We start from the raw sequence: 57,671 nt of genomic DNA, 5'->3' as shown, positions 1-57,671 counted from the left end.
CCATAGTCAGGGAACTGTTCAAATAGGCTGCATGAACCCCTGCCTGGTTGAGGGATGCCACCTGATCCTTCATAAGAGAAATAAGGGGAGATATCACAAGTGTAATACCTCCCATCATCAGAGCCGGAATCTGAAAACAGATGGACTTTCCGGCTCCCGTTGGCAGTATGCCGAGTACATCCCGCCCGGACAGGATCGCATCGATCAGCTTCTCCTGTCCCGGGCGGAACCCGTCATAGCCAAAAAATTGCTTTAATACTTGAAATTTATCCAAGATATACTACCTCTTCTTCCGGTTTCTCTGCGGATTCCATCTCCAGCATATAAAGAACCGGCTGCTTTGGAACCATCGGACGGTACGCTTCGTACTCGAACTTGACAGTTACTTTTTTCCAGCTTCTCTGTGTGATCTGCGCTGCCCTTCCAAGATTACACGGATATCCATAGAAACGGATATCATCTGCGCAGCAGGTCATGATCTGTCTTCCCGGAATCAGCATATTTGCCGGCATTCCCTTCGGACGGAAAAGCTGTGCAAGGAAGGTGATCTTCTTGTGCTCGTAGCGCTCCGGATGCTCATATGCATCCACATACCAGGTACCAAAGTCCACATCATCAATAAAGATATGGTCTGCTTTCAGATCATATGGCAGATCCTCTTCTGTCTGCGGGATGATATTGCCATCCACGCCTTCAAAGATCAGCTGTGCCTGTGGGTTCTGGATCTTAAGGGCACGTCTGAACGCACTTCGGTCTGTATTTTCCCCACAACGGTTGATGATGATCAGCTCAGATTCTGTAAGCTGGTTCATCAGCATATTCCGCATATTCTTCAGGTACATGTCCAGGGTCTCACCGCTAACCGTTGAGTACACACCCTGGATCTCCCAGTTGCGTGGAAAATCTTCATCCAGGATCTCCTGCAGATCCCAGGTTCCATTGTACTCAATGATCACCTGGACCGGATGATAGATCTTCTCACAGTTTTCAAAGAAAGTTTTATTTAACTTTTCTCTTTCTTCTATATTGAAGAGGAACATTCCGTTCTCATCCAGATATTTTTCCGAGTACTCTTCCTCTCCCTCTTCACACTGCAAAAGCAATGTCGGACCTTCTTCGATCCATTCCTGCTTCATCAGTGTGTCCTTGATAAATGTTGTTTTTCCACTGTCCAGAAATCCTGTACAGATATATACCGGTGTTGTCATCGCCGCTTGCTCCTCCTAGATATGGAATAACTTAACCAGGTCGTCTTCTTTGAGATCTGTTCCGATCACGCATACACGTCCTGTGTAATCAGCCTGTCCCTCACGGACTTCATATTCTTCCGGAACCATATCAAACTGCTTCCAGGAACCGTCTGCCATCTGGATAATTCCTTTGGAACGAAGTACTGTTCCGTAAGCATCTGTCTCAGATAATGCTTTCAACAGGTAATCCAGTTCTTCTTCTGTATACTTGTGGGCAGTCTCCTTGCCCCAGCTTGTAAATACTTCATCTGCATGATGATGTCCTTCGTGTCCGTGGTGATGGTCATGGCATCCGCAGGTGCAGTTCCCATCATGTTCATGATGATGCTCATGCTCTTCATGGTCGTGATCATGATGGTGTTCATGGTCATGATCGTGGCATCCGCAGGTGCAGTTCTCATCATATTCATGATGATGCTCATGTTCGTCATGCTCGTGGTCGTGATGATGTTCGTGGTCATGATCATGATCATGTCCGCAGCCACATTCGTCATCATGATGATGGTGATGTTCGTGGTCGTCATGCTCATGTGCATGTTCTTCCAGGATACCTTCGATCTCAGCGCCATGCTGCAGGGCATGCAAAACGGCATCTTTTCCAAGTTCTTCCCAAGGTGTGGAAATAATGGTCGCCTCTGCATTTTTCTCACGCAGCATATGCACGCACTCTTCTACCTTTTCATCTGTCATCATCTGGGTACGGCTGATAACGATCGTAGATGCATGCTCTACCTGGTTATTGAAGAATTCTCCGAAGTTCTTGAGATAGATCTTTGCTTTCTTACCGTCAACAACTGTGATTCTTCCGTCGATCTCAATATCTGCCTCGTCTTTGACACCTTCGATTGCTTTTACAACATCAGAAAGCTTTCCAACTCCTGAAGGTTCAATGATGACACGGTCCGGTGTATAATCTGCAAGTACTTTCTGAAGTGCTTTACTGAAATCCCCCACCAGTGTACAGCAGATACATCCTGAGTTCATCTCTGTGATCTCAACACCTGCATCTTTTAAGAATCCACCATCAATACCGATCTCCCCAAATTCGTTCTCGATCAGGACCAGTCTTTCTCCCGGAAATACATCCTCGATCAGTTTCTTGATGAATGTTGTCTTTCCTGCTCCCAGGAAACCAGAAATAATATCAACTTTCGTCATTTTTCGTTCCTCTTTTCTTATTATTATAATTTCATAAATTAGCCTTTTCTAACTGCAAATTGTTTCCGAGCTATATCGTATCACATTTCTTTAAAAGATGCAAATAAATAGCTTGTTAATGCATTGTGATTAGTGTATAATAGTTTTATAAAATCCCGTACTTTTTTAGTACAAATTCATAAACAAAGGAGACTTGATAATATGGTTAATTTATTGACAGGCCCAAAAGGAAGCGGAAAAACCCAGCAAATGATCGAACGTGCTAACGAAGCTGTAAAGACATGTGAAGGAAACGTATTCTTCATCAAGAAGAGCCACAGAGATACATACAGCTTATCTTTCAACATCAGAGCGATCTGCATGGATGACTATGATGTAATCACCAATACCGATGAATATCTTGGATTTATTTACGGTATGTTAAGCGCAGACCATGATATCAAAGCAATCTTTATCGACGGTATTTTAAAACACGCCGACATCACACTTGAGAACATTCCTTCTTTCATCGAAACACTGAAAAAGATCTCCAAAGAAAATGATGTAGATTTTTATGTCAGCATCAGTGCAACGAATGAACAGCTTGGTAATGTAAATTTTGAAGATTGTACACTCCTTAACTAAGATAGACATTATCCAAAAGGAGGGATGAAGATTTTCTGTAAATCTTCATCCCTCCTTTTATGGTTTTCCAAATGTGACTAAGCACATTCTATGCTATTTCAAAGACAAAACCGTATTTGCCTTATCCCCTTTTGCATACTCCAGTTTTACATCATCTCCCACATTGTACTTGATGATCTCAATAAAATCGACTACCGATACATCAAAAATCTCATCTGATCCTTCCAGCATAATGTAGTAATGAGAATCTCCATCTATAACGCCCTGGGCGATTTTCGTGATCTTTCCTTCGATCGTGCCGGTATCCATCTTCACTTCTTCTTTTTCCTTAATTCCATTGGTAAGAAGCAGATTATTGTAGGATTCTTCACATGCACTTACCGTATCCCCGATCGCAACAACCTGGTACTTCTGGACATTGACCATTGCATACTTTTTCACAAGTCCTGCATCATCCTTAAGTGCCATAAAGTAAGTCGGCTCCCCGGAAATGTTAAGCAGCAGCGGGAAAGTCGCCCGATACTTCAGGTTCTGTACCTGTCCTTCTGCCGATGCCATCGCAGAATCCTCAATCGCACCTGCCACCGGATAATACTTTGTCTCCATGGTTCTCTGGTTCATCAGAACAAATCCCACATTGGACTGGTCACTGTTTACAGAAGTTACTCCCGTGTACACCCATACATCATCATCAATTGCCAGATAATTGTATCCGTTTGTTGTCTTCAGACAATCTTTCTGGCTGAGTACACTGTTAAAATACCCATGCTTTAACGTGCCATAATAATCATAAAGCTGTACCAGAAGATCTGCCGAATAGGCTCGGTCGATCCATTCCGGGACTTCATCGATCCTGTAGTCCTGCATTTCTCCGGTGATCGCATTGCAGAGCACCACATGCCCTACCGTTTCTCCTCCGAAAAGACCGATATTATACTTTTTGACCGGTGCTACCCAGTATGGAACACCATTATCATCAATTTCAAAACTAAGGTCTCCGTAAATATATGTCGGATGCGCAAAACGAAGATGACGGTAAATATTTCTTCCAAAATGCTCGCTTGTCGAATACTTCATTCCCTGCTCCAGCTTTACCATCTCCGTTGTCTGACTTGCCATATCGATACGGATATATGCAGGAAGTCCATCTTTCCGATTGGTAAACCATTTGATCAGATTCGCATATTTCAAAGGTGACACACGGACCGGACGATCCTTGTAGTTGATCTGACTGTAGATATCGTCCACCTCAAACTGGGATACCATATCTGACATGCTTCCCATCTTCCGGTCTCCTAAAAGCTGCGCAGACTCCTTATCCAGAAGCGGAATCTGGTCAAAGGAAAGCTCCTCGATATCTTTTGTGAATTCGCCCTCTTCTACCTTCAGAAGCTGCTGATATTTCTTCGCATTTACAATCGGTGAAGAAAGAATGGTTCCGGCCAGATAAATCACTACTAAAAGGATAAAAAGACGGAAACACCATTTGAAACCTTTGGATTCTTTCATCTCCTTCAGATCAATCACTCCGTATCGCAAGCCTTTTTTTCCTGCAAACACAAGACCGACCGCAAGTACCAGAACCAGCACAAAATACCACACTCCGGAAGAATGGATATTAAAAGCCGGCAGTGATACATAATACCAGATTCCTGCTGCCACTAAAAGCAGCAGAAAACTGATCGCTATATTTTTCTTTTTCATAAATTCTCCTTTTCATCGTTTTGCCTATCCAAAGCTGTCTTAGAATTTTCTACTCCAAAGTGACGGTGAGAACAGCATCAGGAACGGGAAGATCTCCAGTCGTCCGATCAGCATATCCACACAGAACACGATCTTCGAGAAGTCTGAGAACTTCGCAAAATTTTCCACAGGTCCTACCAGATTCAGTCCCGGTCCTACATTATTAATTGTAGTAAGCACTCCGGTAAATGAAGTAGTAAAATCAAAGTTATTGATCGAGATCAGAAGCACGGATACGATCAGGATTAGTATATACGCAATAAAGTACACATATACCCCCCGCATCGTCTCTTCTTTCACTTTTTTCCCATTTACTTTTACGATATTGACTGCTTTCGGATGGATCATAGTTTTCAGCTCCCGCCGGATGCTTTTTGCCAGGATCAGAAGTCTTGATACTTTGATACCACCGCCTGTTGAACCGGCAGAAGCACCGATTACCATCACAAGAAGCAGAACACATTTGGAAAGTTCCGGCCACTTGTTGAAATCTGCCGTCACAAATCCAGTTGTCGTGATCACGGATGCCACCTGGAACACTGCATAGCGGAATGCCTTTAAAAGGGAATGATAACCTCCGGCGATATTGCAGGTGATCACAACGGTTGCTCCTGCAATGATTCCCAGGTAAGCCCGCAGCTCCTCATTCTTAAATACACTCTTAAAATCTTTCAGAAGCAGAAAGAAATACAGGTTAAAATTGATACCAAACAGGATCATAAATACGGTGATCACACCATCAATATAGGCACTGTTGAAGTGTGCCACACTTGCATTGTAGCTGGAAAATCCTCCGGTACCGGCAGTACTGAATGCATGTGTCACTGCATCAAACAGGTTCATCCCTCCTGCCAGAAGAAAAACTACCTCAATTGCAGTCAGTGCAAAATACATTCCATACAGGATCCTTGCGGTTCCTCTTGCCTTTGGAACCAGTTTATCCGCCTCTGGTCCCGGAACTTCCGCACGCATCAGATGCATGGAATTCTTCTCATCCAGAGAGGTAAGTACCATAACAAATACCAGCACTCCCATTCCACCAACCCAGTGTGTCAGGGAACGCCAGAAAAGAATTCCTTTCGGAAGTCCTTCAATCTCAGTCAGGATCGTAGAACCTGTCGTCGTAAATCCAGATACTGTTTCAAACAAAGCATCCACATAGCTTGGAATACTTTTACTGAGTACAAATGGAAGTGCACCTGCAAGTGACCAGAAAATCCAGGCCGTTGCAACAATGATCAGGCCATCTTTGGCATAAATCGTCATGTTCTCCGGGCATTTTCTGCCAAACAGCAGATAAATTGCCGTCAGGATTGCAGCTGTAATCAGAAAATAAACCGATGTATGCTCGCCATAAATAATGCCAACCATCATTGGAAGCAGCATCAGCAGTCCCTCTGCTCCCATCATCTTGCTGATGATATAGCGTATCATTTTCACATTCATTTCTTTTCACCCCTATTGCTCAGCCAGAATATCTGTGATATCCTGAACCTTCTTCTGGGTTGTAACGATTACAACACTGTCGCCCACCTGAATGGATTCATCCCCGTCCGGAATAATGATCTGCCGTTTTCTTCCGATACATGCGATCAGATTGTTCGGCTTCAGTTCCAGATCCTTAAACGGGATATCTGTATATTCTGTTTTTTCTTTGATAATAAATTCCAGTGCTTCTACTCTTCCGCCAACCAGCTGATACATAGATTCAACATTGACATTCTTGAGAGAATTCTGGCGAGCACGCACATAACTCATGATCGCATCTGCTGTTGCAGTCTTTGCCGATACGATCAGATCGATTCCAAGTTCCTCGACAAGCTGGGCACGTCCGTCTTCGTTGACCTTTGCCACGATTTTGTCCACACCTTTTGTCTTTGCAAAAAGTGCAAGGATAATATTCTCCTCATCCATACCGGTCAGGCTGACCAGGGCATCTGCCTGTTCAATTCCTTCTTCGATCAGAAGATCATGGTCTGCAGCATTCCCACAAATGATCGTCGCTTTCGGAAGCTGATCGCAGAGATCTTCGCATTTCTTCCAGTCCTGCTCAATGATCTTCACCTGCATACCAAGTCCTAAAAGCTGTTTTGCCAGATAATATCCGACTTTTCCACCACCACAGATCAGAATATTCTTCGGCTCTTTCCGCTTTCCGATCAGATGGAAAAATTCTTCAATATATTTGTGGGATGCAACGATATGAAGCCGGTCTCCATCATGGATGACAAAATCACCATTCGGGATGATCACTTCCGATCCACGTCTTACAGCACATACCAGAACTTTGATCTGGAACTTGCGGTAAAGCTCGGCAAGCGATACTCCGCCCAGATGGCTTCTTTCTTTGACAATGAATTCTACCATCTCGACTTTTCCCTTCATAAAAGTCTCTACCTTCGCAGTATCCGGAAGAAGGATCGATCTGGAAATCTCAAATGCTGCCGCAAGTTCAGGGTTGACAGCCATACTCAGTCTTAAATCCTCTTTCAAAAGATCGATCTGCTGATAATAGATCGGATTCCTTACACGGGCGATCGTGTGTTTTGCCCCAAGTCTCTTTGCGAGCAGGCAGCTCAGCATATTCAGTTCGTCTGTCGATGCACATGCCACAACAAGATCAGCGCCCGGCACTCCTGCTTCTTTCTGCACTTTCGCATCTGCGCCATCTCCGGTAATGCAGAGAATGTCAAGCTGATTCAGTGCTTCTTTTAATTTTCCCTCATTCTGGTCGATCAAAACCACATCGTAATTTTCTTCGGATAACTGTATGGTCAGTTTATGACCAACCTTCCCGTCCCCAATAATTACAATTTTCATTTTTCTTTTCCTCTACTTTTTCTCTTAATACTAAACTTTTAATACTAAAATTGTATAAAATACCAATGGGACAGCCGAAGCTGTCACCATCATAATATGTATACCACTTTTAGTACGAAAGTACAATAGAAAAAACCGGGATTTTCTCCCGGCTTTTCCTTATTCTTATTCTTCGGCTGCACGCTTTTCAATTTCTTTTTCCTGTACATCTGCCGGAGCCTGTTCATAACGGGCAAATTCATATGAATAACTTCCTCGTCCGCCTGTCATAGAACGAAGTGTTGTGCAATATCCAAACATGCCTGTCATCGGTACATCCGCTTCAATTACCTGATATCCGCTTGACTGTGGATTCATTCCAAGAACACGCCCACGTCTCTTGTTCAGATCTCCCATAACGTCTCCGGTATAATCATCCGGAACAGTTACTTTCACAGATGCGATCGGTTCAAGAAGAACCGGTCCTGCTTCCATAAATCCTTTCTTAAATGCCTGGATCGTCGCAGTCTTAAATGCCATTTCAGAAGAATCTACCGGATGGTAAGATCCATCATACAGGGTTGCTTTCACACCAACTACCGGATATCCGGCAAGAGGTCCTTTTAATACAGATTCCTGCAATCCTTTTTCAACCGCCGGGAAGTAGTTCTTCGGAACAGCACCTCCGACTACTTCTTCCTGGAATACATACGGTGTATCCAGATCTCCGGATGGTTCAAAACGCATCTTAACATGTCCATACTGTCCATGTCCTCCGGACTGTTTCTTATACTTGGTATCTACATCTGAGTTCTTGCGGATCGTCTCACGGAACGCAACTTTTGGTGTCTCCAGTCTGATTCCGACTTTGTAACGCTCTGCCAGCTTGCTTGCTGTCACTTCCAGATGCTGGTCGCCCATTCCATAAATCAGTGACTGGCGATTCTCACTGTCATTTACCACTTTCAGTGTCACATCCTCTGCCATCATCTTCGCAAGAGCCTGTGATACCTTGTCCTCATCACCTTTGTTATTCACTACATACTTCATATATGTATACGGTTTGGAGTATTCGGTCCTTCCATAAGATACCGGTGTATTTCTTGTTGAAAGGGTATCCCCTGTCTTTGTACTTGTCAGTTTTGCAATCGCTCCGATATCACCTGCAAACAGTTCCGGAACTTCTACCGGTTTGTTGCCGGATAAGGTGTATATCTTACCGATCTTTGCTTCTGCATCCGACTCCGGATTGTAAAGGACATCATCTCCCTTTAATACACCGGAGCATACTTTTACGAAGGAATATTTTCCGATAAACGGATCTACCATGGTCTTGAATACATATGCGGTCTTTGCGGCTGCAAAATCATGATGTGCTTCAAAGATCTCATTGGTCTTACGGTTGATACCTACGCATTCGCGATATTCCGGACTTGGGAAAAATCTTACGATATCAGACAGTAAGTTTGCAACACCCTGTGCCTGAACATTGGATCCCATTGCTACCGGAACGATATCTCCGTCCATAACTTCTGTTCTCATGGCAGAGCGGATCTCTTCAACCGAGAATTCATCTCCCTCAAAATAACGTTCCATAAATGCTTCACTGGTCTCTGCCACTGCTTCAAGAAGCTTCTCTCTGTAAATCTGCAGATTCGGCAGACAATAATCCGGAATCTCGCACTCTTCTCTCTGTCCAAGTCCGGTGTATCTTCTACCTGCATTCTTGATAACGTTGACATAACCTACTAATTTCTCGTTCTCACGGATCGGCTGGAAATGTGGTGCGATCACTTTACCGTATCTTGCGGTCAGATCTTCAACGACCTGACGGAAGCTGGCATCATCCACATCCATCTCAGTAACATAGATCATACGCGGAAGATTATACTTATCACAGAGCTCCCATGCTTTCTCGGTTCCTACCTGCACACCGGCTTTTCCGGAAACAACGATAACAGCTGCATCGGCTGCGCTGACTGCTTCTTCCACTTCTCCGACAAAATCAAAATATCCAGGTGTATCAAGGATATTGATCTTTGCTTTTTCCCATTCAATCGGAATCAGACTTGTGCTAAGTGAGAATTTACGTTTCTGTTCTTCTTTATCAAAATCACTGATCGTATTGCCGTTCTCAACAGATCCCATACGATTTGTTGCTCCAGATACATAAGCCATCGCTTCTGCCAGACTGGTCTTTCCGCTTCCCCCATGTCCTAAAAGGACCACGTTTCTAATTTCATCCGTTCTGTAAACCTTCATGCTTGCTGCCTCCTTGTTAAAGTTTCTCATGGGTATATTGTACTAAACTTTCTATAAAAACACAACTATTTTATAGAATTTCAACAAAAACTTTCACTTTTACACTTTAAAGTATTGCTTTATTGACAGATAGCCTGTTTTCCTATATTATGAAAGGTAGACTATCACGAAAGGACGAAAGATTATGAAACAGAAAAAAATCGGATTTATCGGACTCGGACTCATTGGGGGCTCTATTGCAAAGGCGATCCGGCGATATTATCCGGATTATGAGATTGTCGCTTTCGACAAGAATAGAGAAACTCTGGCACTTGCCACACAGGAATCCATCATCAATGTGGCCTGTACCTCGATCGATGATAATTTCCGCGGCTGCAACTACATCTTCTTATGTGCTCCGGTTGCTTTCAATACTGCATATTTAAAGCAGATGATGCCTTACCTGCATGATGATATGATCCTGACCGACGTTGGAAGTGTCAAGACTCCGATCCATGACGAAATCATCCGGCTGGGACTGGAGGATTACTTTATCGGAGGACACCCGATGGCCGGTTCCGAAAAGAGTGGTTTTGCCAATTCCAAACCAATCCTGATCGAGAACGCCTACTTTGTTCTCACCCCTTCCGCCAAAGTAGCGAAGAAAAAGGTTGATGCATACGCATCCTTCGTAGAATCCTTGCGTGCACTTCCGATCGTACTGGATTATCATGAACACGACATCGTCACCGGCACGATCAGCCACCTGCCACATATCATTGCCGCAAGTCTGGTCAACTTTGTCAGAGACACCGACACTAAGGATGAGCTGATGAAAACCCTCGCCGCCGGCGGATTCAAGGACATTACGCGAATCGCCTCTTCTTCACCGACCATGTGGGAACATATCTGTGCACAGAATCAGAGTAATATTTCCCAGATCCTTGGAGATTATATCGAAACATTAAATGAAGCGAAAAAGCTGGTTGATGCCGGCGACTCCCAGGGAATCTACGACATGTTCGACCATTCCCGGAACTACCGCAATTCCATGCCAAACGGTTCTGCCGGTCCGATCAAGCGTGCATTCGAAATCTACTGTGACATTCCGGATGAAGCCGGTGTGATCGCCACCATCGCGACCATCCTCGCTTCTAATGCACTCAGCATTAAGAACATCGGAATCGTCCACAACCGTGAATTTGAAGAAGGCGTACTCCGCATCGAATTCTACGACAGCATCTCCTGCGAGAAGGCAGTAGCCCTTTTGCAGAAGCATCGTTATATTGTTTATGAGCGTTAATAATTAAATGCAAGACAGTCAAAAAACTCTTTTCAGGACTTTGTGTAAATTGACCACAATGTCTGAAAATAGAATTTTTACGAATGAGAGGTTACTATATTATGCAAATCCAACCTGTTAAACAGCTTCGCGGGGAAGTATCTGTTCCCGGCGATAAATCCATCTCCCACCGTTCCATTATGTTCGGTGCACTGGCAAAAGGAACTACTGAGATCACACATTTTCTTCACGGTGCCGACTGCCTCTCTACCATTGGCTGTTTCCGTGCCATGGGAATCGATATCGAAGACACACCTGAGCGTATCCTGGTTCACGGCAAAGGTCTTCACGGACTTTCCGAACCTTCTTCTGTTTTAGATGTAGGGAACAGCGGAACCACCACAAGACTGATTTCCGGTATTCTTTCCGGTCAGCCATTTGCCACCACTCTTTCCGGCGATGCTTCCCTGAACTCCCGCCCGATGAAGCGGATCATGGAACCCCTTGGAATGATGGGTGCTGATATTTTAAGCCAGAATGGGAACGGGTGTGCACCACTTCTGATCAACAGCCATCTTCTTGCCGGTCAGAATCCATCCCTGCACGCAATCCACTATCACTCAAAAGTAGCTTCTGCCCAGGTTAAATCTTCCGTACTCCTGGCAGGACTTTATGCAGACGGATTAACCCAGGTTACAGAACCTGTTCTTTCCCGTAATCATACAGAACTGATGCTGAATGGGTTCGGTGCAAACGTGCAGACAGAGGTACATTCTGATGGCAGTGCAACTGCATCTATTCTCCCATGTGAGGAATTATACGGACAGAAGATCCAGGTTCCCGGAGATATTTCTTCTGCTGCTTACTTCATCGCTGCTGCCCTTCTGGTTCCGGATTCTGAACTTCTGATAAAGAATGTAGGTACTAACCCGACCCGTGCCGGAATCCTTGAAGTATGCAGGGCAATGGGGGCTGACATTACCTATTTAAATAAAAATTGTGACAGTGGTGAACCAACTGCCGATCTTCTTGTACGTACAAGCACTCTTCACGGAACCACCGTAGAAGGTGCAATCATCCCGACACTGATCGATGAAATTCCGATGATTGCAGTGATGGCTGCTTTCGCCGAAGGAACTACGATCATCAGGGATGCTGCCGAATTGAAGGTCAAAGAGACTGACCGTATCAAAACAACTACAGAAGGACTTCTTGCCATGGGCGTTGATGTAACACCAACCGACGACGGTATGATCATCCGTGGCGGTAATCCGGTTCATGGAGGACAGATCAACAGTTATCTGGATCACCGGATCGCAATGGCCTTTTCCATCGCAGCCCTTGCCGCCGAGGGAAATACAGAAATCCAGGATGGTCAGTGTGTAGATGTATCTTATCCTTCATTCTTTACGGAACTTCATTCCCTTTCCCTGTAATTTCAGGCAAAAACATAAGAACAAAAAAGAAAGCCGCACACTACATAGGTAGTGTACAGCTTTCTTTTTTATGCGCCCTGTCCCTGTTTCTCTAATCCGTGAATCCAGTCTGTCTTAAGAAACAGAATCAAAAATATCACCGAACTGATAAACCAGGTAAGTGGATATGCCCAGTAGATTACATTGATCACCGGAATAATCCTGATAACAATACTAATATAGGTTACCCGGACTCCGCACCATACAATCATCATAACAAACATCGGAACAATACTTCTTCCCGCCCCTCTCTGAATTGCTGCCATACAATGTGAGAACGCAAGCAGACAATAGAAAAGAGCGATCGTATGTGCCTCTGCAATCCCATATTCAATTGCTTTTTGATCTCCTCCAAACGCAGCGATCAGGTATGGTGAAAAGAAAAAAACTGCTATTCCGATCACCTCTGCTATCCCGATTCCACAAACGGTTCCAAACAATGCCCCTTTTTTTGCCCGGTCATACTCTTTTGCTCCCAGATTCTGTCCGATAAACGTCGTGAGTGCCTGTGAGAAGCAGGTAACCGGAATAAATCCAAATCCTTCAATTTTGGAATATGACCCACACCCGGCCATTGCCAGAGCCCCAAACTGATTAATATTCGACTGTACAAATACATTTGCAACCGCAATAATGGAATTCTGGATTCCTGCCGGTATTCCGTTTACCACAATCAACCGCAGCATATTCCCATCCATCCGCAGTTCACGAAAAGATAACCGGAACGCCTCTGGTTCCCTGCGCAGTTTTCTGATGCACAGAACCGCACTTAATATCTGTGAAACAATCGTTGCAAAAGCTGCTGCACCTACACCAAATCCTAAACCTCCGATCAGCACCAGATCCAGAATCACATTCAGACACGCTGAAATGATCAGATAGATAACCGGACTCTTACTGTCACCAAGCGACTGCAAAATCCCCATTCCAAAGTTATAAATTACAAATCCAAGTGAACCTGCAAAATACACCCTGAAATAAACCAGTGATTTCGGCAGTACCTCTTCCGGCGTACCTATCAGTTTTAAAATCTGCGGTGCAAGGATCAACGCAGCAACCGTAAGAAAGATTCCACATACGCCTCCAAATGCCAGTGCCGTATGGATTGCTTTTTTCAGCTTCCCATATTCTCTGGCTCCAAAATACCTCGCAATGACAACACCGGCTCCCACGCCAATTCCCCCAAAGAATCCTACCATCAGGAATATCAGATTTCCTGATGAACTGACAGCTGCAAGTGCATTATTCCCAAGAAAATTCCCCACGATCAGCGAATCCGCCACATTATACAACTGCTGGAATAAATTCCCCCATAGAAGCGGAATCGCAAACATAATAATCTTTTTGGGAATAGATCCCGTTGTCAGTAGATTTGCGTTTGATGTTTCCCCCATAATTACCCTTCTCCTTCTATAATATTTTAAGTCTATTATACTCCAGATACGGTTAATTCACCAGCAAATATATCGGAAGCAATAAATGCTCCTTTTTCGGTTAATAAAGTAGAATATGCATCCGAAATTCCTTCTATTGTCTTCAGCATATCAAAGAAATTTCCTGCCACTGTAATCTGGTTTACTCCACGGATTTCTTTTCCGTCTTCAAGCAGATATCCTTTTGAAATCAATGAAAAATCGCCACTTACTGTATTTGCACCAGCAAACATTCCATCACAGCTGACAATATAAAGACCATTTCCCATATTTTGCTTAAGATTTTTAAGTGACATTTCTTTTCCTGTCAGTTTCAAATTTGTCACGCCAATTGACGACGTTGTCCGGCAGTCAGACTTAAATCCATTACCAGTTGACTTACGCTGATCTTTCTGAGCCTCTGCACAATTATAGAGATATTCCTGCAGTACTCCCCTGTCAATCAGATTTTTTCTGGATGTCACCACACCTTCATCATCAAAACTCCGGTTATTCACACCACCGGAAAGCTGCGGGTCTTCCACAAGCATGATATGGTCTGCTGCAACCAAAGTTCCCCTTTTCCCTTCCATTTTACTAAGTCCCTGATGTACCTGCTCAGCACTAAACGAGCCAATATACATACTCAGCATTTCATTGATAACACCCGCACTTAAAATGACCGGATACTTTCCTGTTTCTACCGGTCCCGCCTCCAGCATCCGCACCGCATTTTCTGCTGCCTTCCCAACTGGTTTTTCCAGTTCATGCGGTTCTATATATTCTTTGCAGATTCCACTATATGCACTTTGTACTTTTCCGTCTTTTTTTGCCTGTGCCTGACATCCTGCCGACATATTGCGTACAGAGTCTTCCATCCGCACACCGGAATCATTCTGAATCACAATCTTTTTCAGTGTTTCACCAAAATAGATTGTATCTAGTTTTTCCAGTTCCGGAAATGCCTGTTTGATTTCTTTTTCTGCAACAGTCATCTGCTCTTCCATTTTTTGAATATCATACTCTTTTTCGTTTTTTGAGCATTCCAGTGTCTGCAGCTGAAGCGGAACGAATACTTTTTCTATTGCTTCCGCATTTTCACAGATAATTTTCATTTCTCTTTCAAACTGCTCTTCCGAAAAATCTTCTATATAAACAGATCCTTCTTTTCCCTGATAATCACCGCGCACATAGCATGCCTGTGTTTTACAAAGCTGCCTGTCCTGCACTTTTCCCTGATAAACTTCCAGGGATGATTTCTGCATTTCTTCTGTATAAAACTCCAGATTTTTAATTCCCTTTTCGTGGGCTGCTGCTGTAAATTCTCTGATAAAATTTTCTATCATCTACTCAATCCCTCCCACCGTCATATTACAGACACGAATCGTAGGCTGACCTGCTCCGATATAAAGAGCTCCGCTGGATGCATAGCAAAATCCCTGTCTCAGGTCAAAATCATCTGCTACCATATCTACTGCTTTCAAAATAGTTCCACCATTTCCGATTAAGGTTACACCCCTTACCGGTTCAGCCAGTCTGCCATTACGGATCATATAACATTCTGACGCATTAAAATTAAAATCTCCGGTTGCCGGATCCACTGACCCTCCGTTGATTGATTTTACATAGAGTCCTTTTTCTGTCGAAGTAATGATTTCTTCCGGTGTATTTTTTCCCGGTGCAATATATGTATTTGTCATTCGTGCTACCGGATAATGCCTGTAATCCTGACGTCTTGCAGAACCTGTCGGCTTTAATCCTGCGCGAAGACCATCCAGTTTATCTACCATATAACTTTTCAGAATTCCATTTTCAATCAGAACATTTTTCTGTGTCGGAGTCCCTTCATCATCTACATGAAGAGAACCCCATTCTCCTGCAATGGATCCATCATCGACCAGTGTCACTACATCTGATGCCACTTTTTTTCCGAGCATTCCACAGAATTCTGATGATCCTCTGGCAATTACCGTGGATTCCAGACTGTGACCACATGCCTCATGGAACAAAAGACCTCCAAATCCATTTGCCACAACGACTGGCATCTGACCACCCCGGCATGGTTTTGCATGTAAAATTACTTTTGCCGCCCGCGCCGCTTCTCTTGCCGCTGCTTCCACATCAATCTGATTATAATACTCATGTCCCCTCATTGCTCCAGGTCCATAATATCCACTCTGCACATCTGTTCCGTTCTGCGCATATGCAGAAATATACAGCCGCGTCTTTACACGGGTGTCCTGCACATACACACCTTCTGTATTCGCAATCTGAACCGTCTGTTCCATATCTGTCAGTTTTACCCTCATTCTGACAATTTCATCCTGTGCCATCCCCGCCGCAACCGCTTGGCGTGCCGGTGTAATTCTTTCTTTCAGTGGCACATCCGATACAACAACTGTCTCTGGTACCATTGTATAAATTTTTTTATCCTGCAGTTTCTGACGCGCCATGCAATCTCCTTTCATGGTCTTCGTTAAATCTGTGACCAGCTGGAAAACAGCTGCTTCTGAACGGTCATTCGTGTAGGCATAATATCTCGTCTTATCTTTAAAAAGACGGATTCCCACCCCGCATTCTCTCGCATTCTGACACTGTTCAATTTCATCCTGCGTAATCTGGGTTTCCTGCTGGATCCGTTCTTCTTCAAATACTTCCGCAAAGTCAGCGCCTTTTTCACTTGCCCGATCTAATACTTTTTCTATCATATCCTGTGAGAGCATTTTCATCCTCCTCTATTCTATTCCTCATTGCAATGATGACATGCCACAAAATGCCCTTCCTTAACTTCCCGCAGTTTTGGAATCTCCTGTGCACAAACTTCTGTTGCATATGGACATCTGGTTCTGAACTTGCATCCACTTGGTGCGTGAATCGGACTTGGTACTTCTCCCTTGATTTCAATCCGCTTCTTCTCACCATCTATCTCCGGATCTGCGACCGGAATTGCAGACATTAGTACCTTCGTATACGGGTGCCTCGGATTTTCAAATATCTCCTTGCTTTTCGTCAGTTCTACCAAACTACCAAGATACATGACCCCAACTCTATCCGAAATATGTCTTACCATCGATAAATCGTGGGAAATAAACAGATATGTCAATCCCCGTTCTCTTTGCAGTTTGATCAGTAGATTAACAACCTGTGCCTGAATAGATACATCCAATGCCGAAATCGGCTCATCACACACAATAAAATCCGGATTAACCGCTAACGCACGCGCTATTCCGATTCTCTGTCTTTGTCCTCCGGAAAGCTCATGGGCAAAGCGATTCGCAAAATCTTCTTTCATCCCGACACTATTCAGGAGTTCTGCAATCTTGGCGTCTTTCTCTTTTGCAGTATAATTTGTATGAACATCCATACCCTCTGCAATAATCTCGCCAATTGTCATTCTTGGATCCAATGAAGAATATGGATCCTGAAAAATAATCTGTGCGCGCTTTTTAAACTCCAGTAACTCTTTTCCTCTCATTTTACTGACATCTTTTCCATCAAAAAGAACCTGTCCGGAAGTAGCATCATAAAGCCTCAGTATTGTTCTGCCGCAAGTAGTTTTTCCACATCCCGATTCTCCTACCAGCCCCAGCGTTTCACCTTTATTTATATACAGATTTACATGGTCAACTGCTTTTAATGTATTCCCTTTTCCCACTTTAAAAAATTTACATAAATCTTTTACTTCAATTAATCTATCATTCATCAGCATTTCCGCCTTTTCTGTCATAATATGATGTTACTTTCGGTGCATTTGGATGCTGAAGCCAGCAGGACGCACTATGTTTTCCATCCACCAAAGTCTCTTCCGGCATTGCCTCTTTACAAATTTGCATGCAATACTCACATCGGGCAGCAAACGGACAGTGGTTCATTTCCAGTATCAAATCCGGAGGTGTGCCCTTTAAAGCATACAAATCTTCTTTATTTTCAGAATCCAGTCTTGGAACTGATGATAATAATGCCCAGGTATATGGATGCTTTGCATTATAAAAAATCTCTTTTGCTGTTCCTCTTTCAATAACTTGTCCGGCATACATTACTTGAATACGATCCGCAAAATTTGCAACAACTCCAAGGTCATGTGTTACAAGAATGATTGCTGTATTTAACTTCTTTTTCAGTTCCCCAAGAAGTTCCATAATTTGTGCCTGTATCGTTACATCCAAAGCGGTTGTTGGCTCATCTGCAATCAAAAGTGCCGGATTGCAGGCAAGAGCAATTGCAATCATAACTCTCTGTCTCATTCCTCCGGAAAGCTGATGCGGATATGCATCGATTCTCTTTTCTGCATCCGGTATCTTGACAAGTTTCAGCATATTAACCGCTTCTTTTTTTGCTTCATCTTTCTTCATATTCCGATGGAGGATTAACCCCTCCATAATCTGTTTTCCTATTGTCATTGTAGGATTTAACGAAGTCATCGGATCCTGAAAGATCATGCTTACTTCATTTCCTCTGTAAGCCTGCAATTCTTTCTTTTTCATCTTCATAACATCTTTATCCTGATAAATAACTTTCGACTCTGGTTTAATCTCCGCAAAAGGAGGCTGTAAAAGACGCATAATTGCTTTTGCTGTTACAGTCTTTCCACAACCAGACTCTCCAACAAACGCCAGAGTCTCTCCTTCTTTTAACTCAAAGCTTACTCCTCTGACTGCTTTTACTTCCCCTGCATAAGTATGGAATGAAACTCTTAAATCCTGTACATCTAATATCTTACCGTTTTCCATTTAATTCTACCTACTTTCTAAGTTTTGGATCCAGGGCGTCTCTGAGGCCATCACCAAGAAGCGTAAAGCAAAGCATGGTAAGTGCAATCATAAATGCCGGGAAAAACAACTGATACGGATAAAATGTAAACTGTGCTTGCGCTGCCGATGCAAGTGCACCCCAACTGGTCTTTGGCGGTTGAATTCCAAGTCCGATATAACTAAGAAATGCCTCTGAAAAAATATAGCCCGGGATATCAAATGTAATTGATACGATCACCGTACTAAGTGTATTCGGAATCATATGTCTTGTTATAATCTTCCATGGTTTAACCCCTAAAGCTTTCGCTGCTAAAATGTATTCTTCATTTTTTATTGATAACATCTGTGCGCGCACAAATCTTGCCATACCGCACCATCCGGTGACCGTCATTGCCAAAATCAAAGTTCCCATACCCTTACTCTGCAAAACAATAGACAGAACAATCACAACAATCAGGTATGGTACACTAATCAGTATTTCAACAATTCGCATCATGACATCATCCACAACTCCGCCAAAATATGCTGCAATTCCACCATAAATGCAACCAATGACTGCAGATATCAACGCACCTGCCACACCTATGATCAGCGATACACGTCCACTGATCCAAACTCTCGCAAACATGTCTCTTCCAAGTTTATCCGTTCCAAACCAGTGCTTTGCATTTGGAAACTGATTTCTTGCAGCCTTATCAACTTCTTCATATGCATATCCACTAAGCTTCGGTCCTATAATTACCATAATGACAATTGCAATAAGAATAAAAAGTGCAAGAGTCGCTACCTTATTCTGTCGAAGTCTTCTCCATGCATCCTGAAAATATCCGATTCGCGGTCTGGCTGTTTCTTCTACTGCATTTTCTTCCAGCCCAATAACCTGAAATTTCTCTTTTGCTATACTCTGCATATTTGCACCTCCTGTTTAATCACCTGATGATACTCTGATACGTGGATCAAGTATCATGTACGCAAAGTCAACAACCAGCTGCATAATGATAAATAACGCCGCATAAAAAACGGTAGTTCCCATGATCATTGTATAATCGTTATTATTAATTGATGAGACATAGTAAAATCCGATTCCAGGAATTGAAAACATTTTTTCAGTAACAAAGGCTCCGGTAAACACTCCAACCACACTGCTTGAAAAAATCGTCACTGCAGGAAGTAATGAATTTCGGAGAACATGCTTTAAAATAACAGCTCTTTCACTCAGTCCTTTTGCTCTTGCCGTCAGAACATAATCCTGTCCTAATGTATCAAGCATACTTGATTTAATATAACGAGCATAGGTCGCAACTGATCCAAACCCCATAACAATAACCGGTAAGACCATATTCGATGGTTTTCCCCAACCAGACGCCGGAAGCCATCCAAGCTTTACTGCGAATACATACTGCATTAAAGATGCCAGAACAAATACCGGTATCGTTGCTCCTAATATTGCAATAAACATTACAATATAATCCGGCCATCTGTTCTTTTTAAGTGCTGCAATAATTCCAAGTACTACTCCGATCAATGTTCCGATTATCAGAGCAGTTCCTCCAACCATTCCCGATATCGGCGAGGTTCGTGCAATCTCTCCTGTCACCGAACGTCCCGCATAAAGAATACTTTCTCCTAAATCAAAATGTACAAGTCCTTTCATATACATAAGATATTGGGTGAACAATGGCTGATCCAATCCGTATTTTGCATAATAATTTGCCTTCGTCTGCTCTGGCAGGGTTCTCGCCATACTTGCAAGCGGATCTCCAGGAATACTTCTCATTAGAAAAAACGTAATTGTCGCCACAGCAAACAGCGTAATAATCATATAACATATTCTTTTTATCGTATATTTAAACACACTGTATCCTCCTCTTAATTTTCGCCGCTTTTCTTAGTAAAAAGGCAGGAAACACATCCTGCAATTTCCTGCCTTTTTCTATCTTTTTATCTTCCAGATGTATAAACGTTCTTCCATCCCGGATGTGCAAAATACAACTGATCTTCTCCGTAATCTACATATTTAGAATGTACATACGACTTTGAAAACTGATGACTTACACTCGTTGCCAATGGACAAGTTACATAATCTTCAATAAAAATACGCTCTGCTTTCACATAATCATCCATACGTTTTGTTTCATCCATTTCGATGGAACCTGCTTTACTAAGCTGATCATATTCCTCATTTGACCATCCGGTGTAAATCTGGTTAAAGTCTGTCATATTGACACTCAGCATATCATACGGATCATTGTAATAAGCACCCCATGACATAAACCCAATCTGGTATTTACCATTAGTCAGATTATCTTCAAAAATTCCCCATTCACTGAAATCAATTTTAAGATTGATTCCAAGTGTTTCTTTGTACATCTGCTGTAAATACTCTCCAAAAGTATGGAACCAATCTGATGTTCCTGCAAGTGAATAAGTAACATCCAGTTTGGATGGATCATCCCCAAGACCAAGCTCTTTCATTCCTTCTATCAGAATATCTTTTGGTGTCTTTCCACTCTTATCAAGATCACTCTTCAAATCTTTTAACGGATCTCCAGCTTCTTCACGAAGGCTCTTCTCACCAACTGTAAGTGCCGGAGCGATCCATCCGTAAAGAGGTTCTCTCATTCCGCTAAATCCCATGTCATTCATATCATCATGATCAACTGCAAGTGTAAATGCTTCTCTGATTTTCTTATTTGAAAAGATTTTATCTTTTGTATTATAGAATTGGAAAGTAATATTTCCCCCTGAAGTCTTTGTGTAGGTATTATTGTCATCGCTTTCATATTTCTGAAGATCTTCCTGGGAACTTGCACTGATAAAATCAATCTGTCCGCTGTCATATGCATTTGTAATTGCACTCGTGTCTGAAATAATCTGATAATTCACAGCACCAAGATCTACATTCTCTTTGTCCCAGTATTCATCATTTTTTGCAAGTTTGATCGAACTGTTATGCGTCCATTCATCCACTGTAAACGGTCCGTTATATACCATCTTATCTGCATCTGTTCCATACTGATCGCCATATTTTTCTACAATATCCTCTCTCTGCGGATAAAAGATACTTGCATCTGTACTTTCCAAAAAACTTGGCATTGGATTAGTCAGGGTGATTTCCAGCGTGTACTCGTCAACTGCCTTTACCCCCAGCTGATCCGGGTTCATTTCACCACTGCTGATTGCATCATAATTCAATATAGGTGTAACAAAATATGAATTCGGACATCCTGTTGCAGGATCTGCACTTCTCTGTAATGAATATACATACTGATCTGCCGTTACCGGTTCCCCGTCACTCCACTTTCTGTCTTTTCCAATATGGAACGTCCACACTTTTCCATCATCACTTTTTTCCCAGGTTTCCGCATCTCCCGGCATGATCTTATACTCGCCATCACGTTCCTCAATGCGGATCAGACCTTCCATTGTGCTGATCAATATCTCACTGGAATAAGTATCTGACCGAAGACTTGGATCCAATGTTGTTGGTTCTGAAACCATATACGTGTTAATGTACTGTTCTTCATCTTTTTCTCCGCTGCTGGCTTTCTTGCTGTCAGTTTTTCCACCTCCACCACAAGCCGCAAGTGACAGTACCATTGCACTGCTTAGTACAAGTGCTATCATTCTCTTTTTCATTATTGTTACCTCCTTTTTTCTTGATTCATCTCTTTTCCGTATGAATCCTATTTCTTTTATCTATTGCTAATTATAGCATATACTATAATTCTTTGCTATAAATTTTTAAAAAATGTGCATTTTTATCAAAAATGCACATTTCACTTTAAAGCATATATTAAATTAATAGTTTTTTCTTGTGTTTATCGTGAAAACTTCACAAAATTCAAATCAACCTGCAAAACTCTTTTTTGATGTTGATTCCACTTTTATTTTTATCGCTGAAGTCAACAAATTTGCCAGTGCCATAGGTGCCGACAATGTATTAAGTGCAAGTCGCGTTGTACTGCCGACAAGAATAAGTTCATCTGCATAAAGTGCAATATCCGTTTCTTTTGAATCAGTGATCAGTATAATTTTTGCTTTATTTTTCTTAGCATACTCCACAACTTTCTGGGTCATAAAATAATAGTCAGGAAACGAAATTGCAAGAATTAATGTTTTTTTATCGATCATTGGCAGCACAGAATAGACATTTTCATTCAACTCCGTATTCACTTTTATTGTTGGAATCCGGACTCCTGCGAGGGCGGAACTGATACTTTCTCCGATAAGATAAGAAATTCCTCTGCCACAGATAATAATTTTAGAATATTGCAAAAAATAATCTGCTAATTCAAACATTCTCCTGATATCAAGACTTTTGATAAATTCATCCATCAACAATTTTTCTTCATTACAGATTTCCTGAAGCAGTGTCTCTTTTTCATCTAATTCATACTTCGGTATATTAGTATTATAATAATCATTGTCTTCGCAAAATTCTACTCTTCCCCGATTAATGTATTTGCGAAATTCATACTTTACCTCATTGAAACTTTCGTACCCTAATGCTTTGCACATATTCAGGATCGTAATTTCTGTAATTTCTACTTCATGACTAAGGTCACGCAAGGTTATAAATGCCATGTTCTCCGCATGTGACACCATGTAATCAGCAATTTGTTTTTGCTTTCTTGTCATTTTCGGATAAGTATCTTCAATCCTTTTTAATATCTCCATTTTTCATCCTCTTTCATCAATTATTCTAATTATTATAACCTTTTTTTTATTATTCTGCAATCGATATTGCTTTTTCTAAACTTTTCCCTTAAAATATTAATGTATATACTATAATATTTTTTTGGGGGAATTTTCTATGCAAAATTATCTTGATTTTATCGGAAACGAACTGAAAGCTTTAACTTCTATTCCAAGCCCATCCGGTTATACCAAAGATGTGGCTGCATACCTGATGAAGACTTTATCAGATATGGGATATGAACCACAGCTTTCTAACAAAGGCAACGTATTCGTAACGATCGGCGGAGAGGGGAATCCGCTAGTACTTGCAGCACACGTTGATACCCTCGGTGCTATGGTGCGTTCTGTCAAAGCAAATGGAAGACTGCGTCCGACTACTCTCGGTGGACACCAGTGGAGTACCGCTGATGGGGAAAACTGCACGATCCACACACGCGACGGACGCGTTTATACCGGTGTGGTACTAAATACAGAACCTTCTGTTCATGTTGCAGATTCTGCTGTTGAGACAAAAGAAGAAAATATGGAAATCCTTCTGGACGAAAATGTGGACACTAAAGAAGGAACTCTCTCACTTGGCGTGCAGCCTGGAGATATCATCGCCATGGACCCGCGTACCCAGATCACACCGAGCGGTTATATCAAAAGCCGTTTCTTAGATGACAAGCTTTCTGCTGCCATCCTTCTCGGTCTGGCAAAATGCGTAAAAGATGAATCTCTTGCGCTTTCCCGCAAAGTTTCTCTTCTTTTCACTGTATATGAAGAAGTCGGACACGGCGGAAGTTTTGTTGCCGAAGATACAACAGAAATGATTTCTGTTGACATGGGCTGCGTCGGATCCGATCTCGGATGTACCGAACGCATGGTATCTATTTGCGCAAAAGATTCCGGCGGTCCTTACAACTACGACGTAACATCCGCTCTTGCCGAAACTGCAAAAGAAGAAGGATTGGATTATGCGATCGATGTGTATCCGCATTACGGTTCCGATGTAGAGGCAACTCTCCGGGCAGGATATGATATCCGTCACGGACTTGTCGGACCTGGCGTATATGCTTCTCATAACTATGAAAGATCTCATATGGATGGGGTAAAGAATACGCTTTTACTGTTGAAGAAGTATATTCAGAAATAGAAAGTATAAATAGCTAACGGTCAAAAATAAAACATCTGCGGTATGCATTCCGCAGATGTTTTATTTTTTTCAATATTAGTTATATTTTTCTTAAGTCCGGTAAATACAAGTGCCTCTTCTACCAGCGCCTTGTCTCTTTTTCTTATCTTGTCATGATCTGGATAATGGTCTTATCCGTCTCACGCATTCCCTTCTTTGCAAGCTCTCCGATATTACGAATCGTGTTTTCTACACCTTTTTCTACAAGTCCGTCTCCGCCATAGAACTGCTTTCCATTTTTCTGCATCTGAAGTCCCAGAAGCCCTGCTTCTACAGCTGATGCAATTTTTGCCGCGCAGCTTGCCTTCGCCCCATCACACACAACACCTGAGTTGATGGCAACTGCATTTACAATTACATGAGAAATCTCATATGCACGTCCACCATACAGATAACAGATTCCTGCACCTGCACCACATCCTGCACTGATCGCGCCGCAATATGCAGACAATCTTCCGATTCCTGTCTTCATATGGATTGTGATCAGATTTGACACAACCAGCGCGCGGAGCATCATCTCTTTTGAGACATTCAGCTCTTTTGCATAGACGATCACCGGAAGAGAAGTTGTCATTCCCTGGTTACCGCTTCCCGAATTGATGACAACCGGAAGTTCACATCCGTTCATTCTTGCATCCGATCCGGCCGCTGCCATCGCTTTCGCACGGTTATGTACACTGTTTCCATATGCTTCCATCAAAGTCTTTCCAATGGCAGCTCCCCAGTTTCCTGTCATGCCCTCTTCGGCAATTGCCCAGTTATAATCGATCTGTCTCTGCAGAACTTCCTCTACGTCTGCAACGTCTACGCAGTCTGCGAATTCAATGATCTTCTCCACAGTCAGAAGAGAACGGTCCGTCGCACAGCTGGATCCCTGCTCTTCATATGCTTTTTCTCTGATGATCTCATCATCTTTCTTTACACAGATCACATTGGTGTGAAAACCTGCGATCTCTACGTATCCGCTGTGTCCGCCTGCACATGCCTTGATCTGAATGTCGAAAATATATTCTTTATCGGATTCCCGGATTGTCATCGGCATGGTATCCAGCATCTTTTTCATTTCTACTTTCTGTTCCCCTGTGATCTCTTCCAGAATTTCCAGTTCTTTTTCCGGACATCCGGCTACAATCCCTGCACAGACTGCTGCACCGATTCCGCGAAGTCCTCCGGTGCACGGTACAACGACACTTTTTACATTCTTAATAATATTTGCACTGACATTTACTTCTACAGATTCCGGCTTTTCCCCAAGAGCCTGAACTGCAACTGCTGCCGCGTAAGCTACTGCGATCGGCTCTGTACATCCCATCGCCGGAAGCAGCTCTTCCTTTAAAATTTCCACATATTCATTGTATATTTTTTGTTCCATCTTTTATCTCCTCTGTCAGGTGACATCCCATTCATCTTTTTATTGTTCCCTGTTTATTTTATAGTATTCCTGCCTTTCCCACAAGCTTTTTCTCTCCATTTTTCAGGGTTTACAGAATTACCACGATTACATTCCAAAAATATTCTTTTATTTTATACCTCTGAAAATTTTCCCGTAACAATATTTTTTAGTCAGATTTCTCTGTTACATCATCACAAAATGCCGGGCAACATTTTGTGATGTCCGGCATTTTTCTGTCCTGTAGCAATTTATTTTCCAATCTCTTCTCTGGTCTCTTTAAAACATTTGATAATGAAATCAATATCTTCTTTTGTATGGCTCGCGCATACCTGTGTTCGGATTCTTGCTTTTCCTTTCGGTACGACCGGATAAGAGAATGCAACCACATATACCCCTTTTTCCATCATTTTCTTTGCATATTCTCCGGCAAGTCTTTCATCATAAAGCATAACCGGTACACATGGATGGGTTCCTTCGATGATATCAAATCCGTTTTCTACCAGCTGCTTGCGGTAGTATGCGGTTACTTCTTCCAGATGGTCACGAAGCTCGGTGCTTTCTTCCAGCATATTGAACATCTCAATACTTGCTCCTGCGATCGCCGGTGCAAGAGAGTTGGAGAACAGGTACGGACGGCTTCTCTGACGAAGCAGATCGATGATCTCTTTTCTTCCGGATGTATATCCACCGGAAGCCCCACCGAGTGCTTTTCCGAGTGTTCCTGTAATGATATCCACTCTTCCTTCTACGCCACAGTATTCGGAAGTTCCTCTGCCGTGTGCTCCTACAAATCCAACTGCATGGCTGTCATCCACCATAACCAGTGCGTTGTATTTATCAGCAAGATCACAGACACCTTTTAAGTTACAAATGATTCCATCCATTGAAAATACACCGTCTGTAGCGATCAGTTTGACTCTTGCTCCTGCTGCATCTGCAGCCTGAAGCTGTGCTTCCAGATCTTCCATGTTGTTATTTTTATAGCGGTATCTTTTTGCCTTACAGAGACGAACTCCGTCAATGATGGAAGCATGGTTCAGTTCATCACTGATCACTGCATCCTCCGCAGTCAGGATTGTTTCAAAAAGTCCACCATTTGCATCAAAGCAGGAAGAATATAAAATCGTATCATCTGTTCCCAGAAATCCGGAAATCTTCTTTTCCAGTTTTTTGTGGATGTCCTGTGTTCCGCAGATAAATCTGACAGAAGCAACCCCATATCCTTTTTCATCATAGGTTTTCTTCGCTGCATCGATCAGTCTCTGATTGTCTCCAAGTCCAAGATAGTTATTGGCACACATATTAAGAAGCTCTCTTCCGTCTTCCATTACAACCTTTGCGCCCTGTGGAGATACGAACGGTGCTTCCCCTTTGAAAAGACCATCTGCTTTGATCTGTTCTACTTCTTTTGTATAAATACTTAAAATATCATTTTTTCTTGCCATTTTATTCTCTCCTTCTTCTGCTTTTCCTAATCGTTAATATGTGCCCAGTCAAGGATCACCTTTCCTGATTGTCCTGAGATCATTGCCTCAAATCCTTTTTCATAATCGCGGATATCAAAATGGTGTGTGATGATCGGTGAAATATCAAGTCCCGCCTGGATCATCGTAGACATCTTGTACCAGGTATCCCATACTTTTCTTCCATAAATCCCGCGGATATTCAGCCCATTGAAGATCACGGTCTCAAGATCTACGGTTGCATCCTGTCTCTGCAATCCGAGAAGTGCGATCTTTCCACCATGTTTCATGTTATGGATCATATCAGAAAGTCCCGGCTGGCTTCCGGACATCTCAAGTCCGATATCAAAGCCTTCTGTCATTCCAATCTCATGCATCACATCCGTCAGTTTTTCCTGTGTCAGATTAACACATCTGGTCGCACCCATTTTTGCTGCCAGATCCAGACGGTACTGGTTCATATCCGTGATTACCACATGTCTTGCTCCTGCAAATTTTGCGATCGCCGCTGCCATGATCCCAATCGGCCCTGCACCTGTGATCAGCACATCTTCACCAAGCATGTCGTAAGATAATGCAGTATGGGTTGCATTTCCAAATGGATCAAAGATCGCATATAATTCTTCATCAATTGCCGGACTGCACGGCCATACATTCGAAGCAGGAATAACCAGATATTCTGCAAACGCACCATTCCGGTTTACCCCAACACCTTTGGCATCTTTACAGTTCTCTTTGTGTCCTTCCAGGCAGTTTCTGCATTTTCCGCAGGTGATATGTCCTTCACCGGATACCAGATCGCCCGGCTTGAATCCCTGTACACCTGCACCGACTTCTACAACCTCCCCGACATATTCATGTCCTGCGGTCAGTCCGATCGGAATGGTGTGCTGTGCCCATTCATTCCACTGGTAAATATGTACATCGGTACCACAGATTGCATTTTTATGGATCTTGATCTTTACGTCATTTGGTCCTACTTCCGGAATCGGTACTCTTTTCAGCCAGAGTCCCTGTTCCGGTTTTTCCTTTACAAGCGCCCACATTTTATTATCATTCATCTTCATTACCTCCGCATGACACATATGTCCGTTTATCACGGACTTTTTATTATTTTTGTCTTTCTACATTTAGAATACCCTATTTTTCTTCTCTTTTCAATCTATTTTTCCGTGATACACAAACATTTTACATGTCCATGTTTTTGTAGTAGATACAAGCACATGTGTCTTTCTATTGCAAGCATATTTGTTATATATACACAAAAACAGACAGATAAATCTGTCTGTTTTTCACAATGCCCTACTGTCGATTTTCACAATTTTGTTCTGTTTATAACAATCTTTTTTCTTTCTGATGTACTCTTTTTCTCACAAAATAGAAGCACACAACCTGAAGTACAATGGTAATGATCCATGACACCGGATAAGATACAAAAAGTACGGATAAAGATCTGTGGTTCGGAAAAATTCCAAATACCCACACGATTCTTGTTCCCACCGTTCCGATCACCGAAAGCACCATCGGGACTGCTGAATATCCCATTCCACGAAGCGCCCCCGGAAACAAATCCATGATCCCACACAGGAAATAAGTGATCGACGTATACGCCAGGATTTCCATTCCGCAGCTGATAACCTTTGGATCTGAAGTATAAACTGTCAGGATCTGCGGTCCGAAGCTATAGGCAAGGCCACCAAGCACCGCTGCGATCGATACAGACAGAATCGCACAGTCACGCAGCACCCTGTCCATTCGTTTCAGCTTACCTACCCCATAATTCTGACTGGTAAAACTCATACATGCCTGGGTGATCGAATTCACTGACATATAAAGGAACCCAAGTATATTGTTCGCTGCTGTATATCCTGCCATCGCAATCGATCCAAACGAATTAACCGAAGACTGCAACAGTGCATTGGACAAATTGATGACCGTACTCTGGATTCCCGCCGGAACTCCAACCTGGAAAATCTGTTCCATGTAGGCACCATTAATCTTCAGTTTGGAGAAACGAAGCTGATAACTTCCTTCCGACCGGTACAGACAGGTCAGTACCAGCACACACGAAATCAGCTGTGAAATAATTGTTCCAATTGCAACCCCGGCAACTCCCATATGAAAAATAATAACCAGTGTCATGTTCAGCGCAGCATTTGCGATTCCGGAAATGATCAGGAAGATCAATGGTCTTTTTGTATCACCGATTGCCCTTAAAATGGCTGCTCCATAGTTATATAACATAAAAAATGGCATTCCCATAAAATAGATCCGCATATATAAGGCAGACTGCCCGATCACATCATCCGGCGTTCCCATAATTTCAAGCGCCCACTTTGCAAGAAGCACCCCGATAACTGCCATCATAATTCCACTGATCAGCGCAAGTGTGATCGAAGTATGTACGGTTTCCGACATCTCCCGGTCTTTGCCCGCTGCATAAAATCTGGCTGCAAGAACATTGGCGCCAAGCGAAATTCCGATAAACAGATTCGTAAACACATTGATCAGTGCTGTTGTGGAGCCGACTGCGGCAAGTGCCTGACTTCCGGAGAATCTTCCTACCACGATGATATCCACCGCATTAAACGCAAGCTGCAGAATTCCGGAAACCATAAGCGGCAGAGAAAAAGAAATCAGCTTGTCCATGATTGAGCCGTTGCACATATCAATTTCAAACTTATTTTTTTTCACATTATTCACCCTGCCCTTCATCAAATGTAAGTCTCATCTGATTCCAGACCACGTTTCCATGTACCGATTCTGAAACACCTTCATTTTTGAACCCAAACCTGGCATAATAAGATATCAGCCGGTCCTTGCAGGTAAGAACAAGTCCCTTCCTTCCCTGCTCTTTTGCATCTGCAATTGCTCTTTTGATCAATTCTCCTGCATATCCATGTTTCCGGTAAGACGGCAGCGTATTTACACCAAAAATCATCTGCCACTCACCTTTTTCATCATGCATTTCCGCTTTTTCATACATTTCGTCTGTCAGATCTTCCTGATTCGTCACCATACCGTCCACAAAGGCGATCAGTTTTTCTTCTTCAAACATCAGCCAGAAATGATCTTTATAAAAAGTAAGTCTCTTTTCAAATTCTTCTTCTGTTGCCGCTTCTGCTGCCGGAAAACACTCCGCCTCCACACGGGCAATTTCTTTCAGATCACTCAGATCTGCTGTTCTTATTATCATCTTTACTCTTCCTCTTTTCCTAATATTTTCAGCATTTTTTCTACATTTTCGCTGGTCCATGCCGGAAATTCCAGTACCGCATCCGGGATATCCTGCCTTCCGGAATCCGGGTTGTGGAACCAGATACATTTCATACCTGCCGCCCTGGCAGCTCCTCCACCGTTGGTCGAATCCTCTACTACCAGACAGTCCTCCGGCTTCATTCCCAGTTTCTCTGCCGTTACAAGGAAGGTATCCGGTGCCGGTTTTGGATGTTCTACATAATCCCCACTCATAACCACTGTAAAATATTTCTCCATATCCAGCGACTTTAATGCATCTTTGATCGCATAAGCCGGAGAGGAAGATGCTACTGCAAGCAGATATCCTTCGCCTTTTAACTGCTTCAATGCTTCTTTGATCCCCGGCATCTCCGGAAATCCTTCTGCCTCTGTAATCTGCGCTTTTTTCTCTTTCATGAGCGCATTCATCTTATCCACATCATCAAAAACCGGTCCATAATTCTCGTTGATCAGATCCATGAAGAATCCACGGGTAGAACCGATACACGGAAGGTAGATCTCATAGTCAAGATCGATTCCGTTCTTCTCTTTTAAAATTTCCTTCCAGCAACGATAGTGTAATGGTTCTGTGTTGATCAGAACACCGTCCATATCAAAAATAACTGCTTTCATATCTTTTTAGCCTCGATTAAATGATTTAATTTTTCTTTCCGTTCTTATTTTGAATGACGTTTTTAAAGATGTCAAGACGGAGAAGCTAAAAAGAATGCGCATCTCCGGCACGTAGTGCCTTTTATTTCATAGGAAATTCCGAAGGAACTTCCTATGAAATAAAAAGAGGGTGCCTGTACGATTCAAAAAACGCACAGGCACTCTCTTTGGCTTTTATGGATTTTTCTTAAGGTCTCTGTCCCATTCCACCTTCTAAGGTAATCGTCTCTCCGTTCATATATTTGAAATCCGGTGATGCAAGCTGGACGCAAGCACGTCCGATTTCTTTTTCTACATCTCCGTAATGTCCAGCCGGCGGCATCTTTACATTTGCCTTGAATGCCTCCGGATAAGCTTTCTGGAAATTCTCAAGCTGTGCTGTCCATGCGAGCGGGCATACGATATTGACATTGATTCCGTCTGGTCCCCACTCCGTTGCAGCTACTCTGGAAAGTCCACGGATCCCTTCTTTTGCCGCTGCATATGCGCACTGTCCGTAATTTCCGAAAAGTCCGGCACCTGAAGCAAAGTTGATAACAGATCCCTTTGTCTCTTTCAGGTACGGATAGCATGCCTGCATATAATAGAATACCGCATATACGCCGGAATACATTGCAAGATTGAACTGGTCTGTTGTATGATCTGCGATCGTAACACCGGATGCGGATGCCTGTGCATTATTGATCAGGACATCAATTCTTCCGAATGTGTCGATTGCCTGCTTTACTACGTTCTGTACTGTTGCTTCATTATCAGCCCCCGCGCTGACATCAGCCTGTACAGGTAATACTTTGATGCCATAGAGTCTCTCCAGTTCTTCTTTGGCATCTTCGAGTTTCTTTACATTACGCCCGGTAATTACCAGATTCGCTCCTTCTTTTGCGTAAGCTGTTGCAATTCCATATCCAATAGATCCGCAGCTTCCATCACTTAATACGGCTCTTCCGCCGCCTGTGATAATTGCAGTCTTTCCTGTTAAAAATCCCATAATCAATTTCTCCTTCCTGCTGTACTTCAACTAGCATATGATTATAATAGCAGAGTTCAGGTCAGAATTCAATACAGAATCACGTCTATTTCCTGACAATATAGTTAATTTTTTAATTATCGCAAAGACAGTTAGAATACAAAAACCTCATTGGATAAGGGGTTGTTTGATATATATCTACAACATATACAATAGTGCATTGCAGATACATGCAGCGATATTGCTTCCACCTTTTCTGCCTCTTGCTACGATATATGGTGTGTCTTTCAGTGAAAGGATTAACTCTTTAGACTGAACGACATTTACGAATCCTACAGGAACTCCAATGATGAGTTCCGGGGTTAATTTGCCATCCTGGATCAGTTCATAGAGTCTTACAAGGGCTGTCGGGGCATTTCCGATGGCAAAGATGATTTTTTTATCAAGAGCGGCTGCTTTTTCCATGCTTGCCACGGCACGCGTGGTTCCGTTTCTTTTGGCAGTTTCTGCTACATCTTCATCGGACATGAAACAAAGAACTTCGCCTCCGTGTTCCGCAAGCTTCCGTTTGTTGATACCTGCTTTTCCCATCTGGGTATCGGTTACAATGACTGCACCATTCCGGATGGCATCCAGCGCTTTTTCTACTGCACCTTCTGAAAACATCAGGTTCCTGGCATAATCAAAATCTGCGCTTGTATGGATACAGCGTTTGACGATCGGTTCTGTTCCGGGGATCAGATGCGTATCACCCAGTTCTTCTGTTATGATCTCAAAACTGCGTTTTTCTATTTCTGCTGGTTTTACATTTTCCAGTTCTATCTTCACTTGGTATCTCCTCCTTTGATCGTCACACCGATCCCGCATACTACCCGGTCTACCTGATCTGAATTTGCCGCAAGTACGGTACAGATCCTTCCGGTCAGTTCCCTGTATCTGCGCTCAAATGCGTCTACCGGAACCAGGCCGTAGCCGATCTCCTGTGTCACAATTACAATATCCGGACACTTTTTTATTAGTTTCGATGCAAAATCAATTGCTTCTTTTTCCGACCAGTTTTCTTTTTTTATCATGCTCTGGATATATTTTTCAAAATGAAAGACTCCTTCTGCCTCAAAAATATTATCTCCTTCACATAGTTCTCCATCCGTCCAATGAATGTATGGGTTCTGCTTTTTTGCATACGCAAGCTTCCCCTGGTATGCACCGCCGATTATCATTTTCATTTTTTTATGTCTTTCCTTTCAACCGGAATTCCGTACACAACTTCTGTCACCAGATCTGCCATCTCTCCCATCCGAAGATTTACGTTTCCGAGAAGCTTCAGATATTTTTCCATCTCAGGATTATCTGTCATGCTGTCTGAAAATACTTCATTTGTAACAACTACCAGATCATCACTGACCTTCTGCAGCTTACGGATCCCTGCCAGAATGGACTCTTCTGCATTTCCACCTGCTCCTGACGGATCGTACATTTCATTTGCCACAAGATTGGACATACATTCCAGAAGAACACTTCCTGTCTCTTTTGTCTGCAGGACTTCTGCAGCTTTTTTAAGATCCGTATAGCATTCGATCGTTTCAAACCCTTTGCCTGCACGAAGCCTTCTGTGACGTGCAATTTTCTTTTCCGTTTCCTTCCCGAAAGGCATCATAGTTGCTATATAGTAGCGTTTTTTGTTTCTTTTTGAATGGCTGGCATACTCCATAAGCTTCTGCTCTGCATATTCGGATTTGCCACTTCCACTGCCACCTGTGATCAGATGAAACATTCTGCTGCATTTCCCTTCTCGATAATCTCATATATTTTCTTCATATCCATATTCTCACGAACTGCATTTGCGAGAATCTGATACTGCTTCTCTTTGTAAGCATGGTAGTCCATGGAGTGCATGGCTTCCTCGCCGTATCCTTTTTCTTTCAGAAGTGCCCCGATCAGTGCATCCGCCACTTCCCGGTCATCAAAAATCCCATGTACATAGCAGCCGTACACATTCTTCTTCTGCGCTCCGTCCCACCGGCTCTCACCTGTCACCTGATCACAGATCTGTACCAGCATCTTATGATCTGCAGCATCTTTATCCGAAAAAGCAGTTTCCCCCATATGGATCTCATATCCATCCAGCTTTGCACCGGACATTGCTTTTAAGATTCCGGTAACTTCTCCGAACCTTCCGGTAACACGGGTTCTTCTCTTGGTATTTTCAAATACAGTAACGGCAGGAAGCAGTCCCATTGCTTTTATGGTTCCACCACGCTCTACCCCTTCCGGATCACGGATCTCTTCTCCAAGCATCTGGTAACCGCCACAGATACCAAATACCGTTTTCCCTGATGAGGCATGGCGCAGCACTTTCCCTTCCAGTCCGCTCTGACGAAGCCACAACAGGTCTTCCATCGTATTTTTACTTCCCGGCAGAATCACAAGATCCGGATTCCCGAAATCTCCTGCCTTTGACACATACCGGAGAGAAACTTCTTCCCTGCATTCCAGTACCGCAAAATCTGTGAAATTGGAAATACGCGGCAGACGGATCACTGCAATATCCAGAAGTGCCGCCTTTTCTTTCCGGTCAAACCGTTCTGAGAGACTATCCTCATCATCAATATCCGCATAAATATATGGCATCACGCCACATACCGGTATCTTTGTCCGCTCCTCCAGCATCCTGATACCAGGCTCCAGAATTTTTACATCTCCACGGAACTTATTGATCACCGTACCTTTGATCCTTGTCCGCTCTTTTTCTTCCAGCAGCATAACCGTCCCGACAATCTGCGCAAACACACCACCACGGTCAATGTCTCCGGCAAGAAGAACCGGTGCATCCACCAGCTCAGCAAGTCCCATGTTGACAATATCATTCTGCTTAAGGTTTATTTCTGCCGGACTTCCCGCGCCTTCAATGACGATCACATCATACTTTTCTTCCAGTTTATGATAAGCTTCTAAAATAGCCGGAATATATTCTTTCTTTTTACGGAAGTATTCCATCGCCGGCATGACTCCCGCAACTTCTCCGTTTACAATCACCTGACTTCCTACATCGGAGGTTGGTTTTAAAAGAATCGGGTTCATATAAACTTCCGGCCGGATCATGGCAGCTTCTGCCTGCATGACCTGTGCGCGTCCCATTTCCAGACCATCTGCCGTAATAAAAGAATTGAGTGCCATGTTCTGTGACTTAAATGGTGCAACCTTGATTCCATCTTCCTTTAAAACACGACAGAGCCCTCCCGCAAGAAGGCTCTTTCCAACATTTGACATGGTTCCCTGAATCATTATCGACTTTGCCATATTAAAATTCTCCCTGACCTGCATAGAGAATTTCTCCCAGCGCATCGATCAGCTTCTGGTTGTCTCCTCTCTGCCGCATACAAACACGATAATATCCTTCTCCGAGACCTTTGTAATTGCTGCAATCCCGAACCAGGATCTTCTGTTTTTTCAGTTTCTCATATAAATTTATACCGCTTCGCATCAGAATGAAATTGGCATCTGACGGATAATGGGTAATTCCAAGCTTGTCCAGTTCATTTTCCATCCAGATTCTTTCACGGTTCGTAAAATCACAGGTCCGTTTCACACGCATCCTCTCTTTTAAAGATGCCATGCCTGCCGCCTGTGCCGGTATCGATACACTCCATGGCTGTCTGGACTGTTCCATCTTCTCCAGAAATTCCATATCCGAAGTAACGGCATACCCGATACGGATTCCCGGAATCGCGTGCATCTTAGTCAGTGAACGGAGGATAAATAAAGTTCTCCATCTCTTGGTATCTGCAAGAATAGATGCCGTAGCTGCATTTTCCGCGAAATCAATAAAACATTCATCCAGCACCATCCGGATTCCGTAAGTCTCACATCTTGCAAGAATCTTCCAGAGCATGCTCCGGTCGATCAGCTTTCCGGTCGGATTATCCGGTGAACACAAAAAAACCATATCGATATCTTCATTCAGAAGATCCAGAAAATCTTCTTCCAGCTGAAAACCAGTCGCTTCTCTTTTCTTATAATAACAGATCTCGCACCCGGTCGCACGTAGTGCCTGTTCGTATTCCGCAAATGCAGGAACCGGTATCAGCGCTTTCCTTGGGCAGTCCGCAAGCACTGCCGTAAAAATCAGATCTGCCGCCCCATTTCCACAGATAATATGCTCAGCCGGAACTTCCAGTCTTTTCGCCAGAGCACTTTTCAGCTTCCTGCAGCTGGCATCCGGATAATTTCCAATCTGGTCCATTGACTTTCTTGCCGCTTCCACTACAGCTCTTCCAGGTCCGAACGGATTCAGATTCACAGAAAAATCTGTCATTCCTTTGTGTGTATAAATATCTCCACCATGTACATATTCCATAACCTTTTATTCCCCTTACATCAGTATCATACAATATTTCAGTAATCCAAAGACAAGAAGTGTCAGAAGTGCTGTTCCGTCCATCAGATTACCGGCCCTTAAAATATCTTCCGGCTCGATAGGACGCACATCATCTCCGATCGTCTCTTTCGGATATAATTTTCCAAAATAATAAGCATCTCCGGCAAGCTGCACCTGTAGTGCACCTGCGCATACCGCTTCTGTCTGTGCGGAATTCGGGCTGGCATGCTTTCGCCTGTCTCTTTTCCAGACTGCCCACGCCCTTTTATAATCCATCCGGAAGATCCATGCACTTGCGATCATCAGAAGTGCTGAGATCCTGGACGGAATATAATTCCATACATCATCCATTTTAGCCGCAAACCGACCAAAATGTAAATACTTTTCATTCTTATATCCTACCATAGAATCCATTGTATTAACAGCCTTATAAAAAAATCCAAGTGGTGCCCCACCGATCAGCATAAAAATGAGCGGTGCGATCACTCCGTCCGATGTATTTTCGGCTACTGTTTCTACCGCAGCCTTTGTCACTCCGGCCTCAGAAAGGTTCTCGGTATCCCGCCCCACGATCATCGATACCGCCTGTCTTGCCCCCTCCAGATTATGGTTTACGAGCTGTACATAAACCTTCCGGCTTTCATCCTTCAGGCACTTTCCGGCAAGAAGCTGATAACACCAGAAGGTTTCCAGTGCAAATCGAAGCCAGAAACTGACCTTTCCGGCAAGATACAAAAGTCCCCACGGAATTCCAACGGATACCACAACCACACCAAACCACAGAATCCCCCCTGCGATTCTCTCTTTCCTTTCCTCATTTTTGCAAAATCCGCGCAACCACTTTTCCAGTATCGAAATCCAGTTTCCAATGATCCGTACCGGGTGGTAAAGCCATACCGGATCTCCGAAAACCGCATCCAGCGCCATTCCTGCTATACATGCCATCAAAGAACTCATATTTCCTCAATCTCCTCAAACTGTCTCTTTCCCTGCTGCCATTTTTCTTCCTCAATTTGAAAATGAAAACCTTTTCCGTTTTTCACCTGCCAGTGGTAAAATTCTTTCTTTTCCGGATCAAATGCTTCCATCACCGACATGATCGTCCCCCCGTGAACCACAAAGGCAATCTTCTTTCTTTTTCCTTTTATCATCTTTTCCATCATCTCTTCAAATCCGCAGACACACCGTTTCCGGAACTCCATCGGATCTTCTCCTCCCGGAAATGCCTTTGTACCTCCAGAATCAATCCAGCTCTGATACTTTGGATTCCCAGTCAGCTCCTGATAATTCTTCCCCTCAAAAAGCCCAAAATCACATTCCCGCATCTTATCACAGACAACCTGCTCCGCTCCCGGAAAAAGAATCTCTGCCGTCTGCCTGCATCTCTTAAGCGTACTTACAATCACAAGCTCCGGCTCCCATTTCTCACGTCCATTTCCCTTCCCGTATCGTCCGTTTTCTTCTTTTTTCAGATCGTACTCTGGAATGCACTCTGTTTTTATCCCTTCATCCGTCACCCCTATATACCGCTTCTCCAAATTCCCTTCCGTCGCAAAATGCCGAATCAGTCTGACTTCCATCTTCTATATGTCTCCTCTTCCTTTCCCTGTTTTTCATTGGATTCCCTGCACAATCAATCCCCCAACTAATAATGCCAGCTCACAAATCTGCAGAAAGTATCCCGCCAGATCCCCGGTAACGCCTCCAAACTGTTTCCTGCTCATCCTGTAATAATATCCAAATACTGCTCCTGCAATTATGAAAAATACCACCATACCAACCGGCGAAAAGATATACAAATATACTGCCGCCAGGACCAGATATACGATCATTGTGATCCTTACTGCCTTTTTCTGTGCTCCATCCTGAAAAGTCTTTACAAGACCGCTTCCTCTTGCTGCCGGAAATGTCACTACAGCAAGCCCACTGAGCGCTCTTGAAATTACATATCCTGCTGCTACTACCGGAAGCATCTCCGTCCGGATTTCACTCCATACACCAAGACTCCCGATAAAATAACAGCAGATTCCGATGACCGCAAAAGCACCGTTATGCGAATCTTTCAGGATTTCCAGTTTCTTTTCTTTATCTCCCCAGGATCCAAGTGCATCCATCGTATCCATAAATCCATCCAGATGGATTCCTCCACTTACAAAAACCGGTATCAATGTCATGACCGCAGCAAACATCAATCTTCCACTGCTTACTTTCGGAAAAATATTTCCATCAAGAAACATTCCTGCCAGATAAATGAGTGCTCCGGTCACAACACCGATCAGCGGAAAGAAACACATCGTATATTTCATATTTTCCTTGTTCCACTCAATGCGCGGCATCGGTATTTTGGAATACATAGAAAACGCAATGATCATCGGTTCTAAAAACTTCATCTTTCGTCCTTCCCATCCAGTACTTCATACTGCTCTACATGAATATCATCAAAAGTTCCCATTTTGCGGTACACCTGAAGTCCCATCTCAAGAAGCGGCATTGCTGCCACTGCTCCTGTTCCTTCCCCCAGACACATACCACATGTAAGAAATGGTTTTTTTTCTAAAGCATCTAAAATCTTTCTTGACGCAGGTTCATCAGACAAATGGGACGGTAAAATATATCCTGCACATTCCGGAACCAGCCGTACTGCCACAAGTGCAGCCACCGCAGAAATAAAGCCATCTATCAGCACCGGAATCCGGTAGATAGCCCCACCGAGATATACACCTGCAAGTCCTGCTATGTCAAGTCCTCCAACCTTGGAAAGTACATCGATCGCATCTGTTTTGTCCGGCTGCATCCGCTCAACCGCTTCCCGGATGACCTGTACCTTCTTTTGCAGACCTTTTTTCGTCAGACCTGCTCCCTTTCCTGTCATGACCTTCGGATCCTCTCCGAGCAATACAGAGGCAACCGCACTGCTGGTCGTTGTATTCCCAATCCCCATTTCACCTGTCGCAAGGATTTCGTATCCTGCTTCGGCGCACTTCTTTACCATCTGAATCCCAACTTCTATCGCCTCAACTGCCTCTTCTCTTGTCATTGCCGGTTCTTTTGCAAAATTGTGTGTGCCATACATCACTTTGTATTCTTTCTTTGTCACAGACGGCACATCTGCTGCCATCCCTACATCCACCGGAAAAAGATCTACCTTTGCCTCTTCTGCCATGATACAGACGCTTGTCTCTCCTCTTGTAAAATTATCTGCCACGATTGCTGTCACTTCCTGGCCGGTCTGTGTCACGCCTTCTTCTACCACACCGTTGTCTGCGCACATAATGATCAGCCCGCGCTTTCGCAGTTCAAAATCTGGAGTCCCCTTGATCCCGGCAATCTGGATCACCGCATCCTCCAGACTTCCCAGACTGAACAGCGGCTTCCCTACCGTCATCCAGTGAGCCCGCGCCTCTTCCATTGCATTTTCATCAAGTGGTTTTATTTTTTCTTTCCATCTGATCTCTTCCATCTGTAAGTCTAATCTCCTGTCTCTTTGATCTGTCTTTGTCAGCTTTTTACTTGTTTCTGTAAGTTCTACACGCTTCTACAAAGCGTTCGACCACTTTTGGGTTGGAATAAAGGTATAAATGCGGAAATCCTGCAAACAGATTTCCCTTCATATGAACTGCCTGCCATTTTCTCACACCATCCGGCTTTACGGCAAGTGTATCCTCTCCGTTTTCCGTAGAATCCCAATAATGGAACTCATGCGCCCGGATCTTCTCCCCCTTTTTCATATACACTCCGTTCATTTCCGCAGTCAGCTCAATGTATCCGAATCTGGTAAGCCGTCCTTTTTTGATCCCTTTTCCCGGAAGTGCACCTACCATCGGATAGTGCTTTCCATCTTCCCCTTCCAACTCTTCTGTCAGATATAGAAATCCTCCACATTCTGCAATACATGGAATTCCATTTTCAATCTGCTTTCTTACATCTTTTCGCATAGCTCTGTTTTCTGCCAGATGTTTCGCACAAAGTTCCGGATATCCACCACCAAATAAAAGGCCGTCTAAATGTTCCGGAAGCCTTGTATCCTCCAAAGGACTAAACGGAATGATCTCACATCCAAGCTCTTTTAAAAGCTCAATATTATCCTTGTAATAGAAACAAAAGGCCCGGTCACGCGCTACACCGATACGCACCTTTCGTCCGGTCTCTTCCTGTTTTGCCTTCACCGGATGACACTCTATTTCTTTTGCTTCCCAGGCAATTTCCAGCACCGATTCCATATCAAGTGTCTCTGTCAGAATCTCTGCTGCCCGGTCAATCTGTTTTTCCAGATTTCCTATTTCCTCCGGAAGCATCAGTCCCAGGTGCCGGCTCTCCAGATGAAAAGCATCCTCCTCCGGCACGTAACCGACTACCTGAACCTGGAATCCCATTCCCTGCAATCTCTCTTCGATCATCTTCTTCATCTTCGGATACAGCATCGGGGAAATCCGGTTCAGAATGATTCCCCGGATATTACTGTCATTCCGGTATTCAATCATTCCCTTCAATACTGCCAGGATTGTCGATGCCATACCTCTTGCCGGAACAACCAGGATTACCGGAAGCCCCAGGGTTCTCGCAACGTCATAAGTACTTGCCTGATCCGAATCCAGACTGATCCCGTCATAGTACCCCATCACACCTTCTGTCACCACAAGCTCCGCACCTTCCGCATGATGCATAAACCGCTCTTTCAAGCGCTCCCGGTCACAAAAATACAGATCCAGATTCTCGGAATCAATTCCCAGCACCTCCCGGTGAAACATAGGATCAATATAATCCGGTCCGCATTTGCAGGCGCGTACCTTCTTTCCGGCATTTTTAAATGCTTTCATCATTGCCATTGTCACCGCTGTCTTTCCACTCCCGCTGGCAGATGCCGCGATTACAATTCCGGGAATTTTCATTCTGTATCTCCTCCGTCTGAAATAATATAAATCGGATTTAATCCGGTCATCATATGATATCTTCCAAGCTTCTTTGACTTTGCCACATTCAGCTGTATGATTTCCGGATCTGCAAGCAGTCCTTCCTCCATCGCCTCCATCGCTTCCTTCACGGTTTCCAGTGAAATTGCATTGATCACGATACGGACGTCCGGATTTTTTTTCTTTATACACTGAATAATTTCTTTTAACTGTCCTGTACTGCCTCCGATAAAAGCATGTGTCGGCATTTCCAGATCTTCCAGTGCTTCCGGTGCAACTCCTTCTATCACCTGGATCTGGTCTGTCCGGAATTTCTGCATATTCTTCCTTATCAGCTCTGCGCCCTCCGGATTCTTCTCTATTGCATAAACGCGGAGATTCTCTCCCTGAAGGGCAGCCTCTATAGACACCGAACCGGTTCCGGCCCCCACGTCATATATTACTGCATCCTTTGTAAGCTTCAATTTTGCAATGCTGACTGTCCGCACTTCCTCCTTCGTCATCGGAACATTTCCACGGATCAGCTCCTCATCTGCAAGATGAATTCCTGTTCTCTTTTCCGGCTTTGGATTCTCGATCAGAATAGTGGTAAGATCACCAAAATCTTCTGCCCGAAGCTCGTTTCCTTTTTTGATCACAATCTCTTCATCCGGATAAGACAAATGATTTCCAACCGAAACGGTTACTTGTTCCAGATGGTAATATTTCAGTTTATCGCAAATCTCCTTTCCCGCACTTTTCCCAAGGATCAGAAATGTCTTTTCATGGTTTGCAACTGCATAGATAAAATTCTGACTTCTTCCATGCATGCTGATGATCTTCGCATCCTCCCAGCTCTTTCCGACCCTTGCCGCAAGATAGATTACCGAGGAGATTCCCGGAAAAATCTGCACTTCATATCCGTCTTTTTTCAGAATATCCGCCAGCTTTTTTGCCCCGCTGTAAAATCCGGTATCCCCGGAAAACAGCACCGTACATCTGGTCTTTTCCTCCTGCTCATCCAGGATCGCTCTGATCTTTTCCGGCAGATACTCTGCATAGCAGCATTTCTTTTTTTCCCGGAATCCTTCCAGCATACGCGTGGCTCCGATCAGCACATCACTTTCCGCAATGATCCTTCTGACCTCTTCCGTAAGCGTTCCTTTGCTTCCCATCCCGATCCCGACAAGATTTACCCGGCATTTTCGGTTTTCCACAGTTATTCCTCCAATCGATAGCCTCTCGGTGTCACCATTTTCCCATCCACATTTCTCGTCTGGCTGTTGCCGATATAAACGGTTGTAAACATATCGACCTCCGTATCCTTCAGCTCAGATAGTGTCAGAATATGTGCATCTTCGCCTTCACGTCCGATGTTCCGCACATAACCGCAGACTGTATCCGGGCTCTGGTACTCCAGAATATACTCACAGGCCTTTTTCAGGTAATCTGCCCGTTTCCGGCTGGACGGATTATACAGACAGATCACAAAATCCGCCATCGCAGCTCCGCGGATCCTCTTTTCAATCTTCTCCCACGGTGTCAGAAGATCACTCAGACTGATCACTGCAAAATCATGCATCAGAGGTGCACCAAGAACTGCCGCACCGCCATTTGCCGCCGTGATTCCCGGCACGACCTCCAGCTCCACCTCCGGATAGCCCTGTCCCATCTCATAGAGCAGACCTGCCATTCCGTAAATTCCGGCATCCCCACTGCATACCATAGCTACCGTTCTTCCTTTCATCGCCTCATCCATTGCCATCTCACAGCGGACTACTTCCTGCCGCATTGGTGTGGAAAGGTACTTTTTATCCGGAAATCTTTCCCGTATCAGTCCCGTATATACGGTATACCCGATAATAACCTCACTTTTTTCCAGTGCCTCGGACGCCTGGTATGTCATTTCTTTCTCAGCACCCGGTCCAAGACCGATTACATAGACTTTTCCAATTTTACACATTTCCTGCACCTTCTTTTCCTTTGCCCTGTCTGAACTCTGTTGTAAACTCCGGATGATATAAAAGTGATCGTTCATATTCTCCGCCAAGCACCTCACCAACCACAATCAGTGCTGTCTTTGTAATTCCATTCTCCTTTGCTGTCACCGCAAGCTCCTTCACCGCACATCTGCACACCTTTTCATCCTCCCAGGTTGCCTTGTAGACGATCGCCGCCGGAGTCTCCGGCTGATAACCGCCTTCGATCAGACGCTTTGACAATTCTTCCAGCATCCCGGTACTTAAAAAGATTACCATCGTTGCCTGGTGCGCTGCGAAACTTTCAATGGATTCTTTTTCCGGAACCGGCGTTCTTCCTGCCATCCGTGTGATCACCACAGACTGTGAAATCCCAGGAAGGGTGTACTCCGCATTCAGTGCAGATGCCGCTCCGCAAAAGGAACTGACTCCCGGGCACACTTTATAAGAAATATTCTCTTTTTCCAGAAGATCCATCTGCTCTTTGATCGCACCATACAGACACGGATCCCCCGTATGCAGCCGGACAACTTTTTTCCCCTGCTTCTCTCCGGAAATCATCACTTCCATCACTTCTTCCAGCGTCATCTTCGCACTGTTGTAGATCTGACAGTCCTTCTGACAATTCTTAAGAAGCTCCGGATTTACCAGCGAACCAGCATACACCACAATATCTGCTTCCTCCAAAAGCTTCTGCCCCCGTACTGTGATCAGATCCACAGCACCGCTTCCTGCTCCAACAAAATGAATCATTTTTCTTTCTCCTTTGCTATTACAATCGAAAAATATCCCGCATCTTCCGGTATTTCTTCTGTGCATTTGTAAATTTTTTCTCCATCCAGTCCGCAGTTCATGACCATTTTCGCCTGCTGTCCTTCCTCTTTCAGAACAGCTTTGACCTGCGCCATCTTTTGCCCGGTCTTCATAAGAACCTTCGTCCCCGGAAGCTTCAGCTTTTCTTCCATCCCGTAGGACGCCGGAAAGACATGCAGCTCCTGCCGTTTCTCCACAAGCGGGATCTCCAGCCTTGCTGCCACAGCACAAAAAGACGGAATCCCGGAGAATATCTCCCCCTGATATCCCATCTTTTTCAGTCTTTTATAAATATAAATTCCTGTCGAATACACGGTCGGATCTCCAAGCGTCAGAAAGACCAGATTCTTTCCTTCTTCCAGAAGCTCTGCCGCCCTTCTTGCACCCTCATCATGTATCTCTTTCAGGAGCTTTTTTTCTTTGATCATTGGCATGGGAAGATAAAGCCGCAGCTTCTTTTTCGTCTCCGGCTCTGCCTCACACGCAATTCGATATGCCAGACATTCTTTTGCAAATGTCTCTTCTTCTCCCTCTTCCAGTTCCGGTTTCTTTAAATCCGGACTGCCGATTGGGAGAACCAGTACCTGACATTCTTTAATCGCACGGATTGTCTTTATTGTCACAAGTTCCGGATCTCCCGGACCTACTCCTGCAAGATCAAATCTTCCTGCCATTTTTCGTCATACCTTTCTTTTATCCAATCTTCTTCCTCAATTCATCTACAAGCGACGTCTTCCCCAGAACCCCAAGCTCATCGGAAAACATCAGCGCCCCTACCTTCATCTTTTCTCCGGCACGCTTTGTCAGGTGATACTCGATCTTCTCCATCACGGTCCGCATCGTTTCTTCCAAAAGCCCTTTTGCTTCCAAAATTTCCAATGCTTCCTTCGTCGTAAAACACTCCATCAGAGCACAGACTGTCTCCCGGTCTGCCCCTGCCATTGCCGCATGGACGGCAAGCACTTCCATTCTTGCATCTGCCTGTCTGGAATGAGTATTCATTACACCTGCAGCGATCTTGACCAGCTTTCCGATATGTCCTACAAGCAGCAGGCCATCCATCTTCAGCCGCACGCCGTCATCAATCGCATCCCCGATATAATTGCTGCACTTCACCGCAAGCTCCTGGTCATATCCAAGCGTCTGCCTTAGGAAATCATTTCCATAATTTCCCGGTGTCAGATAACAATACCGGTGACCTTCATCACAAAGTATCTTCATTTCCAGGAAAATAGTCTGCGTCAGTGCCTGTTCACTCATCGGTTCTACGATCCCGGATGTTCCGAGTACCGAAATCCCGCCTTCGATCCCAAGTCTTGGATTAAACGTTTTCTTCGCAATCTCCACGCCCTCCGGAATATAGATCAGAACGTCCGCACCGCCATCCCATTCATATTTCTCAATCTGGCTTTGCACCGCTTCCCGGATCATCTGCCGTGGCACTTTGTTGATTGCTGCCTCTCCGGCTTCCTGCTCCAATACCTTCCGGGTAAAGCGCCCGACTCCGATCCCACCATCTAAGGTCATTCCTTTTTCCTTTTTTTTCGTGATCTTGGCGTAAACGAAGATCCCGTTCGTCACGTCCGGATCATCTCCGCTGTCCTTCTGAATGGCACAGCTGACAGATTCATTTTCTCTTTGGATCTCTTCTACTTCCAGATACAGTTCGATCCCTTTCGGCGTCATAAGAGATACCTGGCGGACTTCCTCCCCTGAAAAGAGCATTGCCGCTGCCGCCTTTGCCGCTGCCGCAGCACAGCTTCCCGTTGTGTATCCGCACCGCAGTTCTTTTTGATTTTTCCACACGACCTGCATCTTGTCCATTTCCATTTCGTCTCCTTAGTATTCGATGCCTTTCCTTGCCCGGATTCCTTTTTCAAAAGGATGCCGTACCATCTTAACTTCCGAAATATAATCTGCCAGCTCCAGGATCTCATCTGACGGATCCCGTCCGGTCAGAACCACTTCCAGATTGTCCGGTCTGTCTTTTAAGAACTGCACCGCCTCTTCATTCGGGATCAGTCCATACCGGTATGCCGCCATAAATTCATCGATCACAAGCATATCATAATCCCCTGTGCTGATTTTTCCCCGGATCGTATTCCACAGCCTGCCATACATCTCTCGGACTTCTTCCTGTTCCTTTTCGGAAAGTGTCTTAAAAAATCCATAGCTTTTTTCCAGATGAAGTACCTCGATCTCCGGGATCTGATCCAGAATCTTCAATTCTCCTGAAAATTCATTTTTTAAAAAACGGGCAAACAGAACCCGCATACCGCTTCCAGCTGCGCGAACTGCAAGCCCCGTTGCCGCCGTCGTCTTTCCTTTTCCATCTCCACAGTAAATGTGCAAAAGTCTATTTTTCATATGATTCCAGCTTTCCCATTTCTTCTGCAAATACAAGCAGTTCTTTCATCTTCCGGTTGGTTGTCCCAATCACAATTCCTGCATTTATCACCTTTTTACACTGCCTGATCATCTGCTTTGCCCGTTCAAATGCACGGTCACTTACCGGCTCAAATGGCTCTTCTTCGATTACGCTGACCGCCAGATGTTTTGCCAGATGATAGTCGATATCATTAGTATACAGGATTCCTGCCGAAAATGGAATCTTTGCTTTCTGAAGGTTTCGGTAAACAGGGATTCCACAGCCTCCGCAAGAGATCACAAATACTTCAGCCTCTCCTTCTGCCTTTGCAAGCTCCACACTTCCGAACACCGGATCAAAATGCCCGTTGTCGATCTCATAAAGTTTCTGGATAAAATCTTCTTTAAAAATCGCCTCCGGCTCTCCATAACCGAAAATCGTATCTCCTTTAACGCAAAGGATCTTGTCCGAGATCTTCTGTGCCAGATCGATCTCATGAAGTGACATAATGACCGTGATCTGCTTTTCTTTCGCCATATTTTTCAAAATAGTAAGCAGCTCCAGCTTATAACGGATATCCAGAAAAGAAGTGGGTTCATCCAGGATCAGGACCTCCGGTTCCTGACAGATCGCCCTGGCCAGAAGGATCCGCTGTCTCTGCCCGTCACTGATCGCCTCAAAACTTTTTTCTGCGTATTCTGTTGCATGGACAATTTTCAGTGCTTCCCGTGTCTTCTTTTCATCTTCACGGGTTAATATCCCGAGCCGTCCCGTGTAAGGATACCGTCCTGCTGCTACGACCTCATAGCAGGTCATCAGCTCCGGCTTTGCCCGCTGTGTCAGCACCACTGCCATCCTGGTTGCAAGCTCTTTGTAAGATAAGTCTTTCAGATTCTTTTCACCGATCGTTACCTTACCTCCAATGAGCGTAAGCTGCTTGGTAATACTTCTTAAAATCGTAGATTTCCCAGAACCGTTTGGTCCGATCAGTGTCAATATCTCACCTTTTTTAATCTCTGTACAGATATCATGGATCAGTACATTTCCATGATATCCGACAGAAAGATCTTTCATCTGAAAATAGCTGTCACTCATATTTATTTCCCTTTTCTTCCTTTTATCATCATGAAAATTACGATCGGTGCACCAAAGATCGAAGTCACGGTACTGATATTCAGCTCCAGTGGTGCAAATGCCATACGCGCGATCAGATCACATCCCATACAGAATACCGCCCCGCCAAGGAATGTTGCCGGTATTACAACCAGCGGTTTTGCCGTCCCGAGAAGATGCTTGATCAGGTACGGAACTGCGATTCCAACGAATGAGATCGGCCCTGCAAATGCGGTCACACATGCGGAAAATACACTTGAGAGCAGGATCAGAAGCACCCGGAACACACGGATATTGACACCCATGCTCTGCGCATACATTTCCCCAAGCTGATACGCTCCGATCGGCTTTGACAGAAAAAAGGTAAGGATCAGTGTGATTCCTACCATAAGCGCTGCTACCTTTACATTGCTCCAGCTCATACCGGAAAAGCTTCCCTGTGACCAGCCGTGCAGATTCACGATATCTGAATCCTCCGCAAAAGTCACAACAAAATCAGTTACTGCCGAGCAGATATAACCGATCATGATTCCGCCAACCAGAAGGGTTGCCATATTCCGTATCTTCCTTGCAAGAAGCAGGATAAATCCGATAGAAAGCATGGATCCGGTAAATGCTGCAACAATCAGTACATAGGATGATACAGAGGTATAATATTTTAAAAAGATGATCATCGCCAGAGCGACCATCATCTTTGCCCCCGAAGAAATCCCCAGTACATAAGGGCCTGCGATCGGGTTGGAAAAAAATGTCTGCAATAAAAATCCGGAAAGGGCAAGCGCTCCTCCCAGAACCGCTGCCATCAGAACACGCGGAAGACGGATTTTCCAGATAATATTCATCTGCACTTGTGTTCCTTTTTTCAGAAACAGGATCCGTAAAATCTCAGGAACCGAGATCTGTACATTTCCGGTATTGATGTTCAGCACTACGATCATGCAAAAAGCTGCTGCCAGCACCGCAAATACTCCCACATATCTTGTATTCCTTTTCCAGTTATTTTTCATTCCTGCCTGTCCCATTTTCTTCTCCGTTTTCTATTTTACATGGTATAAAAATGTCATCTTGCTTTCATCGCCGCCTGTCAGCATCAGATTCATATCCGTGATCAGTTCCCCGACGATATCGGTTGCCTGATACAAATATTTACCGGTACACCATACATTTCCTTCTTTGACTGCTTTGAAATCAGAAAAAAGTGCATCTTTTTCTTCCAGATCTTTTACACTGTTGATTGGATTATCAATACTTGAATTATAAATCAGATAATCTGCATCCGCTGCCTGTGCGTAAAACTCTTCCATTGTAAGTTTTACTGCCGAGGTATTACTGTCATCGCCGGTCAGATCATCGAATACATATCTTCCACCGGCAAGTTCGATCATTTTCGGAATATAATCATCACTTCTTCTTACTACCACCGTTCCGTCACTGCTTACATAGAAAAATGCAACCGTCTTCTCGGTATTCTTAAAATCTTTGAGCGCATCGACATTTTCTACCTGCTTTTCAAAAAATGCATCCGCTGCATCTTCTTTATTCAGCATTGCTGCATAAAGTTTGATCCATTCCGTTCTTCCAAGAGGATGCGATTCATAGCTGGACCGGTCGATCATCACCGGGATATCCAGAGATTCGATCATCTCCTGTACCTTCGGTGTGTGAAGGATCATGGTCGATTCGATGGCAAGATCACAGTCTTCATCTACCAGCATCTCATAATCCGGTTCACTGTATTTCCCGGCAAATTTCATTTTCCCGTCTTCCATCGCTTTGACCGCATTCTCAATATACCATCCGGAAGCCTGGGTACCTGTCATTGTGATATTATCCAGAGAATCTATCGCATTAAAAAGTGCCATCGCAGATGTCGCCGCAAGATAAATATGATCCAGCGGCTGCTGAAGGATCACGTAATCCTCATCAGCTCCATCCGGCACATCCTGGTCCTCCGGGACGAGCAGAAATTTTGCATCGTCTTTGATATCGATCATCTTATAGCCGTCTTTGTAGTAATATACCTGAAAACCTTCGGCATATTCCAGATCCATCGCGGATTCATAAGTGAGTCCGTCAATCTCCGGACCTTTTTTTCCTTTGGCGCTTTCTTTCGTACTGCTGCTTTCTGTTTTTTTTGTATCTGTTGTATTCTTTTTCGTCTGCCCGCATCCGGTCAGTGCTGCCGTCCCAAGCAGCACTGTACTTAAAAGAATACACCCCAGACGCATCGTTCTCTTTTTCATTTTCTACCTCTGTATGTAACAAATATAGTGCATGATCTCTTTATCTGCCGAAAATTCCGTCTGATTTTCTTTTAAAATCATGTGTCTAGTTCTCTGCAGCAGAATCCGCACTGTCTGTCAGGCCAAACACTGCCTCGTAAACCTTGCTCCACTCTGCTTTTGCATCATCCTTTTCCTCATCTACTGACCGGTCAACGATCATCGGAACATCCAGAAGAACAAATTTTTCAGCCAGCTCTTCGTATCTCTTCTGCTGATCCTCTACAGACATTTTCTTCTCGTTCTTTTCGTCCGGAAGAATTTTATTGGAAAGAATCGCAAGATCACATTTGCTCTTCATCAGCTTTTTGTTTTCCGGTTTCTTATAGGTTCCTGCATAGATGATCTTCTTGGCTTTCATTGCTTTTGCAATGCCTTCTACCTTACAGTTCTTCTGTTTTACACCTACTGATGTAATCTGGTCTGTTGCATTCAGCTTATCCAGGATTTCCAGTACTTCCTCAGAACCTACATATGCAGACTTCTTTGGCTTCTGGATCACGATCATCTCTTTATCAAGTCCTGCCGGAATCTCTGCGTCTTCCGGGACGATCAGATAACGGACGATCTTTGCTTTGTAAAGCGCAAGCTGTTCTTCCTGTGCCGGTGTCAGTCCGGAATCTGCAGTGTCTTCTTTATCCGTACTTTCCTTGCTCTTGCTGTCTTCTTTTGCATCCTTCTGTTTCTGGTCGATTTCAAGAAGGGTAATGCCCTGATCATAATGATAGATCTTGAAGTACTCTGCATGCTCTACCTTTGTCTCAGACTGATAAGAAAGTCCCATGATCTCCGGCGCTTTCTCATCCAGTGTATCTGCACTTAAATTGGTCTCTCCACTTACTGTAGTTCCGTCTGCTTTTGCTGCAGCACTTAAGTAAATGAAAATCGAATAGCTGATTTCATGCGCTGTTGACATCTTGGTTGTCATACCGATGATCGTATTATTTTTATTTAATTCTACCGGAATAACAAATGTAGACGTACTGCCGGTTGCTGTCGGATAATAGGTATTTCCATTCGCCTTTACATAGCCATAAGAACCACTGCTAAATACAATGGTAGCATATGCCTGACCGCCTGTCACGGTAATCTTGGTACAACTGATGCTGACCTTTCCGGTTCCGCCTGACCAGGAGAATTTATCCGGTGTATAGACACCGTCTGCAAGTGTTGTTGCACTGTTTACACGGGCAGTTCCACCATTTAAATCTGCCTCGTATTTGGATTCTTTGTCCGGGATCTGGTTTGTTCCTGTATTGCCGGAAATGGTGCCGGTTCCGGAGTTGGTGTTCTGGCTGGTGTTATTTCCCTGGTTAGTGTTGCCATTATTATTGGTATTTCCATTTGCTGAGCCATTGCTGTCCAGATTTTTCATGCCTGCTGAGGCGAATGTAATAACATAATCATACCATTTCTTTCCTTTTTTGCCATATGCCGCGATCTGAATTCCTGTATCTAATAAAGAAACTGGAACTGTAAAAGTATGAACCCCATTCTTTTCTCCACAAGATATCCTCTTTGACGGATCAGCAAGCATTGCTTCTGCAGAGTTTCCCATATATACTTGCGTATATCCTGTTCCACTTAAAGTAAGTTCTGCAACCATCTCTCCGTTTTTGGATGTAAGAGTACAGTCTGTTACTTTGAACATAACCTGTTCTCCCTTAAGTGTTTTCGTGTCTACATTTACTTTATAAGTTCCATCACTTACCTGAACATATTTACTCATTCCTTCTGTCTTGAATGTTAATGTACGATCATACCAGTTACCACTTTTTTCCCCATGCGCTGCAATCTGAATCCCAGTATTCATGCTCTCCACTGGCACTGTAAATACATATTTTCCTTCTGCGTTTACAGAATACCCAATCAGTTGATCTTCCGAAGCACTTGCCGCAGCTTCCTTACTTCCCATATATAACTTATCGTATCCGGTTCCACTAAGTGTAATATCTGCCTGCATTTTACCACCAACAGAAGTCAGTACGCAGTTCACTACACGAAACATTCCACTATCTGAAACTGCATCAACATCCACCACATATTTTCCAGTATCCAGTACATTCTTGTCCTCATTTCCCGGTTTCTGGTTTTCGCCGCTTCCGGTTCCCGGTTTGCTCTCTCCTGAATTGCCTCCCTGTTCAGGATTTTCTGTGTCGTCTTTTTTATTTTCTGCTGACGATGAGATATGAAGCATGTAATCTCCGTCTGCTTTCCTACTCACCCAACCTCTCTCTTGGCTATGTGGTACAAAGGCAACATCCGTTCCATCTGCTGACAATGGAAGTTCAAACGTAAATAAATACCCTTTGCTTGTTCCCGTTCCAACTATCGCCTTTTCGTCTTTCCGTTCAACTGTATCAGCTTTACTTCCAATATAAATTTTATTGTAAGTTGTATTCTCTGTTTTTATCGAAACTTTCAGGTGATCATTTTCTTTTACAACAGAAGACAGTCCAACCTTAAACATTGCAAAATCACTGGTAACATTTTTCGCTTCCTGCGCCTTCACTTCCCCGGCATTTCCCGCTGTTTCTTTCGACTTAACCTTCTGCTCCTCTGCAGCCTTCTCTTCGCTTTTTCCGTCTTCGCCCGCTTCTTTCTTCTCTGCCTCGGTTACATTCCCTGTTGTCGCATTTTCTCCTGCTTTCGGCTCTTCCTGACTCTTCTGATTCTCGTCCGTTCCCTGCCCGGCAGTCGTTTCTTCTTCCTGTCCAGTCACTTCTTCAGCCGGCTGCCCTGTAGCATCTGCCGCACCAATTTCCCCGTCCGTTACTTCTACGGTCTGCTGACCTGATTCTGTATTTTCTACTCCTGCTACTGCACTGTCCTCAGCGTAAGCATAAGAAACCGGTGTAACCGACATTGCAACTGCCATGAAAAGTGCAAGAAACTGTTTTGAATCTCTCTTCATAATCTAACTCTTCCTCCTGATGTCCTGATCTTCTGTCGCTTGACGGCTCGATGATGTACATTCGCCAAATTCAGCTCCTTGTGCAAGCACAAATATGCACTTGACTCATCGTATGCACAAAAAAATCTGCTTCCTTTTTCCTGAAAGCAGACTTCACCTACACCCTCTGCCACCGGAACTATTCTCCGTATATATGGCAGCACAAAAATCCTGCTTTCATACTCTGTATGAAGCAAGATATCATTTCTTTGTGTATGTAAACGCGCTTTCATCGGAAGCAATTTACTCTCTTTCAGCAGGTCTCCTGGCTTATGGATCTTAACAAAGCTGCACCTTCTCACATTTTTATGCAATGGCATGCCGCCGCTTTGCTCCTCATTTACAGTGACCGGATCGCTCAGGACTTTCACCTGATTCCCTTTTAAGCCGACCAGAAATTTTTCTGTCGGGCACTGAAAAAGTACCTTTATTTTTTCTTACTCACTATAACAGATATGTTTCTTCTTGACAAGAGTCATCTTTCCTGGTTTTTTCCCCTGTTTTTTCCGAACCCCATTAAAAATCCCGGAAGTTTTTGTTTCAAAATCGGCACCTTAATGACTATATGTTTATAATAATTTCATACCGCTCTTTTACATATTTATATATAGAAAGCGAAGGGTATCGAAATAAGCAAAAAAGTACCAGTGAATGTATGGAAATTCTCTAAAATGAAACAATGCAGCCGCCAGATCGACGACTGCATTGTCTTATGCTCTTTTTCATACAATTTTATTTTTTCGCTGCCTCAAAATTACGATGAAGTAATTCGTGGGTTTTACCTTTCAAAAGTCCATCATATAATGACAGAATCAGCGGATTCTCGTTCGACTTCTTGATCTGCGTATTGATATCGGTATCATACAGACCTTTGCTTCTGGCTACCCTGCTTCTCGGACCTGCCGGGACTGGCTGTCCGCCGCCCATGATACATCCGCGCCTGCATGCCATAACCTCAACAAAATCATAATGTACTTCGCCCTTCTGGATCTTCTTCATCAGCGCATCTGCATTTCCAAGTCCACTGACAACAGCTGCATGGATAGTACGTCCGTTGTAATCAAACTCTACTTCTTTCAGCCCTTCTTCTCCACGAACTCCACTGAATTTGATCTTATCCATTTCCACACGGTTATGTCCTTCACGAAGGCGCCTCAATACGGCTTCTGTCACACCACCGGTTACTCCGAAGATCACACCTGCACCAGATCCGATACCAAACGGCATATCGGATGCTTCGATCTCCAGATTTTCAAAGCGGATACCGGATTTCCGGATCATTGTGATCAGTTCTGTTGTAGTCAGTACATAATCAATATCCTGTTTTCCATTCGTAGAAGATTCCGGTCTTAAAATCTCTTCTTTTTTTGCAGTACACGGCATGATCGATACAGAGACAATTCTCTTTCCACCATTCTTTTCCGGATCCTTATAGTATTCACGTATCACAGAACCAAACATCTGCTGCGGTGAACGACAGGTTGACAGATTTTTTGCCAGATCCGGATAACGGTTCTCACAGAATTTTACCCATGCCGGACAGCAGGATGTAAATAATGGAAGGTTTTCTCCGGATGCAAGTCGTTCAAGAAGCTCTTCAGATTCCTCGATCACCGTAAGGTCTGCACCATAAGAAGTATCATAAACTTCATCAAATCCTAGGCGGTGCAACACATTGACGAGTTTTCCCATCACATTTTCCCCTCTCGGAAGACCGAACTGATCGCCGACTGCAACCCGGACTGCCGGTGCGATCTGTGCGATCACCTTTGTATTCTTATCTGCAAGAAGATCCCAGATCACTTCGATATTGGTATTGATACTGATCGCACCCGTCGGACAGACAACCCTGCACTGTCCACAGTTTACGCAGTCTGTCTCTGCAATCTTTTTGTTAAATGCCGGCGTTACAAGAGCCTTCGTTCCCCGGTATGCAAAATCAATCGCATTAACAGATTGTACGTTGTCGCACATACGGACACAGTCACCACAGAGAATACATTTATTCGGGTCACGCACAATTGACGGTGAACTGAAATCCAGTGGATACTGTTCTTTTGTATTTTCAAATCGGACGGTTGTAACACCCATACGGTGTGCCAGCGACTGAAGCTGACATTCTCCACTCTTGATACAGGTTGTACAGTCTCTGCAATGTGCAGCAAGTAAAAGCTCCAGGATCATCTTACGATATTTCATAAGACGCGGAGTATTTGTGTAAATGACCATCCCATCTCTTGGCGGTTCTGAACAGGATGCAAACGTCTTTCCTCTCTCATCTTCTACGGTACACAAACGACAGGCTCCATACACAGACAGTTCTGAATGGTAGCAGAGCGTCGGTATATCTATATCTGCATTACGGATGACAGAAAGTACATTCGGCTCATCTGTAAATTCTACCTTCCTTCCATCTATTGTCATATATCCCATGACTCATTCCTCCTATTTCTCGATATGAATTGCTTTAAACGGACACTGTTCCATGCAGGCTCCGCACTTGATACATTTCTCCTGATTGATATGATAAGGAGATTTCAGCACGCCTTCAATTGCGCCTGCCGGACAGTTTCTTGCACACTTTGAGCAGCCCTTACATATCTCCGGATCGATCTGGAATTTACGCAGATTTGAACAGACTCCTGTCCGGCAGCGTTTCTCGTTGATATGTTCCAGATATTCCTCTTCAAATGCATTCATGGTACTGATAACCGGCTTCGGTGCGCTCTTTCCAAGTCCGCAAAGTGCCGTACTTTCAATCATATCTGCCAGTTCACGAAGCTCGTCCATATCGGATGGTTTTCCATTTCCTGCCACAATACGCTCCAGGATTTCAAGCATTCTCTTTGTACCTTCACGGCAAGGAACACATTTTCCACAGCTTTCTCTCTGTGTAAAACTCATGAAGAACCTGGCAACCTCTACCATACAGGTATCCTCGTCCATGATAACCAGACCGCCCGAACCGATCATTGCCCCGATCTTCGCCAGTGAATCAAAGTCCATCTTACTGTCCAGCTGATCTTCGGTCAGACATCCACCGGACGGACCTCCGATCTGTACTGCTTTGAATTTCTTGTCATTCTGGATTCCACCGCCGATGTCATAAATAACTTCGCGCAATGTAATTCCCATTGGTACTTCGATCAGTCCCGTATTTCTTACATTACCGGTCAGTGCAAATGCTTTCGTTCCGGGACTCTCCGGTGTACCGATTCCTTTGAACCAGTCTGCACCATTTATAACGATCATCGGAACATTGGCATAAGTTTCTACGTTATTAAGAACAGTTGGTTTTGCCCAGAGTCCCTGCTCTACTGTACGTGGCGGTTTTACTCTCGGCATTCCACGTTTTCCTTCAATAGACGCAGTCAGTGCACTGCCTTCTCCACAGACAAATGCACCTGCACCACGGTTGATATGTAAATGAAAACTGAAATTGGTTCCTAGAATGTTGTCTCCTAAAAGTCCGATTGCCTCTGCCTGGCTGATCGCTGTCTTCAGTCTTTCAATCGCAAGCGGGTATTCTGCACGTACATAGATATATCCTTCCTGTGCCTGTACTGCATATGCCGCGATCATCATACCTTCAATCATACGGTGTGGATCGCCTTCCATAATGCTTCGATCCATAAATGCACCCGGGTCACCTTCATCACCATTGCAGACCACATAGCGGAGCTTTTCTTTCTGAGAAGCAACCTGCTGCCATTTTCTACCGGTACGGAATCCGGCACCTCCACGTCCACGCAGATTCGAATCATAGATTGTCTGGATCACTGCTTCCGGTGTCATCTCAAAGAGTGCCTTTTCGATTCCGGCATAAGCACCGACCGCCATTGCACCCTCAATATGCTCTGCATCGATATGTCCGCAGTTCTTCAGTACCAGTCTGGTCTGCTTTGCGTAGAACGGAATCTCTTCCTGTGACGGATAAGTCACTCCATCCATCTTGTAGAGAAGTCTTTCTACCGGTCTGCCACCCAGGATTGTTTCGTTATAAATCTCTTCGCAGTCTTCCAGTTTTACTTTAATATATAAATAATTATATGGCTCAATTCTTACCAGAGGTCCCATCTCACAGAAGCCATGACATCCACTCTTCATAACCTTTGTATGTGCGATTTCTTCCCCGATCTTTACTTCTACCCCTGTATGATCTTTTGTCAGTTCTTTTAACTTTTCATAAATCTTGCCTGATCCACTTGCCAGACATCCGGTTCCCCCGCAAACCAGTACTCTGCAGTCAGCCGATTGTTTCTTCTGACATTCAATACGATATTCCTTCAGTTCCGTTCTGTTTTCAATTTTCATTTTCTTCACCTCTCAGTTCTTCAAGAAGTTTGATTACCTTCTCCGGTGACATCTTCGGATGTACTTCATCATTAACCGTGATCGCAGGTGCAAGTCCACAGGCACCAAGGCAGGATACAGTCTCTACCGTAAAAAGCATATCGTCTGATGTATGCTTGTGCTCATTTAACCCCAGCTCTTTATACGAGGGCACTGAAAAAGTAGATAGTACCGCCTATGTTTGATATAATATAAATATCA

The 57,671-nt window shown here is 43.9% G+C and carries 49 protein-coding genes, 1 pseudogene and 1 riboswitch (1 of these 51 running past the window's edge); of the genes and pseudogenes, 4 read left to right on the top strand and 46 right to left on the bottom strand.

Going from position 1 to position 57,671, the window contains the following annotated elements:
• The 3 genes in view from recQ to G4407_RS11355 are tightly spaced (at most 15 nt apart) and all read right to left on the bottom strand, a layout consistent with a single transcriptional unit that may run on beyond the window.
• Window positions 1-274, bottom strand: partial view of a DNA helicase RecQ gene (gene recQ / locus G4407_RS11365; protein ID WP_173688976.1) — the 5' end (the start) only. Its footprint begins 1,562 nt before the window's first position; the window shows 274 of its 1,836 coding nt (coding positions 1-274); it begins with the start codon at window positions 272-274; its stop codon lies off the left edge, out of view.
• A complete protein-coding gene (locus tag G4407_RS11360; RefSeq protein ID WP_173688975.1) occupies window positions 267-1,208 on the bottom strand; it encodes a TIGR03943 family putative permease subunit in 942 nt (313 codons plus the stop codon). The genes recQ and G4407_RS11360 overlap by 8 nt, the downstream gene beginning before the upstream one ends.
• 15 nt (window positions 1,209-1,223) lie before the next feature.
• Window positions 1,224-2,408 carry a CobW family GTP-binding protein gene (locus tag G4407_RS11355; protein WP_173688974.1) on the bottom strand — a complete coding sequence of 395 codons (1,185 nt, stop codon included), beginning with the start codon at window positions 2,406-2,408 and terminating at the stop codon, window positions 1,224-1,226.
• A gap of 201 nt (window positions 2,409-2,609) precedes the next feature.
• On the opposite strand from G4407_RS11355, the gene G4407_RS11350 reads away from it, so the two are divergent.
• Entirely contained in the window at window positions 2,610-3,032 is a 423-nt protein-coding gene (locus tag G4407_RS11350) for a DsrE family protein (protein WP_117834357.1), read from the top strand.
• 93 nt (window positions 3,033-3,125) lie between these two features.
• Here the strand turns inward: G4407_RS11350 and G4407_RS11345 are convergent, their stop codons facing one another.
• The 4 genes from G4407_RS11345 to G4407_RS11330 form a co-directional block, all read right to left on the bottom strand.
• On the bottom strand, window positions 3,126-4,736 hold the full coding sequence (locus G4407_RS11345) for a CvpA family protein (protein WP_173688973.1): 1,611 nt from the start codon (window positions 4,734-4,736) through the stop codon (window positions 3,126-3,128).
• A gap of 39 nt (window positions 4,737-4,775) precedes the next feature.
• The gene (locus G4407_RS11340; protein ID WP_173688972.1) at window positions 4,776-6,221 is read right to left on the bottom strand and encodes a TrkH family potassium uptake protein; all 1,446 of its coding nucleotides are present in this window, start codon (window positions 6,219-6,221) and stop codon (window positions 4,776-4,778) included.
• A 12-nt stretch (window positions 6,222-6,233) separates the two neighbouring features.
• Complete coding sequence (gene trkA, locus G4407_RS11335; protein WP_173688971.1) at window positions 6,234-7,595, bottom strand: Trk system potassium transporter TrkA; 1,362 nt, start codon at window positions 7,593-7,595, stop codon at window positions 6,234-6,236.
• Window positions 7,596-7,760: 165 nt separating this feature from the next.
• The gene (locus G4407_RS11330) at window positions 7,761-9,836 is read right to left on the bottom strand and encodes an elongation factor G (protein ID WP_173688970.1); all 2,076 of its coding nucleotides are present in this window, start codon (window positions 9,834-9,836) and stop codon (window positions 7,761-7,763) included.
• A gap of 184 nt (window positions 9,837-10,020) precedes the next feature.
• Between G4407_RS11330 and G4407_RS11325 the strand changes: the two genes are divergently transcribed.
• Window positions 10,021-11,118 (top strand): prephenate dehydrogenase, encoded by a 1,098-nt coding sequence (locus G4407_RS11325; protein WP_173688969.1) that lies wholly within the window; start codon window positions 10,021-10,023, stop codon window positions 11,116-11,118.
• Window positions 11,119-11,219: 101 nt separating this feature from the next.
• Window positions 11,220-12,533 (top strand): 3-phosphoshikimate 1-carboxyvinyltransferase, encoded by a 1,314-nt coding sequence (gene aroA, locus G4407_RS11320; RefSeq protein ID WP_173688968.1) that lies wholly within the window; start codon window positions 11,220-11,222, stop codon window positions 12,531-12,533.
• Window positions 12,534-12,601: 68 nt separating this feature from the next.
• Here aroA and G4407_RS11315 read toward each other — a convergent pair whose 3' ends face one another.
• The 9 genes from G4407_RS11315 to G4407_RS11275 all read right to left on the bottom strand — a co-directional run bounded on the left by G4407_RS11315 (window position 12,602) and on the right by G4407_RS11275 (window position 23,415).
• On the bottom strand, window positions 12,602-13,966 hold the full coding sequence (locus G4407_RS11315; RefSeq protein WP_173688967.1) for an MATE family efflux transporter: 1,365 nt from the start codon (window positions 13,964-13,966) through the stop codon (window positions 12,602-12,604).
• Window positions 13,967-14,001: 35 nt separating this feature from the next.
• Window positions 14,002-15,330, bottom strand: a complete 1,329-nt coding sequence (locus G4407_RS11310; RefSeq protein WP_173688966.1) for a TldD/PmbA family protein — start codon at window positions 15,328-15,330, stop codon at window positions 14,002-14,004.
• Window positions 15,331-16,707 carry a TldD/PmbA family protein gene (locus G4407_RS11305; RefSeq protein ID WP_173688965.1) on the bottom strand — a complete coding sequence of 459 codons (1,377 nt, stop codon included), beginning with the start codon at window positions 16,705-16,707 and terminating at the stop codon, window positions 15,331-15,333.
• Window positions 16,708-16,724: 17 nt separating this feature from the next.
• The gene (locus tag G4407_RS11300) at window positions 16,725-17,693 is read right to left on the bottom strand and encodes an ABC transporter ATP-binding protein (protein WP_274597656.1); all 969 of its coding nucleotides are present in this window, start codon (window positions 17,691-17,693) and stop codon (window positions 16,725-16,727) included.
• Window positions 17,680-18,714, bottom strand: a complete 1,035-nt coding sequence (locus G4407_RS11295) for an ABC transporter ATP-binding protein (RefSeq protein ID WP_173688963.1) — start codon at window positions 18,712-18,714, stop codon at window positions 17,680-17,682. The genes G4407_RS11300 and G4407_RS11295 overlap by 14 nt, the downstream gene beginning before the upstream one ends.
• 10 nt (window positions 18,715-18,724) lie before the next feature.
• Entirely contained in the window at window positions 18,725-19,645 is a 921-nt protein-coding gene (locus tag G4407_RS11290) for an ABC transporter permease (RefSeq protein ID WP_173688962.1), read from the bottom strand.
• Window positions 19,646-19,660: 15 nt separating this feature from the next.
• Window positions 19,661-20,590: an ABC transporter permease gene (locus tag G4407_RS11285; RefSeq protein ID WP_173688961.1), complete on the bottom strand. Its 930-nt coding sequence runs from the start codon at window positions 20,588-20,590 to the stop codon at window positions 19,661-19,663.
• 86 nt (window positions 20,591-20,676) lie between these two features.
• Window positions 20,677-22,374, bottom strand: coding sequence for a peptide ABC transporter substrate-binding protein (locus G4407_RS11280; protein WP_173688960.1), 1,698 nt, complete (start codon window positions 22,372-22,374; stop codon window positions 20,677-20,679).
• A 210-nt stretch (window positions 22,375-22,584) separates the two neighbouring features.
• The gene (locus G4407_RS11275; RefSeq protein ID WP_173688959.1) at window positions 22,585-23,415 is read right to left on the bottom strand and encodes a MurR/RpiR family transcriptional regulator; all 831 of its coding nucleotides are present in this window, start codon (window positions 23,413-23,415) and stop codon (window positions 22,585-22,587) included.
• Window positions 23,416-23,551: 136 nt separating this feature from the next.
• Here G4407_RS11275 and G4407_RS11270 point away from each other — a divergent pair, with 136 nt between their 5' ends.
• Entirely contained in the window at window positions 23,552-24,571 is a 1,020-nt protein-coding gene (locus G4407_RS11270; RefSeq protein ID WP_173688958.1) for a M42 family metallopeptidase, read from the top strand.
• A 142-nt stretch (window positions 24,572-24,713) separates the two neighbouring features.
• Here G4407_RS11270 and G4407_RS11265 read toward each other — a convergent pair whose 3' ends face one another.
• The 30 genes and pseudogenes from G4407_RS11265 to G4407_RS11120 all read right to left on the bottom strand — a co-directional run.
• Entirely contained in the window at window positions 24,714-25,982 is a 1,269-nt protein-coding gene (locus tag G4407_RS11265) for an L-cysteine desulfidase family protein (protein ID WP_008371747.1), read from the bottom strand.
• Between the two features lie 269 nt (window positions 25,983-26,251).
• The gene (locus G4407_RS11260) at window positions 26,252-27,448 is read right to left on the bottom strand and encodes a glycine C-acetyltransferase (protein WP_117555821.1); all 1,197 of its coding nucleotides are present in this window, start codon (window positions 27,446-27,448) and stop codon (window positions 26,252-26,254) included.
• A 26-nt stretch (window positions 27,449-27,474) separates the two neighbouring features.
• Complete coding sequence (tdh, locus tag G4407_RS11255) at window positions 27,475-28,527, bottom strand: L-threonine 3-dehydrogenase (protein WP_173688957.1); 1,053 nt, start codon at window positions 28,525-28,527, stop codon at window positions 27,475-27,477.
• A 271-nt stretch (window positions 28,528-28,798) separates the two neighbouring features.
• Complete coding sequence (locus tag G4407_RS11250) at window positions 28,799-30,181, bottom strand: MATE family efflux transporter (protein ID WP_173688983.1); 1,383 nt, start codon at window positions 30,179-30,181, stop codon at window positions 28,799-28,801.
• Window positions 30,162-30,662 (bottom strand): GNAT family N-acetyltransferase, encoded by a 501-nt coding sequence (locus G4407_RS11245; RefSeq protein ID WP_173688956.1) that lies wholly within the window; start codon window positions 30,660-30,662, stop codon window positions 30,162-30,164. The genes G4407_RS11250 and G4407_RS11245 overlap by 20 nt, the downstream gene beginning before the upstream one ends.
• 2 nt (window positions 30,663-30,664) lie before the next feature.
• The gene (locus tag G4407_RS11240) at window positions 30,665-31,336 is read right to left on the bottom strand and encodes an HAD family hydrolase (RefSeq protein WP_173688955.1); all 672 of its coding nucleotides are present in this window, start codon (window positions 31,334-31,336) and stop codon (window positions 30,665-30,667) included.
• A 226-nt stretch (window positions 31,337-31,562) separates the two neighbouring features.
• A complete protein-coding gene (locus tag G4407_RS11235; protein WP_044998928.1) occupies window positions 31,563-32,363 on the bottom strand; it encodes an SDR family NAD(P)-dependent oxidoreductase in 801 nt (266 codons plus the stop codon).
• Between the two features lie 177 nt (window positions 32,364-32,540).
• The gene (locus G4407_RS11230; protein ID WP_173688954.1) at window positions 32,541-33,170 is read right to left on the bottom strand and encodes a precorrin-8X methylmutase; all 630 of its coding nucleotides are present in this window, start codon (window positions 33,168-33,170) and stop codon (window positions 32,541-32,543) included.
• Window positions 33,167-33,568, bottom strand: a complete 402-nt coding sequence (locus G4407_RS11225; protein ID WP_173688953.1) for a bifunctional adenosylcobinamide kinase/adenosylcobinamide-phosphate guanylyltransferase — start codon at window positions 33,566-33,568, stop codon at window positions 33,167-33,169. Before G4407_RS11225 ends, G4407_RS11230 begins: the two co-directional genes overlap by 4 nt.
• Complete coding sequence (locus tag G4407_RS11220; protein ID WP_173688952.1) at window positions 33,565-34,116, bottom strand: bifunctional adenosylcobinamide kinase/adenosylcobinamide-phosphate guanylyltransferase; 552 nt, start codon at window positions 34,114-34,116, stop codon at window positions 33,565-33,567. Before G4407_RS11220 ends, G4407_RS11225 begins: the two co-directional genes overlap by 4 nt.
• A complete protein-coding gene (locus G4407_RS11215) occupies window positions 34,104-35,642 on the bottom strand; it encodes a cobyric acid synthase (protein WP_173688951.1) in 1,539 nt (512 codons plus the stop codon). Before G4407_RS11215 ends, G4407_RS11220 begins: the two co-directional genes overlap by 13 nt.
• A 1-nt stretch (window position 35,643) precedes the next feature.
• Window positions 35,644-36,699, bottom strand: coding sequence for a pyridoxal phosphate-dependent aminotransferase (locus G4407_RS11210; protein WP_173688950.1), 1,056 nt, complete (start codon window positions 36,697-36,699; stop codon window positions 35,644-35,646).
• A gap of 15 nt (window positions 36,700-36,714) precedes the next feature.
• Window positions 36,715-37,677 (bottom strand): adenosylcobinamide-phosphate synthase CbiB, encoded by a 963-nt coding sequence (gene cbiB, locus G4407_RS11205; protein WP_173688949.1) that lies wholly within the window; start codon window positions 37,675-37,677, stop codon window positions 36,715-36,717.
• Complete coding sequence (locus G4407_RS11200) at window positions 37,674-38,300, bottom strand: histidine phosphatase family protein (protein ID WP_173688948.1); 627 nt, start codon at window positions 38,298-38,300, stop codon at window positions 37,674-37,676. Before G4407_RS11200 ends, cbiB begins: the two co-directional genes overlap by 4 nt.
• Before the next feature lie 33 nt (window positions 38,301-38,333).
• Complete coding sequence (locus G4407_RS11195; protein ID WP_173688947.1) at window positions 38,334-39,110, bottom strand: adenosylcobinamide-GDP ribazoletransferase; 777 nt, start codon at window positions 39,108-39,110, stop codon at window positions 38,334-38,336.
• Window positions 39,107-40,180 carry a nicotinate-nucleotide--dimethylbenzimidazole phosphoribosyltransferase gene (gene cobT / locus G4407_RS11190; RefSeq protein WP_173688946.1) on the bottom strand — a complete coding sequence of 358 codons (1,074 nt, stop codon included), beginning with the start codon at window positions 40,178-40,180 and terminating at the stop codon, window positions 39,107-39,109. Before cobT ends, G4407_RS11195 begins: the two co-directional genes overlap by 4 nt.
• A 46-nt stretch (window positions 40,181-40,226) precedes the next feature.
• Window positions 40,227-41,609, bottom strand: coding sequence for a cobyrinate a,c-diamide synthase (locus G4407_RS11185; protein ID WP_173688945.1), 1,383 nt, complete (start codon window positions 41,607-41,609; stop codon window positions 40,227-40,229).
• Window positions 41,606-42,826 (bottom strand): precorrin-6y C5,15-methyltransferase (decarboxylating) subunit CbiE, encoded by a 1,221-nt coding sequence (gene cbiE, locus G4407_RS11180; protein ID WP_330586064.1) that lies wholly within the window; start codon window positions 42,824-42,826, stop codon window positions 41,606-41,608. Before cbiE ends, G4407_RS11185 begins: the two co-directional genes overlap by 4 nt.
• 2 nt (window positions 42,827-42,828) lie before the next feature.
• A complete protein-coding gene (gene cobJ / locus G4407_RS11175) occupies window positions 42,829-43,563 on the bottom strand; it encodes a precorrin-3B C(17)-methyltransferase (RefSeq protein WP_173688981.1) in 735 nt (244 codons plus the stop codon).
• A 1-nt stretch (window position 43,564) separates the two neighbouring features.
• The gene (gene cobM, locus G4407_RS11170) at window positions 43,565-44,341 is read right to left on the bottom strand and encodes a precorrin-4 C(11)-methyltransferase (RefSeq protein ID WP_173688944.1); all 777 of its coding nucleotides are present in this window, start codon (window positions 44,339-44,341) and stop codon (window positions 43,565-43,567) included.
• Window positions 44,338-45,075: a precorrin-2 C(20)-methyltransferase gene (gene cobI, locus G4407_RS11165; RefSeq protein WP_173688943.1), complete on the bottom strand. Its 738-nt coding sequence runs from the start codon at window positions 45,073-45,075 to the stop codon at window positions 44,338-44,340. The genes cobM and cobI overlap by 4 nt, the downstream gene beginning before the upstream one ends.
• Before the next feature lie 19 nt (window positions 45,076-45,094).
• Window positions 45,095-46,231 (bottom strand): cobalt-precorrin-5B (C(1))-methyltransferase CbiD, encoded by a 1,137-nt coding sequence (cbiD, locus tag G4407_RS11160; RefSeq protein ID WP_173688942.1) that lies wholly within the window; start codon window positions 46,229-46,231, stop codon window positions 45,095-45,097.
• A gap of 9 nt (window positions 46,232-46,240) precedes the next feature.
• Window positions 46,241-46,768: a cob(I)yrinic acid a,c-diamide adenosyltransferase gene (locus G4407_RS11155; protein WP_173688941.1), complete on the bottom strand. Its 528-nt coding sequence runs from the start codon at window positions 46,766-46,768 to the stop codon at window positions 46,241-46,243.
• Window positions 46,758-47,864: an ABC transporter ATP-binding protein gene (locus G4407_RS11150; RefSeq protein WP_173688940.1), complete on the bottom strand. Its 1,107-nt coding sequence runs from the start codon at window positions 47,862-47,864 to the stop codon at window positions 46,758-46,760. Before G4407_RS11150 ends, G4407_RS11155 begins: the two co-directional genes overlap by 11 nt.
• Window positions 47,865-47,866: 2 nt before the next feature.
• On the bottom strand, window positions 47,867-48,904 hold the full coding sequence (locus G4407_RS11145; protein WP_173688939.1) for a FecCD family ABC transporter permease: 1,038 nt from the start codon (window positions 48,902-48,904) through the stop codon (window positions 47,867-47,869).
• A 15-nt stretch (window positions 48,905-48,919) separates the two neighbouring features.
• On the bottom strand, window positions 48,920-50,125 hold the full coding sequence (locus tag G4407_RS11140) for an ABC transporter substrate-binding protein (RefSeq protein WP_173688938.1): 1,206 nt from the start codon (window positions 50,123-50,125) through the stop codon (window positions 48,920-48,922).
• A gap of 85 nt (window positions 50,126-50,210) precedes the next feature.
• Window positions 50,211-53,078 (bottom strand): hypothetical protein, encoded by a 2,868-nt coding sequence (locus G4407_RS11135; RefSeq protein WP_173688937.1) that lies wholly within the window; start codon window positions 53,076-53,078, stop codon window positions 50,211-50,213.
• A gap of 277 nt (window positions 53,079-53,355) precedes the next feature.
• Window positions 53,356-53,550, bottom strand: a riboswitch (cobalamin riboswitch).
• 299 nt (window positions 53,551-53,849) lie between these two features.
• Complete coding sequence (locus G4407_RS11130; RefSeq protein ID WP_173688936.1) at window positions 53,850-55,550, bottom strand: [FeFe] hydrogenase, group A; 1,701 nt, start codon at window positions 55,548-55,550, stop codon at window positions 53,850-53,852.
• 12 nt (window positions 55,551-55,562) lie between these two features.
• Window positions 55,563-57,431, bottom strand: coding sequence for an NADH-quinone oxidoreductase subunit NuoF (locus tag G4407_RS11125; RefSeq protein ID WP_173688935.1), 1,869 nt, complete (start codon window positions 57,429-57,431; stop codon window positions 55,563-55,565).
• Window positions 57,421-57,612: pseudogene (locus G4407_RS11120) on the bottom strand (NAD(P)H-dependent oxidoreductase subunit E); the annotation flags it as partial. The gene G4407_RS11125 and the pseudogene G4407_RS11120, both read right to left, overlap by 11 nt.
• Between the last annotated feature and the right edge of the window lie 59 nt (window positions 57,613-57,671).

Origin of the sequence: Allocoprococcus comes, from assembly GCF_013300725.1 — a bacterium.
In the GTDB taxonomy this organism is placed as follows: Bacteria; Bacillota; Clostridia; order Lachnospirales; family Lachnospiraceae; genus Allocoprococcus; species Allocoprococcus comes_A.
The sequence above is the reverse complement of the archived record's forward strand: the minus strand, read 5'-3'. Positions and strand labels throughout refer to the sequence as shown.

What these genes read in the sequence shown, in the direction of transcription:
- G4407_RS11250 (WP_173688983.1), bottom strand. Translation starts at nt 30,181, where the DNA reads ATGAAGGGCAGGGTGAATAATGTGAAAAAAAATAAGTTTGAAATTGAT.
- G4407_RS11270 (WP_173688958.1), top strand. Translation starts at nt 23,552, where the DNA reads ATGCAAAATTATCTTGATTTTATCGGAAACGAACTGAAAGCTTTAACT.
- trkA (WP_173688971.1), bottom strand. Translation starts at nt 7,595, where the DNA reads ATGAAAATTGTAATTATTGGGGACGGGAAGGTTGGTCATAAACTGACC.
- G4407_RS11130 (WP_173688936.1), bottom strand. Translation starts at nt 55,550, where the DNA reads ATGGGATATATGACAATAGATGGAAGGAAGGTAGAATTTACAGATGAG.
- G4407_RS11275 (WP_173688959.1), bottom strand. Translation starts at nt 23,415, where the DNA reads ATGGAGATATTAAAAAGGATTGAAGATACTTATCCGAAAATGACAAGA.
- G4407_RS11325 (WP_173688969.1), top strand. Translation starts at nt 10,021, where the DNA reads ATGAAACAGAAAAAAATCGGATTTATCGGACTCGGACTCATTGGGGGC.
- G4407_RS11240 (WP_173688955.1), bottom strand. Translation starts at nt 31,336, where the DNA reads ATGAAAGCAGTTATTTTTGATATGGACGGTGTTCTGATCAACACAGAA.
- G4407_RS11280 (WP_173688960.1), bottom strand. Translation starts at nt 22,374, where the DNA reads ATGAAAAAGAGAATGATAGCACTTGTACTAAGCAGTGCAATGGTACTG.
- G4407_RS11265 (WP_008371747.1), bottom strand. Translation starts at nt 25,982, where the DNA reads ATGGAACAAAAAATATACAATGAATATGTGGAAATTTTAAAGGAAGAG.
- G4407_RS11125 (WP_173688935.1), bottom strand. Translation starts at nt 57,431, where the DNA reads ATGAAAATTGAAAACAGAACGGAACTGAAGGAATATCGTATTGAATGT.
- G4407_RS11360 (WP_173688975.1), bottom strand. Translation starts at nt 1,208, where the DNA reads ATGACAACACCGGTATATATCTGTACAGGATTTCTGGACAGTGGAAAA.
- G4407_RS11155 (WP_173688941.1), bottom strand. Translation starts at nt 46,768, where the DNA reads ATGAAAAATAGACTTTTGCACATTTACTGTGGAGATGGAAAAGGAAAG.
- G4407_RS11235 (WP_044998928.1), bottom strand. Translation starts at nt 32,363, where the DNA reads ATGGGATTTTTAACAGGAAAGACTGCAATTATCACAGGCGGCGGAAGA.
- G4407_RS11135 (WP_173688937.1), bottom strand. Translation starts at nt 53,078, where the DNA reads ATGAAGAGAGATTCAAAACAGTTTCTTGCACTTTTCATGGCAGTTGCA.
- G4407_RS11220 (WP_173688952.1), bottom strand. Translation starts at nt 34,116, where the DNA reads ATGTTTCATCTGATCACAGGTGGCAGTGGAAGTGGCAAATCCGAATAT.
- G4407_RS11345 (WP_173688973.1), bottom strand. Translation starts at nt 4,736, where the DNA reads ATGAAAAAGAAAAATATAGCGATCAGTTTTCTGCTGCTTTTAGTGGCA.
- G4407_RS11260 (WP_117555821.1), bottom strand. Translation starts at nt 27,448, where the DNA reads ATGGCAAGAAAAAATGATATTTTAAGTATTTATACAAAAGAAGTAGAA.
- G4407_RS11295 (WP_173688963.1), bottom strand. Translation starts at nt 18,714, where the DNA reads ATGGAAAACGGTAAGATATTAGATGTACAGGATTTAAGAGTTTCATTC.
- G4407_RS11150 (WP_173688940.1), bottom strand. Translation starts at nt 47,864, where the DNA reads ATGAGTGACAGCTATTTTCAGATGAAAGATCTTTCTGTCGGATATCAT.
- tdh (WP_173688957.1), bottom strand. Translation starts at nt 28,527, where the DNA reads ATGAATGATAATAAAATGTGGGCGCTTGTAAAGGAAAAACCGGAACAG.
- cbiB (WP_173688949.1), bottom strand. Translation starts at nt 37,677, where the DNA reads ATGAGTTCTTTGATGGCATGTATAGCAGGAATGGCGCTGGATGCGGTT.
- G4407_RS11185 (WP_173688945.1), bottom strand. Translation starts at nt 41,609, where the DNA reads ATGAAAATTCCCGGAATTGTAATCGCGGCATCTGCCAGCGGGAGTGGA.
- G4407_RS11300 (WP_274597656.1), bottom strand. Translation starts at nt 17,693, where the DNA reads ATGCTGATGAATGATAGATTAATTGAAGTAAAAGATTTATGTAAATTT.
- cobI (WP_173688943.1), bottom strand. Translation starts at nt 45,075, where the DNA reads ATGGCAGGAAGATTTGATCTTGCAGGAGTAGGTCCGGGAGATCCGGAA.
- G4407_RS11210 (WP_173688950.1), bottom strand. Translation starts at nt 36,699, where the DNA reads ATGGAATATGTACATGGTGGAGATATTTATACACACAAAGGAATGACA.
- G4407_RS11245 (WP_173688956.1), bottom strand. Translation starts at nt 30,662, where the DNA reads ATGATAATAAGAACAGCAGATCTGAGTGATCTGAAAGAAATTGCCCGT.
- G4407_RS11355 (WP_173688974.1), bottom strand. Translation starts at nt 2,408, where the DNA reads ATGACGAAAGTTGATATTATTTCTGGTTTCCTGGGAGCAGGAAAGACA.
- G4407_RS11145 (WP_173688939.1), bottom strand. Translation starts at nt 48,904, where the DNA reads ATGGGACAGGCAGGAATGAAAAATAACTGGAAAAGGAATACAAGATAT.
- G4407_RS11340 (WP_173688972.1), bottom strand. Translation starts at nt 6,221, where the DNA reads ATGAATGTGAAAATGATACGCTATATCATCAGCAAGATGATGGGAGCA.
- cobM (WP_173688944.1), bottom strand. Translation starts at nt 44,341, where the DNA reads ATGATTCATTTTGTTGGAGCAGGAAGCGGTGCTGTGGATCTGATCACA.
- G4407_RS11195 (WP_173688947.1), bottom strand. Translation starts at nt 39,110, where the DNA reads ATGAAGTTTTTAGAACCGATGATCATTGCGTTTTCTATGTATTCCAAA.
- aroA (WP_173688968.1), top strand. Translation starts at nt 11,220, where the DNA reads ATGCAAATCCAACCTGTTAAACAGCTTCGCGGGGAAGTATCTGTTCCC.
- G4407_RS11290 (WP_173688962.1), bottom strand. Translation starts at nt 19,645, where the DNA reads ATGCAGAGTATAGCAAAAGAGAAATTTCAGGTTATTGGGCTGGAAGAA.
- G4407_RS11330 (WP_173688970.1), bottom strand. Translation starts at nt 9,836, where the DNA reads ATGAAGGTTTACAGAACGGATGAAATTAGAAACGTGGTCCTTTTAGGA.
- G4407_RS11305 (WP_173688965.1), bottom strand. Translation starts at nt 16,707, where the DNA reads ATGCTCTCACAGGATATGATAGAAAAAGTATTAGATCGGGCAAGTGAA.
- cobT (WP_173688946.1), bottom strand. Translation starts at nt 40,180, where the DNA reads ATGGAAGAGATCAGATGGAAAGAAAAAATAAAACCACTTGATGAAAAT.
- G4407_RS11350 (WP_117834357.1), top strand. Translation starts at nt 2,610, where the DNA reads ATGGTTAATTTATTGACAGGCCCAAAAGGAAGCGGAAAAACCCAGCAA.
- G4407_RS11200 (WP_173688948.1), bottom strand. Translation starts at nt 38,300, where the DNA reads ATGGAAGTCAGACTGATTCGGCATTTTGCGACGGAAGGGAATTTGGAG.
- G4407_RS11215 (WP_173688951.1), bottom strand. Translation starts at nt 35,642, where the DNA reads ATGGCAAAGTCGATAATGATTCAGGGAACCATGTCAAATGTTGGAAAG.
- G4407_RS11315 (WP_173688967.1), bottom strand. Translation starts at nt 13,966, where the DNA reads ATGGGGGAAACATCAAACGCAAATCTACTGACAACGGGATCTATTCCC.
- G4407_RS11225 (WP_173688953.1), bottom strand. Translation starts at nt 33,568, where the DNA reads ATGAAAATGATAATCGGCGGTGCATACCAGGGGAAGCTTGCGTATGCA.
- G4407_RS11140 (WP_173688938.1), bottom strand. Translation starts at nt 50,125, where the DNA reads ATGAAAAAGAGAACGATGCGTCTGGGGTGTATTCTTTTAAGTACAGTG.
- G4407_RS11310 (WP_173688966.1), bottom strand. Translation starts at nt 15,330, where the DNA reads ATGATAGAAAATTTTATCAGAGAATTTACAGCAGCAGCCCACGAAAAG.
- cbiD (WP_173688942.1), bottom strand. Translation starts at nt 46,231, where the DNA reads ATGGAAATGGACAAGATGCAGGTCGTGTGGAAAAATCAAAAAGAACTG.